Annotated in this window: 62 protein-coding genes, 1 pseudogene and 1 riboswitch (1 of these 64 running past the window's edge); of the genes and pseudogenes, 33 read left to right on the top strand and 30 right to left on the bottom strand. The window is 73.3% G+C overall.

Annotation, left to right across the window (positions count from 1 at the left end; translation table 11 throughout):
- Positions 1–266 carry the 3' portion of an Lrp/AsnC family transcriptional regulator gene (locus tag MM438_RS05370; protein ID WP_241451491.1) on the top strand. 202 nt of this gene lie to the left of the window's left edge, so the window shows 266 of its 468 coding nt (coding positions 203–468); the start codon falls outside the window, past its left edge; its stop codon occupies positions 264–266.
- Positions 267–302: 36 nt separating this feature from the next.
- Here MM438_RS05370 and ybaK read toward each other — a convergent pair whose 3' ends face one another.
- Positions 303–788 carry a Cys-tRNA(Pro) deacylase gene (gene ybaK / locus MM438_RS05365; RefSeq protein ID WP_241451490.1) on the bottom strand — a complete coding sequence of 162 codons (486 nt, stop codon included), beginning with the start codon at positions 786–788 and terminating at the stop codon, positions 303–305.
- 64 nt (positions 789–852) lie between these two features.
- Positions 853–2286 carry a KamA family radical SAM protein gene (locus MM438_RS05360; protein WP_241451489.1) on the bottom strand — a complete coding sequence of 478 codons (1434 nt, stop codon included), beginning with the start codon at positions 2284–2286 and terminating at the stop codon, positions 853–855.
- A gap of 88 nt (positions 2287–2374) precedes the next feature.
- Between MM438_RS05360 and kdd the strand changes: the two genes are divergently transcribed.
- The 8 genes from kdd (at position 2375) to MM438_RS05320 (ending at position 11152) form a co-directional block, all read left to right on the top strand.
- Positions 2375–3463 carry an L-erythro-3,5-diaminohexanoate dehydrogenase gene (kdd, locus tag MM438_RS05355; RefSeq protein WP_241451488.1) on the top strand — a complete coding sequence of 363 codons (1089 nt, stop codon included), beginning with the start codon at positions 2375–2377 and terminating at the stop codon, positions 3461–3463.
- A 96-nt stretch (positions 3464–3559) separates the two neighbouring features.
- Positions 3560–5044 (top strand): amidohydrolase family protein, encoded by a 1485-nt coding sequence (locus tag MM438_RS05350; protein WP_338155504.1) that lies wholly within the window; start codon positions 3560–3562, stop codon positions 5042–5044.
- A complete protein-coding gene (gene kamD, locus MM438_RS05345) occupies positions 5041–6648 on the top strand; it encodes a lysine 5,6-aminomutase subunit alpha (RefSeq protein WP_241451486.1) in 1608 nt (535 codons plus the stop codon). The genes MM438_RS05350 and kamD overlap by 4 nt, the downstream gene beginning before the upstream one ends.
- On the top strand, positions 6645–7454 hold the full coding sequence (kamE, locus tag MM438_RS05340) for a lysine 5,6-aminomutase subunit beta (RefSeq protein ID WP_241451485.1): 810 nt from the start codon (positions 6645–6647) through the stop codon (positions 7452–7454). The genes kamD and kamE overlap by 4 nt, the downstream gene beginning before the upstream one ends.
- A complete protein-coding gene (gene kal, locus MM438_RS05335) occupies positions 7451–7858 on the top strand; it encodes a 3-aminobutyryl-CoA ammonia lyase (protein ID WP_241451484.1) in 408 nt (135 codons plus the stop codon). The genes kamE and kal overlap by 4 nt, the downstream gene beginning before the upstream one ends.
- Positions 7859–8245: 387 nt before the next feature.
- Positions 8246–9859 (top strand): apolipoprotein N-acyltransferase, encoded by a 1614-nt coding sequence (gene lnt / locus MM438_RS05330; RefSeq protein ID WP_241451483.1) that lies wholly within the window; start codon positions 8246–8248, stop codon positions 9857–9859.
- Positions 9819–10586, top strand: a complete 768-nt coding sequence (locus MM438_RS05325; RefSeq protein WP_241451482.1) for a polyprenol monophosphomannose synthase — start codon at positions 9819–9821, stop codon at positions 10584–10586. The genes lnt and MM438_RS05325 overlap by 41 nt, the downstream gene beginning before the upstream one ends.
- 44 nt (positions 10587–10630) lie before the next feature.
- On the top strand, positions 10631–11152 hold the full coding sequence (locus tag MM438_RS05320) for an FxsA family protein (protein WP_241451481.1): 522 nt from the start codon (positions 10631–10633) through the stop codon (positions 11150–11152).
- Positions 11153–11223: 71 nt separating this feature from the next.
- Here MM438_RS05320 and MM438_RS05315 read toward each other — a convergent pair whose 3' ends face one another.
- Positions 11224–11577 carry an RNA polymerase-binding protein RbpA gene (locus MM438_RS05315; RefSeq protein ID WP_241451480.1) on the bottom strand — a complete coding sequence of 118 codons (354 nt, stop codon included), beginning with the start codon at positions 11575–11577 and terminating at the stop codon, positions 11224–11226.
- Between the two features lie 130 nt (positions 11578–11707).
- Positions 11708–11839, bottom strand: coding sequence for a hypothetical protein (locus MM438_RS16225; RefSeq protein ID WP_277627925.1), 132 nt, complete (start codon positions 11837–11839; stop codon positions 11708–11710).
- 348 nt (positions 11840–12187) lie between these two features.
- Here MM438_RS16225 and MM438_RS05310 point away from each other — a divergent pair, with 348 nt between their 5' ends.
- The 7 genes from MM438_RS05310 to MM438_RS05280 all read left to right on the top strand — a co-directional run bounded on the left by MM438_RS05310 (position 12188) and on the right by MM438_RS05280 (position 17921).
- Complete coding sequence (locus tag MM438_RS05310; RefSeq protein WP_241451479.1) at positions 12188–12739, top strand: hypothetical protein; 552 nt, start codon at positions 12188–12190, stop codon at positions 12737–12739.
- 16 nt (positions 12740–12755) lie between these two features.
- Entirely contained in the window at positions 12756–13418 is a 663-nt protein-coding gene (locus tag MM438_RS05305; protein ID WP_241451478.1) for a hypothetical protein, read from the top strand.
- 142 nt (positions 13419–13560) lie between these two features.
- Positions 13561–14064, top strand: coding sequence for a single-stranded DNA-binding protein (locus tag MM438_RS05300; RefSeq protein WP_241451477.1), 504 nt, complete (start codon positions 13561–13563; stop codon positions 14062–14064).
- The gene (locus MM438_RS05295; protein ID WP_241451476.1) at positions 14061–14504 is read left to right on the top strand and encodes an NUDIX domain-containing protein; all 444 of its coding nucleotides are present in this window, start codon (positions 14061–14063) and stop codon (positions 14502–14504) included. The genes MM438_RS05300 and MM438_RS05295 overlap by 4 nt, the downstream gene beginning before the upstream one ends.
- Positions 14505–14656: 152 nt before the next feature.
- On the top strand, positions 14657–17014 hold the full coding sequence (locus MM438_RS05290; protein WP_241451475.1) for an ATP-binding cassette domain-containing protein: 2358 nt from the start codon (positions 14657–14659) through the stop codon (positions 17012–17014).
- 176 nt (positions 17015–17190) lie between these two features.
- Complete coding sequence (locus MM438_RS05285; protein ID WP_241451474.1) at positions 17191–17475, top strand: hypothetical protein; 285 nt, start codon at positions 17191–17193, stop codon at positions 17473–17475.
- A gap of 137 nt (positions 17476–17612) precedes the next feature.
- A complete protein-coding gene (locus MM438_RS05280; protein WP_241451473.1) occupies positions 17613–17921 on the top strand; it encodes a hypothetical protein in 309 nt (102 codons plus the stop codon).
- Positions 17922–18040: 119 nt separating this feature from the next.
- On the opposite strand, the gene MM438_RS05275 is transcribed toward MM438_RS05280, so the two are convergent.
- From MM438_RS05275 to MM438_RS05260, 4 genes are all read right to left on the bottom strand, one after another.
- Positions 18041–18385, bottom strand: coding sequence for a hypothetical protein (locus tag MM438_RS05275; RefSeq protein WP_241451472.1), 345 nt, complete (start codon positions 18383–18385; stop codon positions 18041–18043).
- A gap of 196 nt (positions 18386–18581) precedes the next feature.
- Entirely contained in the window at positions 18582–19247 is a 666-nt protein-coding gene (locus tag MM438_RS05270) for a recombinase family protein (RefSeq protein WP_241451471.1), read from the bottom strand.
- A 37-nt stretch (positions 19248–19284) separates the two neighbouring features.
- Positions 19285–19494: a hypothetical protein gene (locus tag MM438_RS05265; RefSeq protein WP_241451470.1), complete on the bottom strand. Its 210-nt coding sequence runs from the start codon at positions 19492–19494 to the stop codon at positions 19285–19287.
- A gap of 73 nt (positions 19495–19567) precedes the next feature.
- The gene (locus MM438_RS05260; RefSeq protein ID WP_241451469.1) at positions 19568–20281 is read right to left on the bottom strand and encodes a type 1 glutamine amidotransferase domain-containing protein; all 714 of its coding nucleotides are present in this window, start codon (positions 20279–20281) and stop codon (positions 19568–19570) included.
- A gap of 86 nt (positions 20282–20367) precedes the next feature.
- On the opposite strand from MM438_RS05260, the gene amrB reads away from it, so the two are divergent.
- From amrB to MM438_RS05245, 3 genes are read left to right on the top strand one after another with little or no spacing between them, the layout of a single operon-like run.
- Positions 20368–21195 carry an AmmeMemoRadiSam system protein B gene (gene amrB / locus MM438_RS05255; protein ID WP_241451468.1) on the top strand — a complete coding sequence of 276 codons (828 nt, stop codon included), beginning with the start codon at positions 20368–20370 and terminating at the stop codon, positions 21193–21195.
- Positions 21192–21752 (top strand): AmmeMemoRadiSam system protein A, encoded by a 561-nt coding sequence (gene amrA / locus MM438_RS05250; protein WP_241451467.1) that lies wholly within the window; start codon positions 21192–21194, stop codon positions 21750–21752. The genes amrB and amrA overlap by 4 nt, the downstream gene beginning before the upstream one ends.
- Positions 21749–22231, top strand: a complete 483-nt coding sequence (locus tag MM438_RS05245; RefSeq protein WP_241451466.1) for a hypothetical protein — start codon at positions 21749–21751, stop codon at positions 22229–22231. Before amrA ends, MM438_RS05245 begins: the two co-directional genes overlap by 4 nt.
- On the opposite strand, the gene MM438_RS05240 is transcribed toward MM438_RS05245, so the two are convergent.
- The 3 genes from MM438_RS05240 to MM438_RS05230 form a co-directional block, all read right to left on the bottom strand.
- Positions 22171–22818 (bottom strand): SGNH/GDSL hydrolase family protein, encoded by a 648-nt coding sequence (locus MM438_RS05240; protein ID WP_241451465.1) that lies wholly within the window; start codon positions 22816–22818, stop codon positions 22171–22173. The two genes, MM438_RS05245 and MM438_RS05240, sit on opposite strands and share 61 nt — an antisense overlap.
- Positions 22819–23027: 209 nt before the next feature.
- Positions 23028–23813: an SGNH/GDSL hydrolase family protein gene (locus MM438_RS05235; protein WP_241451464.1), complete on the bottom strand. Its 786-nt coding sequence runs from the start codon at positions 23811–23813 to the stop codon at positions 23028–23030.
- A 13-nt stretch (positions 23814–23826) separates the two neighbouring features.
- Positions 23827–24606 (bottom strand): GDSL-type esterase/lipase family protein, encoded by a 780-nt coding sequence (locus MM438_RS05230; RefSeq protein ID WP_241451463.1) that lies wholly within the window; start codon positions 24604–24606, stop codon positions 23827–23829.
- A gap of 208 nt (positions 24607–24814) precedes the next feature.
- Between MM438_RS05230 and MM438_RS05225 the strand changes: the two genes are divergently transcribed.
- Positions 24815–25840 carry an alpha/beta fold hydrolase gene (locus MM438_RS05225; RefSeq protein WP_241451462.1) on the top strand — a complete coding sequence of 342 codons (1026 nt, stop codon included), beginning with the start codon at positions 24815–24817 and terminating at the stop codon, positions 25838–25840.
- The gene (locus MM438_RS05220) at positions 25756–26031 is read left to right on the top strand and encodes a hypothetical protein (protein ID WP_241451461.1); all 276 of its coding nucleotides are present in this window, start codon (positions 25756–25758) and stop codon (positions 26029–26031) included. The genes MM438_RS05225 and MM438_RS05220 overlap by 85 nt, the downstream gene beginning before the upstream one ends.
- A gap of 8 nt (positions 26032–26039) precedes the next feature.
- Here MM438_RS05220 and MM438_RS05215 read toward each other — a convergent pair whose 3' ends face one another.
- On the bottom strand, positions 26040–26207 hold the full coding sequence (locus MM438_RS05215) for a hypothetical protein (RefSeq protein ID WP_241451460.1): 168 nt from the start codon (positions 26205–26207) through the stop codon (positions 26040–26042).
- A gap of 278 nt (positions 26208–26485) precedes the next feature.
- Here MM438_RS05215 and MM438_RS05210 point away from each other — a divergent pair, with 278 nt between their 5' ends.
- The gene (locus tag MM438_RS05210; protein WP_241451459.1) at positions 26486–27385 is read left to right on the top strand and encodes an alpha/beta fold hydrolase; all 900 of its coding nucleotides are present in this window, start codon (positions 26486–26488) and stop codon (positions 27383–27385) included.
- Here the strand turns inward: MM438_RS05210 and MM438_RS05205 are convergent.
- The 6 genes from MM438_RS05205 to MM438_RS05180 form a co-directional block, all read right to left on the bottom strand.
- Complete coding sequence (locus MM438_RS05205; protein ID WP_241451458.1) at positions 27378–27719, bottom strand: hypothetical protein; 342 nt, start codon at positions 27717–27719, stop codon at positions 27378–27380. The two genes, MM438_RS05210 and MM438_RS05205, sit on opposite strands and share 8 nt — an antisense overlap.
- Positions 27712–28092, bottom strand: coding sequence for a PAS domain-containing protein (locus MM438_RS05200; protein ID WP_241451457.1), 381 nt, complete (start codon positions 28090–28092; stop codon positions 27712–27714). The genes MM438_RS05205 and MM438_RS05200 overlap by 8 nt, the downstream gene beginning before the upstream one ends.
- The gene (locus tag MM438_RS05195; RefSeq protein ID WP_241451456.1) at positions 28085–28546 is read right to left on the bottom strand and encodes a hypothetical protein; all 462 of its coding nucleotides are present in this window, start codon (positions 28544–28546) and stop codon (positions 28085–28087) included. The genes MM438_RS05200 and MM438_RS05195 overlap by 8 nt, the downstream gene beginning before the upstream one ends.
- A gap of 63 nt (positions 28547–28609) precedes the next feature.
- Entirely contained in the window at positions 28610–28795 is a 186-nt protein-coding gene (locus MM438_RS05190) for a VOC family protein (RefSeq protein ID WP_241451455.1), read from the bottom strand.
- On the bottom strand, positions 28777–29007 hold the full coding sequence (locus MM438_RS05185) for a VOC family protein (RefSeq protein ID WP_241451454.1): 231 nt from the start codon (positions 29005–29007) through the stop codon (positions 28777–28779). The genes MM438_RS05190 and MM438_RS05185 overlap by 19 nt, the downstream gene beginning before the upstream one ends.
- A gap of 105 nt (positions 29008–29112) precedes the next feature.
- Positions 29113–29445: a putative quinol monooxygenase gene (locus MM438_RS05180; RefSeq protein ID WP_241451453.1), complete on the bottom strand. Its 333-nt coding sequence runs from the start codon at positions 29443–29445 to the stop codon at positions 29113–29115.
- 213 nt (positions 29446–29658) lie between these two features.
- On the opposite strand from MM438_RS05180, the gene MM438_RS05175 reads away from it, so the two are divergent.
- Positions 29659–30489: a C40 family peptidase gene (locus tag MM438_RS05175; protein WP_241451452.1), complete on the top strand. Its 831-nt coding sequence runs from the start codon at positions 29659–29661 to the stop codon at positions 30487–30489.
- A gap of 55 nt (positions 30490–30544) precedes the next feature.
- Positions 30545–31354 (top strand): GNAT family N-acetyltransferase, encoded by an 810-nt coding sequence (locus MM438_RS05170; RefSeq protein WP_241451451.1) that lies wholly within the window; start codon positions 30545–30547, stop codon positions 31352–31354.
- A 45-nt stretch (positions 31355–31399) separates the two neighbouring features.
- Here MM438_RS05170 and MM438_RS05165 read toward each other — a convergent pair whose 3' ends face one another.
- Positions 31400–31813, bottom strand: a complete 414-nt coding sequence (locus tag MM438_RS05165) for a VOC family protein (protein ID WP_241451450.1) — start codon at positions 31811–31813, stop codon at positions 31400–31402.
- A gap of 64 nt (positions 31814–31877) precedes the next feature.
- Between MM438_RS05165 and MM438_RS05160 the strand changes: the two genes are divergently transcribed.
- Genes MM438_RS05160 through MM438_RS05135 form a run of 6 tightly spaced genes read left to right on the top strand, consistent with a single transcriptional unit; the run spans position 31878 to position 36512 of the window.
- Positions 31878–32798 (top strand): pseudouridine synthase, encoded by a 921-nt coding sequence (locus MM438_RS05160; protein ID WP_241451449.1) that lies wholly within the window; start codon positions 31878–31880, stop codon positions 32796–32798.
- A gap of 9 nt (positions 32799–32807) precedes the next feature.
- On the top strand, positions 32808–33953 hold the full coding sequence (locus MM438_RS05155) for a methyltransferase domain-containing protein (protein ID WP_241451448.1): 1146 nt from the start codon (positions 32808–32810) through the stop codon (positions 33951–33953).
- A gap of 26 nt (positions 33954–33979) precedes the next feature.
- On the top strand, positions 33980–34510 hold the full coding sequence (locus tag MM438_RS05150) for a GNAT family N-acetyltransferase (protein ID WP_241451447.1): 531 nt from the start codon (positions 33980–33982) through the stop codon (positions 34508–34510).
- A 47-nt stretch (positions 34511–34557) separates the two neighbouring features.
- Entirely contained in the window at positions 34558–34908 is a 351-nt protein-coding gene (locus MM438_RS05145) for an ArsR/SmtB family transcription factor (RefSeq protein WP_241451446.1), read from the top strand.
- Positions 34908–36083 (top strand): cation diffusion facilitator family transporter, encoded by a 1176-nt coding sequence (locus MM438_RS05140; RefSeq protein WP_241451445.1) that lies wholly within the window; start codon positions 34908–34910, stop codon positions 36081–36083. Before MM438_RS05145 ends, MM438_RS05140 begins: the two co-directional genes overlap by 1 nt.
- Before the next feature lie 15 nt (positions 36084–36098).
- The gene (locus MM438_RS05135) at positions 36099–36512 is read left to right on the top strand and encodes a hypothetical protein (protein ID WP_241451444.1); all 414 of its coding nucleotides are present in this window, start codon (positions 36099–36101) and stop codon (positions 36510–36512) included.
- Between the two features lie 2 nt (positions 36513–36514).
- Here the strand turns inward: MM438_RS05135 and MM438_RS05130 are convergent, their stop codons facing one another.
- Positions 36515–36904 (bottom strand): DUF2695 domain-containing protein, encoded by a 390-nt coding sequence (locus MM438_RS05130; RefSeq protein WP_241451443.1) that lies wholly within the window; start codon positions 36902–36904, stop codon positions 36515–36517.
- A 115-nt stretch (positions 36905–37019) separates the two neighbouring features.
- Positions 37020–37454, bottom strand: coding sequence for an OsmC family protein (locus MM438_RS05125; protein WP_241451442.1), 435 nt, complete (start codon positions 37452–37454; stop codon positions 37020–37022).
- Positions 37455–37472: 18 nt separating this feature from the next.
- Here MM438_RS05125 and MM438_RS05120 point away from each other — a divergent pair, with 18 nt between their 5' ends.
- The gene (locus tag MM438_RS05120; protein WP_241451441.1) at positions 37473–38129 is read left to right on the top strand and encodes a histidine phosphatase family protein; all 657 of its coding nucleotides are present in this window, start codon (positions 37473–37475) and stop codon (positions 38127–38129) included.
- A gap of 59 nt (positions 38130–38188) precedes the next feature.
- On the opposite strand, the gene MM438_RS05115 is transcribed toward MM438_RS05120, so the two are convergent.
- Complete coding sequence (locus MM438_RS05115; protein ID WP_241451440.1) at positions 38189–39667, bottom strand: glutamate-cysteine ligase family protein; 1479 nt, start codon at positions 39665–39667, stop codon at positions 38189–38191.
- Between the two features lie 109 nt (positions 39668–39776).
- Here MM438_RS05115 and MM438_RS05110 point away from each other — a divergent pair, with 109 nt between their 5' ends.
- Both MM438_RS05110 and MM438_RS05105 read left to right on the top strand, forming a co-directional pair.
- The gene (locus tag MM438_RS05110) at positions 39777–40940 is read left to right on the top strand and encodes an exonuclease SbcCD subunit D (protein ID WP_241451439.1); all 1164 of its coding nucleotides are present in this window, start codon (positions 39777–39779) and stop codon (positions 40938–40940) included.
- Positions 40937–44344, top strand: coding sequence for an AAA family ATPase (locus MM438_RS05105; protein ID WP_241451438.1), 3408 nt, complete (start codon positions 40937–40939; stop codon positions 44342–44344). Before MM438_RS05110 ends, MM438_RS05105 begins: the two co-directional genes overlap by 4 nt.
- A gap of 2 nt (positions 44345–44346) precedes the next feature.
- Here MM438_RS05105 and MM438_RS05100 read toward each other — a convergent pair whose 3' ends face one another.
- The 8 genes and pseudogenes from MM438_RS05100 to MM438_RS05065 form a co-directional block, all read right to left on the bottom strand.
- Positions 44347–45294, bottom strand: coding sequence for a GNAT family N-acetyltransferase (locus tag MM438_RS05100; protein WP_241453318.1), 948 nt, complete (start codon positions 45292–45294; stop codon positions 44347–44349).
- Positions 45295–45755: 461 nt separating this feature from the next.
- A pseudogene (gene gcvP, locus MM438_RS05095) lies at positions 45756–48559 on the bottom strand (aminomethyl-transferring glycine dehydrogenase).
- Positions 48560–48730: 171 nt separating this feature from the next.
- Positions 48731–48862, bottom strand: a riboswitch (glycine riboswitch).
- Positions 48863–48989: 127 nt separating this feature from the next.
- A complete protein-coding gene (locus tag MM438_RS05090; RefSeq protein WP_338155503.1) occupies positions 48990–49601 on the bottom strand; it encodes a MerR family transcriptional regulator in 612 nt (203 codons plus the stop codon).
- Between the two features lie 247 nt (positions 49602–49848).
- The gene (locus tag MM438_RS05085) at positions 49849–50259 is read right to left on the bottom strand and encodes a bifunctional nuclease family protein (protein ID WP_479370981.1); all 411 of its coding nucleotides are present in this window, start codon (positions 50257–50259) and stop codon (positions 49849–49851) included.
- Positions 50260–50411: 152 nt separating this feature from the next.
- Positions 50412–51110, bottom strand: a complete 699-nt coding sequence (gene ftsR / locus MM438_RS05080; RefSeq protein ID WP_241451437.1) for a transcriptional regulator FtsR — start codon at positions 51108–51110, stop codon at positions 50412–50414.
- Positions 51110–51547, bottom strand: coding sequence for an FHA domain-containing protein (locus tag MM438_RS05075; protein ID WP_241451436.1), 438 nt, complete (start codon positions 51545–51547; stop codon positions 51110–51112). The genes ftsR and MM438_RS05075 overlap by 1 nt, the downstream gene beginning before the upstream one ends.
- A 105-nt stretch (positions 51548–51652) precedes the next feature.
- The gene (gcvH, locus tag MM438_RS05070; RefSeq protein WP_241451435.1) at positions 51653–52039 is read right to left on the bottom strand and encodes a glycine cleavage system protein GcvH; all 387 of its coding nucleotides are present in this window, start codon (positions 52037–52039) and stop codon (positions 51653–51655) included.
- A 48-nt stretch (positions 52040–52087) separates the two neighbouring features.
- Complete coding sequence (locus MM438_RS05065; RefSeq protein ID WP_241451434.1) at positions 52088–52795, bottom strand: DUF881 domain-containing protein; 708 nt, start codon at positions 52793–52795, stop codon at positions 52088–52090.
- Positions 52796–54081: the final 1286 nt, after the last annotated feature.

The following is a 54081-nucleotide window of genomic DNA, read 5'->3' as shown; positions in this document are numbered from 1 at the left end:
TCTCGATCGCGCCGCTCGACCCGGCCGAGCCCGACGACATCCCGGACCGGCTGCGCGAGGTCACCGCCATCGAGGCCTGCCACTCGGTCGCGGGGGACATGAGCTATCTGCTGCAGGTGCGGGTGGCGACGCCGCACGCGCTGGAGGAGCTGATCGCCCTGATCCGGGCCCGGGCCAACGTCTCCACCCGCACGACCGTGGTGCTGTCGACGGCCTGGGAGGGGAGGGCCGCGGTGCTGCCCCAGGCTCCCGCCGACGCGGGCTGAGCCGAGGTCACCCGGCGGGAGGTCTCCGGAGCGAGATCAACGGGCGATCGGGGCCGTCCGCGCCCGCGTGACCGTGACCAGGTCGGCGGGGGAGAGCTCCAGGTCCAGGCCGCGGCGCCCGCCGCTGACCAGGATCGTGTCGTGGTCGAGGGCGCTGACGTCCAGGACCGTGGGCAACGCCCGCCGCTGGCCGATCGGGCTGATGCCCCCGACGACGTAGCCCGAGCTGCGCTCGGCGGCGGGATCGGCGAGCTGTGCCCGCTTGGCGCCCACCGTCGCCGCCAGGGCCTTGGGGTCCAGGCGGCGGTCCACCGGGACGACGCCGACCACCAGCCCGGAGCCGGTGTCCGCGAGCAGGGTCTTGAAGACCCGGGCCGGCGCCACCCCGAGGAGCTCGGCCGCCTTCAGCCCGTAGGACGCGGCGGCGGGATCGTGGTCGTAGGCGTGCACCTGGTAGGCGATGCCCGCCCGGTCCAGGGCCACCGTGGCGGGCGTGCCTGCGGAGCCGTTCTTCCTCGCCATACCGTCGATGGTATGCCGCGGCGCCCGACCGACGAGGTCGACCGGGCGCCGCGCGGCGGGACGCTCAGACCAGGGAGGCCTCGCGGGAGGCGGCCGCGGCCGCCTCGTTGACCTGGTGGGTCGCGGCGGCGTCGGTGTTGTCGCGCCACCACTGCTGACCGGCCTCGGGCAGGGTGTAGATCGGGTCGTAGTAGGCGTACTCGGCGCTGGTGACGTCCACGTCCTCACCCTCGATGGAGGTGCGGTAGTTCTTGCGCCACAGCGAGATCCCGCGCTCGGTGTCGTAGGTGTCCACCTGGTGCACCCAGCGCTTGCCGACGAAGGGGACATCGCACACGATGCGCGGCGTCGCGAATCCCGGCAGGTAGCCCATGATCTCGTGCTGCAGCCGCTGGGCCTCGGCCAGCGACATCCGCCAGTGCTCGCTGAACGGGATCATGTCGCACATGTAGAAGTAGTAGGGGTTGATGGCGGCCTCGTCGCGCATCGTGAAGCACAGGTCGAGCAGCGCCTCGGGGGTGTCGTTGACGCCGCGCATCAGCACGCCCTGGTTGCGGATGGACCGCACGCCCGCCTCGTGCATCAGGCGGGTGGCGGTGGCCACGGACGGGGTGAGCGACTGCACGTTGTTGATGTGGGTGTGCATCGCCAGGCCGACGCCGCGGCGGGCCGCGGTCCACGCGACGCGACCGACGCCCTCGACGGTGTCCGGCGCCGACCAGTGCTGCGGCAGACCCATGAGCGCCTTGGTGGCGAGCCGGATGTCGCGGATGTTGTCGATCTCCAGCAGCCGCATCAGGAAGGACTCGACGTTCTTCCACGGCATGTTGGCGATGTCACCGCCGGACACGACCACGTCGCGCACCTGCGGGGTGCCCTTGAGGTAGTCGATCATCGCGTCGAGCCGGTCGACCGGCTTGCCGGCGAGCTTGAGCTTGGTGACCTGCGGCGTGGAGTTGCCGACGAGGTCCATGCGCGTGCAGTGGCCGCAGTACTGCGGGCAGGTCGGCAGCAGCTCGGCGAGCACCTTGGTGGGGTAGCGGTGGGTCAGTCCCTCGGCCACCCACATGTCCGCCTCGTGGAGCGAGTCCCGCGACGCGTGGGGATGGCTCGGCCAGTCCGAGCGGCGGTCGGAGAAGACCGGGAGCATGTAGCGCCGGATCGGGTCGGCGAGGAAGGCCCGGGTGAACTCCTCGCCCGCGGCCGGCATCTCGGAGTCGGTGGCCGGGACCATCGTGTTGATCATCTGCGGCGGCACGAGCATCGACATGGTCGCCCGCTCGGCCTGGTCCCGCTCGAGGTCGGCGTAGAACTGCTCGGTCAGCAGGTCGCCCATGAGCTCCCGGAGCTGCTTGATGTTCTTGACGCAGCGGGTGCGCTGCCACTGGGCGCTGGCCCAGTCCGTGTCGGTGACGTCCCGCCACCCCGGGAAACGACGCCAGTCGGGCTCGACCAGCTCCCGGCGGCGGTAGACATATGGCTGCTCCATTGCACTCATGGCCCCCACGCTACCGAACGGTTTCCGGCGTGCAACACTGCGGGCAGCACATCTTGCCGTCGAGACCATCTCAGAGCGGAGATTCGACATGAGCGACACCGTGACGCCCGAGACCACCCGGACCCCCTCCTCGCCATACGGACTGCACCGCGTCGTCCTGCAGGACGGCGAGCGCCCGGCCCTGCCGCAGGCGGCCCGCCGCCTGGACGCCCGCCCGGAGATCTGGCCCGACGAGGTGCGGGTCGACGTCGAGACGCTCAACCTGGACGCGGCCAGCTATCGCCAGCTGCGCGAGGCGTACGGCACTGCCGGGGTGCGCCAGGCCGTGCTCGACATCGTCGCCGAGCGCGGCAAGATGCAGAACCCCGTCACGGGGTCGGGGGGGATGCTCATCGGCACGGTCGCCGAGGTCGGTCCGCGGTCGACGCTCGGCCTGGAGGTGGGCGACCGGATCGCCACCCTGGTGTCGCTGAGCCTGACGCCCCTGCAGATCACCGACGGCCTGCAGCGCTGGGACGGCGAGGACGAGCGGGTCCCCGCCCAGGGCCACGCGATCCTCTTCGGCCGGTCCATCGCGGCGGTGCTCCCGGACGACCTGGAGCCCGAGCTGGCCCTCATGGTCATGGACGTGTGCGGCGCACCGGCGCTGGTCGACCGGGTGGTCCGCGAGCACCACGACCGCACCGGCGAGGCGCCCTCGGTCCTGGTGCTGGGCGGCGCCGGCAAGTCCGGGTCCCTGTCGCTGGCCGCCGCCCGGCGCGCGGGTGCCGGGACGCTGACCGCGGTGGTGCCCTTCGAGGCGGAGGCGGAGCTGCTGCACGGCACCGGCCTGGCCGACCACGTCGTGCTGGCCGACGCGCGGGACCCGCTGGGCCTGCTGGGCGCGGTGGAGGCGGCAGGCGGCCCGGCCGACGTGACCGTCGTCTGCGTGGACGTCCCCGGCTGCGAGCACCCCTCGATCCTGGTCACCCGCGAGGGCGGGACGGTGATCTTCTTCTCCATGGCGACGTCCTTCAGCGCCGCCGCGCTGGGCGCGGAGGGTCTGGCCGCCGACGTGCGGATGCTGGTGGGCAACGGCTACACCCCCGGGCACGCCGCCCTCGCGCTGGACCTGGTGCGGTCCGACACCCAGGTCCGTTCCCTGTTCACCCGGCGGATCGCGCCCACGGCAGACTGAGCGCATGCGAGTCCGCACGCTCTACCGCAACGGGCAGGTCTACGTCCCCACGCGGGGCTTCCCGACGGCCCTGCTCGTCGACGGCACCCGGGTGCTGTGGGTGGGCAACGAGGCCGAGGCCGAGGCCCAGGCCGCCGACGCCGAGGTCGTCGTGGACCTCGGCGGGCGCCTGGTCACGACGCCCTTCGTGGAGCCCGCGCTGTTCTGCGCGCAGGCCGGCGACCTGGTGGGAGCGGTGGACCTCGGCGCCGCCACGTCCCTGGCCGACGCCCTGGACCGGGTCGCCGCGGCGGCGAGCTCCGGCACGGGCCCGCTCGTGGCCCGCGACTACGACGAGAGCCTGTGGCCCGAGCTGCGGGCACCCACGCCCGACGAGCTGGCCCGCGCCTCCGGCGGCCGCCCGGCCCTGATGATCCGGGCCGGGCTGGGCGCCGGTGTCGCGTGCGCCGCGCTGCGGGCCCTGGCCCACGAGCACCGGCCCGACAGCGTCACCTGGCCGGACGAGCTCGGGCCGCTGCAGGTCGACGACCTGCAGCAGGTGGTGCCGCGGCTGCGGACCCCGGGGAGCACCGGCAGCAGACCCTGGAGCTGCTGCGCCTGGCGGCGGCTCACGGCATCGGCGCGGTGCACCTGCACCACGGCAGCGAGTCCTCGGTCGTGGAGCTGCGCGGCGCCGGGGACGAGTCGGTGCCGCTCCCGGTGGTCAAGCACTACCTCGACCGCGTGTGCACGACCGGTGACGAGGCTCTCGCGCTGGTCCGCGACCTGGGGCTGCAGGGCTGCTACGTCCCCGTCGACGGCCTGGTGCGGCTGCGCCGGGCCGCGCTGGTCGATCCTTATGCCGATGCCCCGGGCTACGCCGGGCCCGGCCCGCTCCCCGCCGAGACGATCGCCGAGCACATGGTGGTGACCTCGCGGGTGGGGGTGCAGAGCAACCTGGTGGCGTTCGGGGACCGGGCCGCCCAGGAGCTCGCGGCCGGGCTGCGGGTGGCGGTCCGCCAGGTGGGCCTGGACCGGTTCCGCGGGCTGCGGCACCGCACCCTCACCCAGTCCGTGGCCGACCCCATGGTCCTCGGGACCCTCATCGACCTGGCGGTGAGCGTCGCCCGCGTGCCCCAGGTCGACACCTACCTGGGGGCCCCCGACGGCGTCCTGGCGCGGCGCCTGGGCCCCTCCCGCGTGCAGGACTACGTGCGGCTCGCGTCGCTCGTGACCGACGGCCTGGACCTGCACCTGACGTCCTCGGCGCCGGAGACCCCGCTCGACCCCTGGGGCACCGTGCGGGCCGCGCGCTGGCACCGCTCCCCGGAGGAGCGGCTGTCGGTGGGCGAGGCCTTCCGGGCCCACACCCGGGCCGGCTGGTCCGCGGTCGCCGAGGACTGGCGCGGCCAGCTCGACGTGGGCCTGCCCGCCGACCTCGTGGTGTGGGATCTCGATCCTGACCAGCTCCTGCAGCACCAGCAGGAGCGGCTGCACACCCCGGGACTGCCGCTGCTGGCGCCGGGCACCGACAACCCCACGGCGGTGCTCACCGTCGTCGGGGGGCGCATCATCCACTCGACCGAAGGAGCTCTGTCATGACCCGCGCCGCAGCGAGTCCACCGCGCGCGCACCTGGAGCTGGACCCCGACGTCGTCCGGCGGGCGCGCACCCTGGCGCGCAAGGCCGGTCGGCCCGTCGTGCAGCTCGCGCAGCAGCACACCACCGTCTCGGTCGAGCGCGCGACCCTGCGCCTCGCGGGACTGGCCGGCGCCGACCACGAGCGTGTGCCGTGGGTCAACCACCTCGTCGACGCGGTCCGCGAGCAGGTCGGCCTGGAGCACGGGGTCACCACCCCGGCCTACGACGCGATCGCCCGGGGCGTCGCCCCGGACCTGGTCACCCTGGCGCAGAAGGCCGCAGCCGGGGCCGCCGACTTCCGGATGCCCGAGGGCAAGGAGCTCACCACCGCCCGCAGGCTGGCCATGCGCGGCGTCAGGCCCGGGATCACCCAGATCGACAAACAGCGGGCCGCCCGCGAGCGCCTGATCGCCAAGGTCGGCGACGCCCCCTCGCGTCCGTGGGTCTACCTCATCGTCGCCACCGGCGACATCTACGAGGACATCCCGCAGGCCCAGGCCGCGGCGCGCGGGGGAGCGGACATCATCGCGGTGATCCGGTCCACCGGGCAGTCCTTGCTGGACTACGTCCCCGAGGGCGCCACCCGTGAGGGCTATGCCGGCACCTACGCCACGCAGGAGAACTTCCGGCTGATGCGGGCGGCCTTGGACGAGACGAGCAAGGAGCTCGGTCGCTACGTCCGCCTGACCAACTACGCCTCGGGCCTGTGCATGCCGGAGATCGCCGCGCTCGCGGGCCTGGAGCGGCTCGACATGATGCTCAACGACTCGATGTACGGCATCCTCTTCCGCGACATCAACCCGATCCGGACCTTCGTCGACCAGCGGTTCAGCCGTCAGGTGCACGCCCGGGCCGGGATCATCATCAACACCGGCGAGGACAACTACCTCACGACCGCGGACGCCGTCGAGGCGGCGCACACCGTCACGGTCAGCCAGCTGCTCAACGAGTACTTCGCCAAGGAGGCAGGGCTCGAGGACTGGCAGCTCGGCCTGGGGCACGCCTTCGAGATCGTCCCGGAGCTGCCCGACTCCTTCCGGATGGAGCTGGCCCACGCCATGCTGGCGCGCGACCTGTTCCCCAAGGCCCCCCTGAAGTGGATGCCGCCGACCAAGCACATGACCGGCGACGTCTTCCGCGGGTACCTGCTCGACGGCTTCTTCAACTTCGTCGGCGGCCTGACCGACCAGGGGATCCTGCTCGTGGGCATGATGACCGAGGCGGTCGTGACGCCCTTCCTGTCCGACCGGGACCTGGCTCTGCAGAACGTGCGCTACGCGCTCGAGGCGGGCCGTGGCCTGCGCGAGGACTTCCAGCCTCCGGCGGACGGGTTCATCCAGACCCGGGCCCGGCAGGTCCTGTCCGAGGCGGTGGACCTGCTCGAGCGGATCGCCGACGACACCCTGCTCGACGCCATCGCGGACGGCACCTTCGGTCTGATGAAGCGGCCGGCCGACGCGGGCAAGGGCCTGGACGGCGTGGTCCGCAAGGCCGACGACTACGACAACCCGGCGATCACGCTCCTCGACGAGGGCGTCGCCACGACGGCGGGAGGCAGCAAGTGAGCGGCGACGACCGGTCGGGGGAGCGGAGCCTGCCCGACATCATCAGGCCGTATGGCGACACGACCGGCGACGGCATGATCCAGGTGTCGTTCACGCTGCCGATCCCGCACGACAAGCGGGCCGAGGGGGCGGCGCTGCAGCTCGCGGACAAGATGGGCCTCAAGCCGGCACTCCTGGTGCACGCCAAGGCGATCGGCCCGGACTTCACCTTCTTCGTGGTCTACGGCAGCGTCAACCACCTGGTCGACCTGCGCGACGTGGTCGTGGTGGAGCGCGACTACCCCTTGCTGGGCGCCAAGGAGGTCAACGCAGCCATCAAGAAGCAGCTGCGGCGGCCCCTGGTGGTCGTGGGCGCCTGCATCGGCACCGACGCGCACACGGTGGGCATCGACGCGATCCTCAACATCAAGGGCTTCGCGGGGGAGAAGGGGCTGGAGTACTACTCCGAGATCAAGGTCGTCAACCTCGGCGCCCAGGTCCTGGTGCCGGACCTCGTCGAGCGGGCGCGCGCGGAGCAGGCCGACGCCGTGCTGGTCTCCCAGGTGGTGACCCAGCGCGATGCGCACATCACCAACACCCAGGAGATGTCGGCCGCCTTCCGGGAGGCCTACCCGGCGGGGACCACCCCGCTGCTGGTGGTGGGCGGGCCGCGGTTCGACGAGTCGGCCACCGCCGAGCTCGGCGTCGACCGGATCTTCGGCAAGGGCACGACCCCCGGCGAGGTGGCGTCCTACCTCGTCCACGCCATGGCGCAGCGCCAGGGCGCGAGCAGCACCACGACGACCACGAAGGAGCAGACCCGATGAGCGCAGGCACCGGCCCCGCGGTGGGCACCACCGTCGTCCACCGCCGCTATGTCCCCTACAGCCACGCGCACTACGCCGGCAACCTCGTCGACGGCGCCTACTCCCTGGCGGCCTTCGGCGACGTGGCGACCGAGATGTGCATCCGCACGGACGGCGACGAGGGGCTCTTCGCGTCATACAGCGACGTCCAGTTCCGGGCGCCGGTCCGGGCGGGGGACTGCCTCGAGATCAGCTGCACGCTCGTGCGGGCGGGCCGCCGGTCGCGCGAGATGGACTTCGAGGTGCGCGTGGTCGCCCGGGGCAACCCCGCGCGCGGCGAGTCCGCGGCCGACCTGCTGGACCCCCCGGTGGTGGCGACGACGGCCCGCGGCGTGGTGGTCGTGCCGGCACCGGTCGAGGGATGAGCACTCATGACCGTCACCGTCCGCAAGGACGCCTGCTATAGCAAATCGACTCTGAGTGACTAAAGCACCTCGCCAATCGCTTCAGCACTCGGCGTGTTTGGTGTGACACGCCGCGTATCAGATGATTGATGGCGGTCTGACCCGAACCTCTGACCTGCGAAAACCTGAGAAGCCGCAGGTCAGAGCGGTGTTGACAGTTACGCACGGTCACCCAATAGGTTGACGGTGGTTGCCCGCCATCCTCGGGCAGCAGCGCGGCCCGCATGCCTAGTAGAAAACGTCACGGCCCTGGCACCGGACCTGTCCGGAGACCGGCCCGAGGCGGCCCCAACGGCATGCGGGCCGTGCTGCACGCCGCGGAGCCCTTCGCCCGGCTAGGGTGACGCGGTGTCCCGACTCGCCCTCGCCCTTCTCGGCGGCCTCGCCCTGTGGCTCTCGTGGCCGGCCCACGACCTGTGGTTCCTGGCACCCGTCGGCATCGCGCTGGTCGCCCTGGCCACCCGGGGAGCCGGGGTGGCCCGCGGCCTCGGGCTGGGGGTGCTCGCCGGGCTGGCGGCCTACCTGCCCGCCCTGCACTGGTCCGGGATCTACGTCGGCAACCTCCCGTGGGTCGCGCTGGCCCTGCTCGAGGCGTCGTACGTCGGGCTCACCGGGGCGGCGTGCGGTGCCCTCGGCCTGCGGGCACCGCGGGGGTGGCGGATGCCCTACGCCGTGGTCGTCGCGGCGGCCTGGTGCGCCGGGGAGTGGTTGCGCTCCGTGACCCCCTTCGGAGGCTTCCCCTGGCTCAAGATCGCCTTCGCCATGGCCGACGCCCCGACGCTGCCCCTCGTGCGGTATGTCGCGACCCCCGGCCTGACCTTCGTCGTCGCCCTCGCGGGCGGCCTGCTGGCCGCCGGGCTCCTGGGGGCACGGCGGGCCGTGCGGCACCCGGGCGCCCGCTCGCCCCTGGCGCTGGCCCGACCCGCCGGCGCACTCGCCGGGGCCGGTGCCGTCCTGTGGGGACCCGCCCTGCTCACCGCCCCGACCGGCGGCACCTCCGTCGACGTCCTCGCCGTCCAGGGCAACGTGCCCCGCGCCGGTCTGGACTTCAACGCGGAGCGTCGCCAGGTGCTCGACAACCACGCCGAGGTCACCCGCCGGGCCGTGGCCGCCCAGGTCGCCGCCGGACGCGGCGAGCCCGCCCTGGTCGTGTGGCCCGAGAACGCCTCGGACATCGACCCCGTCGCCAACGCCGACGCCGGGCAGGTCATCACCGCCGCGTCGGTCGCGGCCAACGCCCCGATCCTCGTGGGCACCCTGCGACAGGGCCCGCACGACGAGATCAAGAACACCACGCTGCTGTGGGAGGGCTCCAAGGGCCCGACCGCGCACTACGCCAAGCGCCACCCGGTCCCGTTCGCCGAGTACATCCCCTACCGCTCGTTCTTCCGACACTTCAGCGACAAGGTCGACCTGCTCACCCACGACTTCGCGGCGGGTGACGAGGTCGGGGTGATCACCGCCCCGACCTCCCGGGGGCCGGTGCCCGTGGGCATCGGCATCTGCTTCGAGAGCGCCTACGACGACCTGATGCGCGACGCGGTGACGCACGGCGGGCAGATCCTCGCGGTGCAGACCAACAACGCGACCTTCGGCTACACCGACGAGTCCTACCAGCAGCTGGCGATCTCCCGGGTGCGCGCGGTCGAGCTGGGCCGCTCCGTGGTCCACGTCTCGACGGTCGGCACCTCCGCCCTCATCACCCCGGACGGGGTGGCCCACCAGCGCACGGCACTGTTCACCCCGGCTGCGCTGCGTGACACCCTGCCGCGCCGGACGGAGATTACCCCCGCCGTGCGGGTGAACGACCTGGCGGTCTGGCTCTCGATGGTGATCATGGCCCTAGGGGCCATCGCCCGGACGGCCCAGCCACGTACGACCTCCACCACGTCCTCCGACTCTCCTGAACGGTCTGATCACCATGCGCACCCTGGTCCTGATCCCGACGTACAACGAGCGTGAGACGCTCCCTCGCTGCCTGGAGCGCCTGCGCGCCGCCGCCCCCGAGGTCGACGTGCTCGTGCTCGACGACGGGTCACCGGACGGCACGGGACAGCTGGCCGACGAGATCGCCGCTCGCGACCCCCAGATCCGAGTCATGCACCGGCAGGGCAAGGAGGGCCTGGGCAGGGCCTACCTCGCGGGCTTCGAGGAGGGGCTGCGCGAGGGCTACGACGTCCTCGTGGAGATGGACGCCGACCTGTCTCACCGACCCGAGCAGCTGCCCGACCTGCTCAAGGCCCTGGAGGACCCGCAGGTGGGTCTGGTCATCGGCTCGCGGTGGATCCCCGGTGGCGGCATCGTCAACTGGCCCTGGCACCGCAAGTTCCTCAGCGTCGGTGGCAACTACTACATCCGCGCGCTGCTCGGCATGCCCGTGCACGACGCGACGGCCGGCTTCCGCGCCTACCGCGCCGACACGCTGCGCCGCATCGGCCTGGACGGCGTGGAGTCCCACGGCTACTGCTTCCAGACCGATCTGACCTGGCGCACGGTGCGGGCCGGCATCGGCATCCGTGAGGTCCCGATCACCTTCGTCGAGCGCGAGTCCGGCGTCTCCAAGATGAACGGCGACATCGTCCGCGAGTCCATGCAGCGGATCACGGTGTGGGGCCTGCGGCACCGGGGCGAGCAGGCTCGCCGGCTCGTGGAACGCCGACGCGGTCAGGAGCGTCAGAACACCTTGTGAGTGCTTCCTCCGATCGTCGCCCTCGTGGATCCCGCTGGCCGCTGGTGGCCTTCGTCCTGCTGCTCGTCGTTCCCACCCTCGAGATCGCGGTCATCGTCGCGATCGGCCGGGTGATCGGCGGCTGGCCCACGATCGGCCTGCTGCTGCTCGAGTCGGCGATCGGTGCCTGGCTGGTCAAGCGGGAGGGGCGCGCCGCCTGGGCCTCGCTGCGCGGCGCGCTCGCGAGCGGGCGGCTGCCTGCCGGCGAGCTCTCCGACGCAGCCCTGGTGCTGGTGGGCGGGACGCTGCTGCTGACGCCCGGCTTCCTCAGCGACGTGCTGGGCTTCGCCTGCATCCTGCCCGGCACCCGTGGCGTCGCCCGGCGGCTGCTGTCCCGCGTGATCACGCGCCAGCTGCTCGCGTCGGCGCCCGGCATCCGGGTCCGTCAGACGTATGCCGGGGGAGCCAGCGCCACCCCGCCCGGGGCCGCGGCCCCGGGACCGGGAGCCACGACGCGTGGTGCCGGCCCCGGCGCCACGCGGGCGACCCGCCAGGACGACGACGTGATCGAGGGAGAGGTGCTCTAGCTACCGGCTCGCGCACGACGACGGCCCGGCACCCTCCAGGGTGCCGGGCCGTCGTCGTGCGGGTGACCTGCTCAGGCGGAGCGCTTGGGCTTCTCGCCGCGGGAGGCCCGCAGCAGCTCCAGGCGCTCCTCGAGGAGCTCCTCCAGCTCCTTGATGGAGCGGCGCTCCAGGAGCATGTCCCAGTGGGTGCGCGCCGGCTTGGCGGGCTTCTCCTCGGGGGCGTCGCCGCCCTGGAGCCGCCCGAGCTCGCCGCAGCGGCACTCCCAGGTGTTGGGCACCTCGGCCTCGATGGAGAAGGGAAGCTCCGTGACGTGGCCGTTGGGGCAGGTGTAGGAGACGAGCTGCCGCTCGCTGGGAACGACCCCGTCATCGGTCTCCATGCTGAAGGACCCGAGGCGCGATCCGCGCAGTGACCGCTCGGCCATGTCCGTTCCCCTTTCGATCGGTGACCTGCCTCGTGCTTTGCCCGAGGCCATACCCGCGCGCCCGAAGCAGCAAACCGGGCGACCCTAACGCCGGAATCGATGACGTTGAGTAGCGCGCAACCCTCCTATTCTAGACGATCAGCGGCTCCGGGTTGCCCGCCGCGCGGATCCCGGCGCGAACGTCCACACGGGCCAGGAGGATTCCGCCGACGACGAAGAACGCGAGGAGCGACAGCCGGCAGGAGTGGGTCCGCTGCTGCACGAGCCCGAACAGCAGGGTGCCGACCCGAGGGAGACCGGCACGCCCAGGACGGACAGGTGGGTCCGGCGCACCTGGTCGGACGCCTGCCCGGGGCACGCCGCGCGGTTGGCGATGCTCGTGAGGTAAGGACCCATCAGTACGGTCGCCGTGGTCGTGACGTAGGCAGAGCTTGCCCGGGCGTACCAGTACCACGCACGTTGGTGGCGCGTGCTGCGCCGTCGGGCGACCAGCGCCTCGGTGCGTGTCATGAGGGTCTCCTCGCAGGTCATGCCCTCGGCCTCGAGGCGGCCCGATCGCAACCGGATGGTTGCTCGGGCTGGAGGAGTCGTCCCCAGGCATGATGGGCCCATGCGCATCCTCGGACCTTCGGACCTGCTCACCGCCGCCGTCACCGTGAGGGACGGGGTCACGGACGCCGCCGACCTGTGGCCGCGCGCCCTCGGCCTCGTGGACCGGGTGGAGGCGATGGTGTCTCGCGGCGAGGCCCTGCTCGCCCAGGCCGAGGAGCTCCTCGCCCAGGCGGCGCTCTCCCGGGCCCACGTCGACGCGGTCGCTGACGCGGCCGACGCCACCAACGCCCGGGTCGCCGGCATCGTCGCCCGCGCCGAGGCCCTCGTGGCGGCGGGGGAGCAGCTCATGCCCACCATCACCCCGATGGCGGACAAGGCCCTGCCCATCGCCGCGGAGGTCGTGGACTCCATCGACCGGGACGAGGTGCTCGCGGTCGTCGGGCTCATCGACCGGCTGCCGGGCACCCTGCGCCAGCTCGACCAGCTCGCCCCGGACGTGCGCGAGATCCTGGACGCCGTCACCGACCTGTCCCATGCCGCGCAGGGGCTGCCCGGCATGGGCTCCCTGATCCGCCGGGGCGAGCGCAAGGACGACGAGGGCGAGGTCTGACCCGACAGTGCCTGCCGTGCCCGCACCCCGTCCCCCCGCCGGCGCGCTCGCCCCGGGTGGTCACCTGCAGCGCGCGCGTCGACGTGCCCCGTGGTGGCTCCTCGCCGGGGTGCTGGTCCTGCTCACCACCTTGTGGGGGCGACTGAACCCCACCGACTCGCGTCTGGTCCACGAGCTGCTCGACCACCCGATCGTCCACGGCGCGGCGGGGTATGCCCTGATCGGGTGGGGCCTGCGCTCCCTCGTGACCGACACCCACCGCCGGCTGGTGGTCACGATCCTGGTGGCCGCCGTCGGCGCCACGGTGCTGGGCCTGGTGGGCATGCTCGCGCAGATCGGGGTGCACCCGGACCGGGACGAGCGGGTGCTGCCGGCACCGGTCGAGGACGTGCGGGAGCCCTACGAGGCCGACGTGGTCACCGACGGCGACCTGGTGTCGCCGCGCATCACGGTGGCGGTGCAGCACCGGGCTCTCGACCTCGCGGCCCGGCGCTGGGACGTCGCCTGCGTCAGCACGGAGTACGACCCGCTCGCCGACGCCCGGTGGCAGGCGCCCGGCGCGCTGGTCCTCCGGCTGTCGTCCGGACGGCGCCTCACGATCGCCGTCGACCCGGGGACCGGGCAACCCCGCGAGCCGGTCCGGCTGGGCCGGCGGTGCGGCGGACCCGTCGGATCCTGACCGTCGTCCACAGATCGTCCCGGCCGCGGAGCGGTCGTCCACAGGTGCCGTACGACGGCCTGCGGCGCGAGGGCGCCCGTGCCACCGTGGCGGGTGAGAGCGGGCCGAGAGGCGGCCCGGTTGCGGTGAGGTGGGCGAGACCATGGTGGACGAGCTGGAGGCCGACGATCACGACGTCGACGAGGGTGCGGTGGGCGGGGAGCCGTCGGACGCGGGTCCAGCCGGTGCGGGTCCGGCCGAGGAGATCCCGGACCTCAACGAGGTGCGGCTGCGGGGCCGGGTGGCCGCCGACCCCGTCACGCGCGAGCTGCCGAGCGGCGACCGGTTGGTGAGCCTGCGGCTGGTGGTCCGACGCGCCCGGAGCACCCAGGCCGCGCAGTCCGTCGAGCCGGCTGCTCCGCCCGGGCGGCGCGCGCCCACGGTCGACGCGATCGACGTGGGCTGCTGGCCGGGGGAGACGGCGCAGCGGGCCGGCTCGCTGGTGCCCGGCGAGGTCGTCGAGGTCACGGGCACGCTGCACCGCCGCTTCTGGCGCAGCCCGGGCGGGCCGGCGTCCCGCTACGAGGTGCGGGCGAGCAGCCTGGACGTCGTCCGCGGCACCCCCGCCGAGCCGGGCGGGCCGGCGCGGCCTACAGTCCAGGCATGACGAATCGACCGAAGACGTTCGACGTCGTGGTGTCCGCCGTGATCCGCAGCGGCCCTCGCGTGCTCCTCAACCGCCGGGAGGGTCAGGACTTCTGGTTCCTGCCCGGTGGCCCCGTCACCCTCGGCGAGTCCGCCAAGGCCGCCCTGCACCGCGACATCCTCGACGAGCTCGGCCTGGAGGCCAAGGTCGCCGACCTGGTCGCGGTGGTGGAGAACGCCTACGAGCTGGACGGCGAGGCCCACCACGAGATCAACCTTGCCTTCGAGGCTCGCGTCGACAAGACGCGGGCCACCACGCAGGTGCCCGGGCTGGAGTTCCGCTGGTTCGACACCGAGGCGTGCTACGACCTGGACATCCGGCCGCCGAGTCTGGCGCACGTGGTGCGCTACGGCCCCGAGCGCGCCCGCCTGCCGCTGCACTCCCACGGCCTGAGCCGCTGACCGCTGCCGCCTACGCCTCGGCCGCGACCTGCCCGCGCGGCTCCCGGCCGAGGCGTAGGCGGGGGCGACACCGGGACGACCACGACCGGACGCCGCCCCCCGGGGACCGTCATACGGCAAGATGTGAGGCGACCCACCAGGACGGAGCGACCATGTCCCCGCACGCCGCCGACTCCCACGACCGCATCCGCGTCCAGGGCGCGCGGGAGAACAACCTCAAGGACGTGTCGGTCGAGATCCCGAAGCGGCGGCTGACGGTCTTCACCGGGGTGTCCGGCTCGGGCAAGAGCTCGCTGGTCTTCGGCACGATCGCGGCCGAGTCGCAGCGGATGATCAACGAGACCTACTCGTCGTTCGTGCAGGGCTTCATGCCCAGCCTCGCCCGGCCCGACGTGGACCTGCTCGAGGGGCTGACCACGGCCATCCGGGTGGACCAGGAGCGGATGGGCGCCAACCTGCGCTCGACGGTCGGCACGGCCACGGACGCCAACGCGATGCTGCGCATCCTCTTCTCCCGCCTCGGCGAGCCGCGCGTCGGTTCGCCGCAGGCCTACTCCTTCAACGTGCCCTCGGTGAGCGGCGCGGGAGCGATCACCGTCCAGCGAGGCCCCGACAAGGGCAAGAAGCAGAAGCGCACCTACTCCCTCGTCGGTGGCATGTGCCCGGAGTGCGAGGGGACCGGCCAGGTGTCGGACGTCGACCTGACCGCGGTGTACGACGAGACCCTCTCCCTCGCGGGCGGCGCCATCCTCGTCCCGGGCTACTCGATGGACGGGTGGTACGGCCGGATCTTCGCGGGCTACGGCTTCGCCCTGGACAAGCCCGTCAAGGACTTCAGCGCGACCGAGCTCGCCGACCTGCTCCACAAGGAGCCCACCAAGATCAAGGTCGAGGGCATCAACCTGACCTACGAGGGGATCGTCCCGCGGATCCAGAGGTCCATGCTGTCCAAGGACCGTGAGGCCATGCAGCCGCACGTGCGGGCCTTCGTGGATCGTGCCGTGGTCTTCCGGGACTGCCCGGCCTGCGGCGGCACCCGCCTCGCACCCCACGCCCTGGAGTCGCGCATCGAGGGGCGCAACATCGCCGACTGCTGCGCGATGCAGATCACCGACCTGGCCGACTGGGTCCGCGGGCTCGACCGCCCCGAGGTGGCACCGCTGCTGGGGGGCCTGACACATCTGCTGGACGCCTTCGTGGGCATCGGGCTGGGCTACCTCTCGCTGGACCGCCCCACCGGCACCCTGTCCGGTGGAGAGTCCCAGCGCACCAAGATGATCCGCCACCTCGGCTCCTCGCTCACCGATGTCACCTATGTCTTCGACGAGCCGTCCGTGGGCCTGCACCCGCACGACATCCGGCGGATGAACGAGCTGCTGGTGCGGCTGCGTGACAAGGGCAACACCGTCCTCGTGGTCGAGCACAAGCCGGAGATGATCGAGATCGCCGACCACGTGGTCGATCTCGGGCCGGGGGCGGGGTCCGCCGGCGGTCAGATCTGCTTCGAGGGGACCGTCGAGGGACTGCGGGCCAGCGACACCGTCACCGGGCGGCACCTGGACGACCGGGCCCGGCTCAAGGAGGAGGTCCGCCCAGCCACCGGCCGGCTCGAGATCCGGGGGGCGAGCGCCCACAACCTGCAGGACGTGGACGTCGACGTGCCGCTCGGGGTGCTGTGCGTCGTGACCGGGGTCGCCGGGTCCGGCAAGTCCTCGCTCGTCCACGGCTCGCTGGCCGGGCGCGAGGAGGTCGTCGTCGTCGACCAGACCCCGATCAAGGGCTCCCGCAGGTCCAACCCCGCGACGTACACCGGCCTGCTGGAGCCGGTCCGCAAGGCCTTCGCCAAGGCCAACGGTGTGAAGCCGGCGCTGTTCTCGGCGAACTCGGAGGGGGCCTGCCCCACCTGCAAGGGCGCGGGCGTGATCTTCACCGAGCTGGGCTTCATGGACACCGTGTCCACGCCGTGCGAGGTGTGCGAGGCGAAGGGCTTCCAGCCCGAGGTCCTGGAGCACCACCTGGGCGGCAAGGACATCGCCGAGGTCATGGCCATGTCGGTGACCGACGCGAGCGCCTTCTTCGCCGCGGGGGAGTCGCGGATCCCCGCCGCGCACACGATCCTCCAGCGGCTCGAGGACGTGGGCCTGGGTTATCTCACCATCGGTCAGCCGCTGACCACCCTGTCCGGAGGTGAGCGGCAAAGGCTCAAGCTGGCCTCGCAGATGGGGGAGAGGGCCTCGGTCTACGTGCTGGACGAGCCCACGACCGGGCTGCACCTGGCCGACGTGGACACCCTGCTCGGGCTGCTCGACCGGCTGGTCGACGGCGGGACCTCGTTGGTGGTGATCGAGCACCACCAGGCCGTGATGGCGCACGCGGACTGGATCATCGACCTGGGTCCGGGGGCCGGTCACGACGGCGGGCGCGTGGTCTTCGAGGGGACCCCCGCCGACCTGGTCGCCGGCGCCACCACGCTCACCGGTCAGCACCTGGCGGAGTATGTCGGCGCCTGACGGCGCACCGATCCGGGATCCCTCGACCCCCCGGCGGCCATCCCCCGAGATTCGCCGACAGTTCACCAGCGCAGCGCCCTCACGCGCGCGGTGGCGCACCACCATGGACGAGCCACGGGCCCCTCACCGCGGAGCCATCCGTGATCCCGTGGCGTCCGGTCGGGAAGGAGACACTCATGCAGGGACGCATCATGGACCCCCAGGGTCGCGGGCTCGGCGGCATCGCGGTCACCGACGGTCTGTCGTTGACCCACACCCGTCCGGACGGGTCCTTCGAGCTCGACGCGCGCGCCGAGGACCTCATGCTGATGGGGCTGTCCGGCGACCACCCCGCTCATGCCCTGGTCGAGCCCCTCGCGGGCGGGGTGCTGCTCACCGTGACCGGCGAGGCGGGCGAGGACGGCATGCTGATGGACCTGCTGGGGGAGCAGTGCCGGTGGTCTCGCCCGCTCAGCGCCTGAGAATCGGTCGATAACGCCCGAACAACGCCTTCGGGACCCTCTCCCCATATCGGTCATTTCCACCTAAAGTGGCATCAGATGACTCTATGAAGTCATCTCATCACTCTCTGATGGAGAGATGCGACAGGAGGACACCGATGTTTGGACGAGTCACCACCGAGGACGCCGAGGGCCTGGGCGGCCTGCTGGTCACCGACGGACACCAGACCACCCGCACCCGCGCCGATGGCTCCTTCGAGCTCACCACCCCCGAGGGCGAGCTCATCATGGTGGCTTCCCCGGGTGCCTGCCCGCCGGCGCACCTGCTCGTCGAGGCCACGGACGAGGAGCTCGTCGTGGTCATGCCGGGCCAGCAGGCACTGCCGGGCATCCTGATGGAGCTGCACCTGGCCACGGCGCTGCCGGCCCGTCCGGAGGAGCAGGTGGCGCGCAGGCTCAGCGCCTGATCACCGCCGAGCGGCCACCATCGGCCGGTCGAGGCGCCCGACGGCGCGCCCTGGGCACGACGGCGGGGGAGAGGCACCACCGCCGCGACCACCTGTCCGTATGTCGAGACGCCCGGCGGTCACCGTGATCTGGCGGGGGAGCAGTGCTCCCGGAGCCGGTCCGCGCCGTCGTCCAGGTCGACGTAGTCGGCGTCCGTGGAGCGCCGGATCAGGCGCGGGGTCGGCCCGGGCTGCAGGGTGAGGTGCTCGACCACGACGTCGCCGGCCACCGTGGCGCTGATCTCGGCGTACTGGCAGGGGCCCAGGTCGGCGCCGCGCCGGACCTGGACATCGGTCGCGCCAGGGTGCAGCTGGGCGAAGACGGTGCGGGCGGCGTGGTCGTCGGCGCCGCTCAGGCCGCCGGGCAGCCGGTGCAGCTCGGCGACCGTGGTGCCCACGAGGAAGGCGAGGACGACGAGGATCATCGCGGCGACCTGACGCGTGCGACCACCGTAGCCGTGCAGGCTGCGACCGGGTGGGCCTCGAGGATCGACACGGCGGCGAGAGGGGCCGGCGACACCGTCGGAGCAGGCTGCACCCCCTGCCGAGAAACGCCGATAATCTAGATTATGTCATTACGGCGTACAGCCAGCCCCTCCCACCGGCGTACACCTATCCCCCTCAGGCCCCTTCGCCATACAGCTTGAGCACCGTGCTGACCGTCGACGCGTGCCACTTGGCGCCGCCCTGCGCCGTCGGCACGCCCTCGGCGTTGAGCTGCTCGGCGATCGCCCGCAGCGACTTCCGCTCGGCGCGCTGGGCCTGGATGCGCTGCACGACAGCCTCGTCCACGTTGCGCGGGCGCCCGAGCTGGCCCCCCTGGGCCTTCTTGTGCGCCAGGGCTTCTCGGGTGCGCTGGCCGATGAGGTCGCGCTCGTACTGCGCCGCGCAGGCCAGGATGGAGGTCGTGAAGCGACCCGCCGGGTCGGTGGTGTCGATGGCCGGCGAGAGCATGACCAGGTCCCAGCCGTGCTCACCGGCCCGCGCCAGGACGGCGCTGAGACCGGAGACGGATCGCGTCAACCGGTCCAGCCGGGTGACCATCAGGGCGGTGACCTCCCCGGCATCGAGCCTGGTCAGAGCCTCGCGAAGCCCTGGCCGCTGGTCGTCCGTGCCCGAGATCCCCTCGTCGGCGAGGATCTCCAGGCGCCAGCCGCGACGGGCCGCGTCGGCCTCGAGCAGGGCGCGCTGGGTGTCCAGGCTGAGGCCGTTGACGGCCTGGTCGACGGTGGAGACGCGGACATAACCGAGGGCGAGGCGGGACTCCCCCGCACGAGAGGTGCTCACTCCCCTAATGTACAACAAACGGTCCTTGGATGTACACCTAACGGTCCGGCGAGTCTCCCGCGCCCGCGGCCTGGGTTCGCAAGGTGGCGGAAACGCCTGCCAGATAAGCGCGTTCGGGCGCCGTCGCCTGCACCTCCCGGGCGTCCACCAACTTCACGACCTCGTCCACCAGCTCGGCGGCCTGGCCCGCGGCGCGCGCGTCCAGGACCCCCTGAGCGGGGCGCTCCTCGGACGGGTTGGCGGTCATGGCGCGCAGCCTATCCCCCGCCGTCGCTCCGCAGAGGTGCGACGCGACGACGGAGCGTTGCCATCGGGAGACGTCAGCGCTGCTTCCGCAGGGCCTTCACGACCGCCTTGCCGACGTCCGACGCGCTCTGCGGGTTCTGCCCCGTGATCAGGAAGCCGTCGCGGACGACCTTGCTGGTGAAGGGGATCCGCGCCTTGACGTACGTCGCGCCCAGGGCCTGCAGCTGCTCGTCGAGCCGGAACGGCACGGCGTCCTGACGCTTGGCGAGCTTCTCCTCGGGCCAGGAGAATCCGGTGACCTTGCGCCCGGCGATCATCGGCGTGCCGTCCGCGTCGACGGCCGCGAGCAAGCCTGCGGGACCGTGGCAGACGGCCGAGACGACCTTGCCGCCCGCCGCCATCTCCACGAGCACCCGGCCCAGCGCCTCGCTGCCCGGGAAGTCGAACATCACGCCGTGCCCGCCGGTGAGGTAGACCGCGTCGTAGTCCTCGGGGTCGACCTCGTCGATGCCCGGCGTGTCGTCCAGGAGCGCCATGAAGGACGGGTCGGCATACCGCTCCCCCGTGCCGCCCGAGCGCAGCATCAGGGTGGACAGGCTCTCCGGGTCGAGCGGGACCTGGCCGCCGTCGATGCTGACGACGTCGACCTGGTGCCCGGCCTCGGTGAGCACGTCGTAGAAGTGGGTCAGCTCACCGAGCCACAGGCCGGTGCGGTAGCCCTTGTCGACATACCGGGTCGTGCTGGTGACGACGGCGAGGACGCGGCGGGGGGTGGTGCGACGGGCCATGACGACTCCTCCTGACGATGGGCTCCTCTGTGCATACCCAGGGTGAAAGCCGATGAGTCCTCCGCCCCTGCACCGGCAGTCCGAGCGTGCCTACGCTGGGCCCACGAAGATGCGCGAACCGGCCGTCGCCGGACTGTTCTATCCCGCGCGCCCCGCGCGAGCTCGCCGAGGTGGTGGACCGGCTGCTGGGAGCGGTCTCCCCCGGCGCGCCGGCCTCCCCCGACGTCGGGCCCGCTCCTGCCGACCCGGGCGCCCGCGCGGTGATCGCGCCGCACGCGGGCTATCTCTACTCCGGGTCCACCGCCGCCGCGGCCTACCGCGCCCTGGACCTGGGCGCCGCCCGGCGGGTCGCCGTCCTCGGGCCCACCCACCGCGTGCCGGTGCGCGGCGTCGCGGCGCCCGAGTCCGGCACCTGGCGCACCCCGCTCGGCGAGCTGACCGTCGACGTGGCCGATCTGCAGGACCTCTCCCCCGTCGTCGTCACCGACGCCCCGCACGCGCCGGAGCACTCCATCGAGGTGCACCTGCCCTTCGCCCAGCGCCTCGCCCCCGGCGTCGTGATCGCGCCGCTGGCCGTCGGGCGGGCGAGCAAGCACGAGGTGGCCGACGTGATCGACCGGCTCCTGGCCGACCCCGGCACCGTGGTCGTGATCAGCTCGGACCTGTCGCACTACCTGCCGTATGACGACGCGCGGCGCGTGGACCGGGCGACCCTGGACCAGGTGACGACCCTCCACGGCACGATCGACCACGAGCAGGCCTGCGGGGCGACGCCGGTCAACGGCCTGATGGAGCACGCCCGCCGCAGCGGGGCCACGATCCGCGAGCTGGCGTCCTGCTCGTCCGGCGACACCGCGGGTGACCGGGCGCGCGTGGTGGGCTATGCCGCGCTCGCGCTGGAGGCGGCGTCGTGACCATCCCCCAGGAGGCGGGTGACCTGCTGATCCCGCTGGCCCGCACTGCCGTCCGGCGTGCGGTCGGGGTGCCCACGGAGGCCGACCCGACGATCCCGGCGTGGGCCGACGAGCCGGGCGCGGCCTTCGTCACCCTGCATCTCGGCGGCCGGCTGCGCGGGTGCATCGGCAGCCTCTCGGCATACCGCCCGCTGGTGGACGACGTGCGCGGCAACGCGCGGGCCGCGGCGCTCGACGACCCTCGCTTCCGACCGGTGACGCCCGACGAGATCGACCACGTCGACCTGGAGGTGTCGGTGCTGAGCCGCCCTGAGCCGCTGACCTTCTCGTCCGAGGCAGACCTCGTCGCGCAGCTGCGCCCGCACGTCGACGGGCTGCTGCTGGAGGCGCCCGGGCACCGCGGGACCTATCTGCCGCAGGTGTGGGAGCAGCTGCCCGACCCGGCAGACTTCCTGCGCAGCCTCAAGACCAAGGCCCGGCTGCACCAGGACTGGTGGGGCGAGGACGTGCGGGTGTCGCGCTACACGGTCACCGCATGGGAGGAGCGGGCCCGATGAGCTCCCCTGCGCGGTACTGGCACTCGCTGGACGACGGCCGGATCCAGTGCGACCTGTGCCCGCGCGGGTGCCGGCTGCGGGAGGGGCAGCGCGGCTTCTGCTTCGTGCGGGCCCGCGAGGATGACGAGCTCGTGCTCACGACCTACGGCCGGTCGAGCGGCTTCTGCCTGGACCCGATCGAGAAGAAGCCGCTGCGGCACTTCTACCCCGGGTCGAGCGCGCTGTCCTTCGGCACGGCGGGTTCATGCCGGTGGACGAAGATCCGTCGGCGCCACGAGATGACCACCGGTCTGCGTGACCTGGTCGAAGTGGGGGTGGGAGGACTGCCCGACGAGGCCGTCGATCCGGTCCACCTGCCCACCTTCTGCTTCACTCGCGAGGACTACCTGGGAGCGGTGGCAGTCCTGTGCCGGGCCGGTCAGTCGGGGTGGGCGGCGTACTGCTGCTCCAGGATCGGCATGATCACGGAGGTGCGGTAGGCCGTGCCGGCCTCGGAGGGGTGCACCCCGTCCACCAGGTAGGTCGACTCCCCCTTCACCATCGCGTCGTACCACGGGACGATCGCGTCCGGGATCCGCGACGCCCGGACCTGCTCGTGGATCGTGCGGGAGTGGGCGAGCTCGACGCTGCGCATCCGCGCGGAGGCCGCTCGGGAGTGGTGCCGGTAGACCTCGACGAAGACGATGGCGGTGGCCGGGCCCGTCACGGCGCGCACCGCGGCCAGGTCCCGCCAGACCTGCGTCGGCTCGCTGTTGGCAGGCTCGAGGGAAGGATAGGTGACCGCGGCGTCGTTGGTGCCCAGCGCGAAGAGCAGGACCCGGGGGCGGTTGGTGGTGGCCCGCAACCGCTCCAGGAGGCGCTCGGTGGCGGGTGTGGTGGGGATGGACGACTGGGCGTCGATCGCCAGGGTGGTGCCGAGCCGCGGACCGATCTGCTCGTCGAGGGACCGGGCCGTCCACACCGTGATCGAGTCGCCGTAGGCCCACACCTCGGCGCGCTCGAAGGCCTCGTCGTCGGAGCGGATCCGGACCTGACGCAGCCAGGGGTAGGTGCAACCGGCGCTCAACGGGGCGAGTTCGTCCCCCGTCGACGGGCCGGTCGGTGGGGTCGAGGGCGCTCCCGCGCACGCCGCGACCAGCGAGAGCGTCGATCCGGCGACCAGCAGCCGGCGGACGACGGATCTGCGGCCTCGGCCGGCGCGGGCCCTGCGAGGGACTCGGGGTCGGTGCCACACGTCGCCACTGTCCCGCGTCCCGGCGTGCATGGCGACCTGGATCAAGCAGGGTGCGAGGCGAACTGCCGCGCGAGGACGGGCATGATCAGCGCGGTCCGCAGATCGACCCCCGCCGGCGTGGGGTGGACCCCGTCGGTGAGATACCTGCGCTCGTCCTTGGCCACGGCTGCGTACCAGGGGACGATCGCATCGGCGATCCGTGACCTGCGGGCCTGGGCGTTGATGAGCCGGGCATTGGCCATCTCGATCGCGCGGACCCGGTCGGTGGGGGCATAGCGACGGTTGAGATAGGTGTCCACGAAGATGATCGAGGTGCGCGACCCCAGCACCTGGCGGACGGCGGCGAGGTCCTTCCAGACGTCCGCGGGTCGGCTGTTGGGGACGGCGAGGGACGGGTAGAGCACCGGTGCGTCGTTGGTGCCCAGGGCGAAGACGAGCACCCGCGGGCGGTTGCGGGTCACCCTGAGCCGGTCGAGCAGCCGGTCCGTCGCCGGGGTGGTGGGGATCGAGTTCTGCGCATCCACGGCCAGACTCGTCCGCAGCTGCGGTGCGACCTGGTTGCCGAGGCTGGCAGCGGTCCCGACCGTGATCGAGTCGCCGTACACCCAGACCTCGGCGCTCTCGAACCGCGCCTGGTCCGACACCAGGCGTCGCTGGGTCAGCCAGTTATGCGTGGTGTTACGGCTCAACGGGGCCAGCTGTCCCGCTGCCGTGGTGAGCGCGGCGACCCGGGCCGCGGTGGCAGGTGCCGCGGGTCTGGGTGCCGGCGGTGCCACCACCGCAGAGGTGGCGAGCAGGGCGGCGGTCAGCAGGGCGGCGATACCCATCGTGGTGGTCCCCTCAGGCCTGGTGCGTGCGGTACTGCCGCGCGAGGATCGGCATCATCACCGAGGCGCGGTAGTCGGCCCCCGCAGCTGTGGTGTGGACCCCGTCGGCGAGATAGGCCTTCTCGTTGCGGGCCATCGCGTCGTACCAGGGGACGATCGCGTCGGGGATCCGCGACCTGCGGGCCTGGGCGTTGACGAGGCGGGCGTTGGCGAGCTCGACCCGGCGCACGGTGTCGTTCGGCGCCCAACGTCGGTTGGCGTAGGTCTCCACGAAGACGATGGAGGTGCCGGCACCGACCGCACGGCGGACGGCGGCCAGGTCCTTCCAGACGTCCTGCGGGCGGCTGTTGAACGGCGCCAACCCCGGGTAGGTGACAGGGACGTCGTTGGTGCCCAGGGCGAAGACGAGCACGCGCGGTCGGTTGCGGGTGCGCCGCAGGCGGTCCAGGAGGCGCTCGGTGGCGGGGGTGGTGGGTATGGCCACCTGGGCATCGACCGCCATGTTGCTGCCCAGCTCGGGGCCGACCCGGGCAGCCAGGTTGCGTGCCGACCGCACGGTGATCGAGTCGCCGTAGACCCACACCTCGGAGTACTCGAACCGCGGGTCGTCCGACAGCAGTCGTTCCAGACCGACCCACGACCGGGTGCTGGCGGGCGACAGCGGCGCCAGGACGCCGGTCCCGGTGGTGAGGGGGGCGGTCCGGACCACCGGCGTAGGCGGCGCGGGCAGCGACGGCCCCACCTCCAGGAAGGCCGCGCACGTGGCGGCGATGGCTGCAGTGATCAAGCCCATCGGACATCCCCCCGGTCACCGTGGCTGGAACCTGCCATGAGACTACTCAGCGTGATGCTAACTCCGCTCAAAATCTCAGTTGATGCCCTGAATGGCCTAGCGAGCGCGGTCGAGCGTGGACCTGGGTGAGCTCGTCGGTGGCACCTCCAGGGCGCGTTCGGGGTCTCGTCCGCGGGTGGCTCCCACGGTCGGTGGCTACGCTCGCGGCGTGGTGAGCCGCGTGATGCAGACCTGGGCGAGGCGGGTCGTCTCCCGTGAGGGTGGCGAGCTGCGGCGCCCGCTCGGCGCGGGCCTGCCCGGGGACCTCGAGGTGGCCTGGGTGCGCACCGGGCCACCGGGGGGCACGCCGGTCGTGGTGCTGCCCGGCGGCCCGGGCATGGCGTCCGTGCTGCCCTACGAGGCCTTCCGGCGGAGGGCGACCAGACAGGGCCTGGACGTGATCATGGTCGAGCACCGCGGGGTCGGCCTGTCCGGCCGGACGACCGAGGGCGACCCGGTCCCCCGCGAGGCGGTCACGGTGGAGGCGGCGGCCGACGACACGGCAGCGGTCCTCACGCACCTGGACGTGGAGCGGGCCGTCGTGGTCGGTTCGTCGTACGGAACCTATCTCGCGCAGGCCGTCGCCGTCCGGCACCCCCACCTGGTCCAGGCGCTGGTTCTCGACTCCCCCATCCTGTCCGTGGCGGACGACCTGGCCGCCACCCGGGCCCACCGGCGCGAGCTGCTGTGGGACGGGCGGGTTCCGCAGACCGCGCACGTCGCCGCGCTGGTGCGCCAGGTCGCGGAGGCCGGCGAGCCGATGGCAGCCCTGTCCCACGTCGTGCAGGTGACCTACGAGCTCGCCGGGCCCGAGGTGCTCGCCGCACTGCTGCGGGCCCGGCTGGACGGGCACCTGGGATGGGCCTGGGATCGGCTGTCCCGCCTGGGGATCGACGAGATCGACGGGGACGGGCTGCCGTGCTGGGTGGAGCCGGGCCCGGTCGTCGGCATCGCGTTCGGGCAGCTCGGCTACGGGCTGCCGCCGGACGGCGGACCGCTGGACCCGCAGCTCGCCTTCCAGGAGGCCGCGGCCCGGCAGCCGCCGTTCCGGGGCGAGCCGCTCGACCTGGTCGCCGAGGCACGGCGCTATCCCTGGCCGACGGTCGTCGTGTGCGGGGACCGGGACCTGCGCACACCCCGCCGGTCGCGGCGCGGCTCGTCGACCTGGCCCCGGGTGGCGTCCTCGCGCGCCTGACCGACACCGGGCACGGCGCCCTCGACCTCCACCAGCTGGCCCTGGTCGACGTCGTCCGCGTGGTCCGCGACGGCCGCACCGAGCACCTGGACGAGGCCTCCCGGGCCTGGAACGCGCTGTCGCGCAAGGGGATCTCGGGCCAGGCTGGATCGCTGGTGGAGCGGCTGGTGCGCGAGCTCGACCATCCCTGACGGGGCCCTCAGGGCCAGATGCGCATGGCGGTGACCCACAGCGCGAAGGACATGGTCAGGCAGGCCAGGGCCAACGTGATCCGGACCGGGCGCTCCACGCCCGGCCAGCGCGCCGCGACCCAGGCGGCGCCGGTGTGCACCGCGGCCAGCAGGTGCACGAACGCCGTCTCGTCCATGGTCAACCCCCGATCCGGGCCGCCGGTCGGGGCCCGTGACCGTACAACTACTGCACGTAGTTGGCAGTGACAACCAGTGAGCATCGACATCTCGGACGGAGGGGGACACCGCGGGCGCACGTTCGCCCGGGTGGCGGACGCCGCTGCCGGCATACGGCTCGAGCCACCTGGGGTCTCGCCACCACCCGGGGGCCGGCCTGACGTCCGCCGCGGTCGCCACGAGCATGCCCCGCCCCGCACGGCGCACCCGACCGCCCGCGACGCCCCATCATGGGGACATGACCTCGTCCACGAGCGCCCCTGACCTGTCGACCTTCTCGCGAGCCGGGCTGACCTTCGACGTGCAGGACGGCGGGCCGCGGGACGGCGCCGTCGTGGTGCTCCTGCACGGCTTCCCCCAGGACTCCTCCTCCTGGGAGCTGGTGGCGCCCCGGCTGCACGACGCCGGTCTGCGCACCCTCGCGCCGGACCAGCGGGGCTACTCCCCCGGCGCGTCGCCCCGAGAGGTGTCGGCCTATCGCGGCCCCGAGCTCGTGGCGGACGTCCTCGCCCTCATGGACGCCGCGGGCGCCGAGCGGGTGCACCTGGTGGGGCACGACTGGGGCGGCGCCGTCGCCTGGCTGGTCGCGCAGCGGGCTCCGCACCGGCTGGCCTCCCTCACCGTCCTGTCCACCCCGCACCCCGCCGCGCTCGCGCTCGCCCTGCGGACGCCGGACCAGCTGCGCAAGAGCTGGTACATCGGCGCCTTCCAGGTCCCGCGCGTGCCAGAGCTCGTGCTGTCCCGGCGGATGATGAGCTTCCTGACGAGTGCCGGACTTCCGGCCGAGGTCGCGCAGCGCTACGCCCGCAGGTTCGCGACCCCGGCGAGCCTGCGCGGCCCGATCGGCTGGTATCGCGCCACCACGCTCGTGCGGCCCGCCCGCCCGCGCTCCGGGGCCGCAGGCGGTGCCGGAGCCGTCGGGGGCGACGGCCGGATCACCGTGCCGACCACCTATGTCTGGGGCTCGCAGGACGTGGCCCTGGGGCGCGCCGCCGCCGAGGCCACCGAGCGGTTCGTCGACGCGCCCTGTCTCTTCGTCGAGCTCGACGCCTCCCACTGGCTCCCCGAGAGCGAGCCGCAGGAGGTCGCCGACGCGATCCTGGACCGGGTGGGGCGCAGCCGTGGGCCCCTCAGCTGACGGCGACCAGCACGGCCAGCACGGTCCGCGAGAGGATCGCGTCGCCCTGCTCGGCCGTGAGCGGTATGCCGGCGAGCAGGCGCACCGGGATCTCCACGTCCGCGGCGCTCGCGAGGTGGTGCAGCATCCGCCGCTCCCCCACCACGGTGAGCGGCGTCCCCGGGTCCGGGTGGCCGGCGTGGGCGATCACCGCGACGCCGGTGCTCGTGAGATCCGCTGCGGCGGTGGTCATCTCGTCGTGGATCCCGGCGCCGTCGAGGGTCACCTGCTCACCGACGGCGGCGGTCGCCATACGGCCGACCAGCGGGGCATAGGACAGCACGGGCTCACTCATCGCGCAGCCACTCCCGGGCCACCGCGACCGAGCCGATCGCGGCGCCCGTCTCGTCGGTGACGACGGCGAAGGTCATCACGACGTACACCGACGAGCCGTCCGGGCGGATCGCCTTGGTGCGCCGGGGTGCTCCGTCGCTCGCCAGGTGCCCGACCGCCATCGCCGCCGCGAACCCACGGTCGTGCAGGGGCCGCAACCGCTCCGGGATCATGACGACCACGTCCTGACCGATCACGTCCGCCGCCCGGTGGCCGAAGAGCCGCTCGCTGGCGGGGTTCCAGGCCCGGACCAGGCCGTCCCGGTCGATCACGATCACGGCGTCGCCCGCGGCCTCGAGGGCGCGGGCGAGCAAGGGGCTGGGCGCGTCAGTCATGCCCCTGACCGTAGTCCCCCTGCTCCGACCGCTCGCCGCGGTGTCGCTCGACGAGCGCCTCGAGCCGGCTCATCTCCGAGGTCGTCCCGAAGGGGGCGGAGAGGATCACCTCCCCGTCCGGATAGGTGATGGTCACCAGCCCGCCCCGGCGGGTGACCGAGACCAGGTCGGCGACCGGGACCACCAGCGTGCTGCGCAGGTAGCGGCATCGCAGCTCGCCGTGGGTCACCATCGCCTCCTGCGGACGAAGATCCGCCAGGATCAGGAAGAGTCCCGCCAGCGTGCACGTCCCCAGCAGGAGCACCCCGGCCCCCACCAGGTCGCCGTGCAGGAGCGCCACCGCCGTGCAGGCGACCCCGGGCACGCCCGGCACGGCCGCGATCAGCAGCGGCAGAGCCGGGAGGCCGGGTCCGAGGGTCAGGTAGAAGCTCTCCTCGCCCGTGGTCCTGGTCATGCCGCCGAGCCTAGGCCGGGGCTCCGCGTCGCCGGCGGGTGACCAGGCGGCCGGGGCCGCGGGTCAGCGGGCCTCGGGGTCGGGCTGGTGGATGCCGAGCACGTTGCCCTCGGTGTCGAGGTAGTAGCCCTGCCACGCCATCCCGGGCAGCGCGTACTTCGCCAGGGCGACCTGGCCGCCACCGTCCAGGATGCGCTTCTCGACGGCGTCGAAGTCCTCCACACCCATCGTCAGCACGGCGCCGCGCACCGGGGAGTCGATGGCGGGCGCGGGGCCCTGCCGCTGCATGAGAGCCCCGTTGATCCCCGACGCACCCCCGGGCCGGTGGCGCACCCGGCATACGGCGCGCCGGCGAACTCGCTCCAGTCCTGGAACTGCCAGCCGAAGCACTCGCCGTAGAACCGCTTGGCTCGCTCCAGGTCGTCGACGTGGATCTCGAAGTGGACCGGACGGGAGGGCATCTCGGCCTGCTCTCTGGGCGGGGATCGGGTCGGACCCGATCCTGCCGGACACAGGCGGTGCTCGCAGCGGGACGCATCTGTACGACGAGTCCCGCCGCGACCGGCTCAGCCCTCGTCGGGCATCTCGATCTCGCCGAGCTCGTCCCAGCCCTCGCCGTCCTTCTCCACGGAGATGATCTTGGGGCGGGAGGCCGCGTAGGCCCCCTGCTCCTTCATCGCCTTCGCGAAGTGCTCGGACTGCACGTGCGCGGCGCCCGCCTCGGCGTCACGGAAGGCCTCGAGGAGGATGTACTCGTGCGGACGCTCCAGCGAGCGCGACCACTCGAACCACAGGCAACCCGGCTCGGCACGGCACGCCTGCGTGAACTCCCGCGTCAGCTCGGGGAACTGGTCGGCGTACTCGGGCTTGACGTCCCACTTGACGGTGATGGCGATCATGGCGACTCCTTGCTCGGGGTGCATGGGGATGGTCGGCGGGTGCGCGGGGCGCGGCCCTCGCTCCCTGACTATCACGGCGGGTCGGGCCGGTGCCGAGGTGCGCTGCTCCAGGTGGGTGCAGTCCTCCGCAGCTCGGTAGCCCATCCGAGGCAAGCGGATACTTTGAGTGACGAATGGCTCGTCCTGACTCCCCCGACCGCGCCTGGAGCCCCCGTGATCACCCGTCGCACCCTCGTCAGCGGTCTCGCCGCCGGCGCCGCCACCCTCGTCTCCTCCGCCACGGCCCGCGCGGCCGAGGCCCCCTGGCGCCCCGCGGCGCCGTTCATCCAGCCGGTGACCCGGCTCGTGCCCGCCGCGGGCGGGGTGGCGCTGAGCAAGGGCTGGTGCGGGACCAAGGTGTCGCTGGTCCAGCGAGCGGTGGGGCTGGCCCCCCGTCGCGAGATGTACGACGACACCACGCGCCGGCGCGTCCTGACCTTCCAGCGCCGCACGGGCCTGCCCGCCACCGGGATCGTCGACGTGCGCACCTGGGCGGCGCTGCGCACCGGGCAGCCCTGGACGATCGACGCCTGGCGTCCGTCGATCGCGGTGTCCACCAGAGCCACGCGCAGCCAGCGCATCGAGGCGATGATCCGGTATGCCGTGGCCCAGCAGGGGTCGCCATACACCTGGGGCGGCGCCGGCCCCAAGGCCCTCGGCCACGACTGCTCGGGCCTGGTGCTGGCCGCGCTCGCGGCCGCGGGCATCGACCCCCAGCCGATCACGGTGACCAAGCACCAGTCGCCGGGCTACGTCACGACCCAGGCGCTCTACACCGCGCGGTTCGAGCACGTGCCCGTCGCCCGGCGGCAGCGCGGCGACCTCGTCTTCTGGATCGGGCCGAACGGCATCACCAACCACGTCGCGATCTACCTGGGAGCCGGCCGGATGGTCGAGGCCAGCGGGTCCGCCGGGAGGACCCGCGTCGCGAACCTGCGCTTCAGCTCGCCCGGACACCGTCTCGCCCCGGTCGCCGTGCGCCCCTTCACGACCCGGACCCGATGACGACGGGTCGACAAACCCCTTGCCCGCCGGCACCTCGACTGCCAGGGTGACCGCCATGGTCGATCCCTCCGCCACCCCTCCCGAGCTCCCCTCTCGTGACGAGCTCCTCGCCCGCTACGACGCCCAGCTGCGCGCCGAGCTGGCCTCGGCGGACGTCCGGGAGCCGCACGGCCCGGTGACCTGGGGCGTCTACCGCGGCGGCCGCGGCTTCGTGACCTATCGCGACCTCGGGGGTCTGGACGCCGCAGGCATCGAGGAGCTCGTCGACGAGACCTTCCGACGGTATGCCGAGGATCCCTCGATCACCCGCGTGGAGTGGAAGACACGCGGCCACGACCACGCGCCGGGGCTCCACGACGCGCTCGTGGCACGGGGATTCGTGCCGGGGGAATGGGAGTCCGTGATGGTGGGACCCGCCGCGCCGCTCACGGAGGTCTCGGTGCCGGAGGGGATCTGCGTGCGCCGGGTGACCTCGCCGGACGACGTCGAGGCGATGTGCGCGTGCGCCGATGAGGGCTTCGGCGAGTCCCTGCCCGGTATGGCGCAGGCCCTGCTGCACCGGCTCTCCCTGGACGACGGCATGGAGCTGTGGGTGGCCGAGGCGGACGGACGCATGGTGGGAACGGGCCGGCTGGAGCCCGTCGCGGGGACGGACTTCGCCGGGCTGTGGGGCGGGGCTACCGTGCCGGCGTGGCGGGGGCGAGGGGTGTATCGCACGCTCCTCGCCGCCCGCGCCCGCTCGGCCCTGCAGCGCGGCCACACCCTGCTGCAGAGCGACTCGACGGAGGACTCGCGGCCGATCCTGGAACGGTCGGGCTTCGTGCGCATCACCACGACGACGCCGTACGAGTGGCATCGGCCCTGAGTCGACGCGTCAAGCCCGCCGACCTGCGCAGGTGAGCGGAGCGGGTCAGAGCGTGGGGTGGCCGGCGCAGAGCTGCCAGGTCACCCCGAAGCGGTCCCCGACCCACCCGAAGCAGGGCGCGAAGCCGTAGTTCCCTCGGGGCATGTAGGTCCGCCCGCCCTCCTCGAGCCCGGCCCACAGTCGGTCCAGCTCGTCCTGGTCGGCGCAGTCGACCCACAGGGAGATCGCCGGGTTGAGCGAGAAGCCGTGCGCCGCACCGGAGTCCACGATCGTGAGCCGGTGCCCGCGCAGCACGGCGGTCGCGTGGACCACCGGGCCCGTGGCGCCCTGCAGGTCCCCCTCCCGCAGCGTGACGGGACCCTGCACCCAGCCGTCGCCGAAGATCTCGGCATACCGGGCCATGGCCGCCCGGGCCTGCCCCTCGAACACGATGAACGTCGCCACGCCCTGCTCGGTCATGACGCCCAGCCTGGCATCAGCGGACGGCGCCTGCCCGCCGCCCGCGCCGCGAGATGATGGTCCGGTGCCTCCTCGCTCGCCGCTGCCGCCCCGCCACGGGCTCCAGGCGGCGTGGGTGCGCACCCCCGACCGGGACCGGACCCCCGACCCGGCGCCGACGACGATGCGGGAGTGGCTGCGGCACAAGCTCCCCCGCGAGGTCGACGTCGAGCAGATGCTGGCCGCAGGGCGATTCGTCGACGACCACGGGCGGTCGTGGACCGGGGACGAGCCCTACCGTCCGCACACCTTCGTGTGGTTCCACCGTGACCTGCGCGAGGAGCCCGAGGTGCCGGGCGAGCTCACGGTCCTGCACCAGGACGAGCGGATCGTCGTCGTGGACAAGCCGCACTTCCTGTCGAGCATCCCGCGCGGCCGGCACGTCGCCCAGTCGGTCGTCGTGCGGGCCCGCCGGCTGCTCGACCTGCCCGGGCTCGGGCCCGCCCACCGCCTGGACCGGCTGACCGCCGGCGTGCTGCTGCTCACCACCGAGCAGCGCTGGCGAGCGCCCTACCAGCAGATGTTCGAGCAGCGGGTGCCCCGCAAGACCTACGAGGCGATCGCGCCGCACCGCCTGGGCCTGGAGCTGCCCCTCGTCGTGCGCAGCCACCTGATCAAGGACCGCTGCGTCCTGACCGCCCGGGAGGTCCCCGACGCCGAGCCCAACGCCGAGACGCTGGTCGAGCTGGTCGAGGTGCGAGGGTCGTTCGCGCGCTACCGCCTGTCCCCGCGCACCGGCCGCACCCACCAGCTGCGCGTCCACCTGCACTCCCTGGGCATCCCGATCGTCGGGGACCCGCTCTATCCGCAGGTGCTCGCCGACGCCGTCGACGACTTCACCGACCCGCTGCGGCTGCTCGCTCGGCGCCTGGACTTCGTCGACCCCGTGGACGGCACCGAGCGCTCCTTCACCAGCAGGCAGCAGCTGACCTGGCCGGACGCCTAGCCTGACCCCATGCAGTGCGACTACTTCGACGCGGGACGGTGCCGCTCGTGCACCCTGATGGGGGTGCCCTACGCCGACCAGCTCGCCGACCTGCAGCGCACGGTCGCGAGCACCCTGGCCGCGCACGTCGAGGAGGGCGCCTGGCTGCCCGCGATCCCCTCGCCCGAGAGCGGGTTTCGCAACAAGGCCAAGCTTGCCGTCGGCGGCACCACGGCCGCGCCGACCTTCGGGATCCTCGACGGCGACCTGCGCGGGGTCGACCTGCGCCGCTGCGGTCTCTACGAGCCCGGGCTGCACGACGCGGTGCTGCGGCTCGCCGCGGCGGTCCCCGAGATCGGGCTGCAGCCGTACGACGCCGCGGCGCGGCAGGGCGAGCTCAAGCACCTGCTCGTGACCGCCTCTCCCGCGGGCGAGCTCATGGTGCGCGTCGTCCTGCGCTCGACCAACCAGCTCGGGCGGGTGCGCCGCTCGGTGCCGCTGCTGCAGGAGCGGCTGCCCGGGCTGCGGGTGCTGTCGGTCAACCTGCAACCCGCCCACGCGGCCGTCCTGGAGGGCGACGAGGAGGTCGTCCTGACCGGCGCGGACACCCTGCCGATGCCGGTCGCCGACGTGGTGCTGCACCTGGGCACCCGCAGCTTCTTCCAGACCAGCACGGCGATGGCCGACACGCTCTACCGCCAGGCCGGCGACTGGATCGAGGCGGCCGCCCCACGGCGGATGTGGGACCTGTACTGCGGCGTGGGCGGCTTCGCGCTGCACGCGGCGCACCGGGCCCGCGCCGCGGGTCGCGAGCTCGACGTGCTCGGCATCGAGGTCTCGCCCGAGGCCATCCGCTCCGCCCGCCGGTCGGCGGCCGGGCTGGGCCTGGCCTCGGCGCGATTCCTGGATGGGGACGCGAGATCCTTGGCCGCGCAGGAGGACTCGCGGCCCGACCTGGTGGTCGTCAACCCGCCGCGGCGCGGTATCGGCGTCGACCTGGCCCGGCAGCTCGAGACGGGGCCGGCGGGCACCGTGGTCTACTCCAGCTGCAACCCGACCACCCTCGCCCGCGACCTGGACGCCATGCCCGGGATGCGGGTGACGGCCGCCCGGACGGTGGACATGTTCCCCCAGACCCGGCACGCCGAGGTGCTCGTCCTGCTGACCCGCCGGTGAGGTCCCCCGCCTGCGAGGATGTGGGCGTGCCCTCCCCCGTCATACGCCCCCTGGCCCTGCCGGACGTCCCGGCGCTGACCCGCCTCGTCGTCGCCAACCGGGACTACCTGCGCCCCTGGGAGCCGCGGCGGCCCGATCGCTTCTGGACCGAGGCCGGGCAGCGCGAGCTGGTGGAGAAGGCGCTGGCGGAGCAGGACGGCGGCCGGATGGCGCCCTACGTCATCCTCGACGACGAGGGCGAGGTCGCGGGGCGGATCAACCTCAGCACCATCGTCCGCGGCGCCGCCCAGCACGCGAGCGTGGGCTACTGGGTCGCCGAGGATCGCACCGGGCGTGGCCTGGCCAGCCGCGCCGTGGGGGCGATCTGCGTGCAGGCCTGGGAGGTATGGCGCCTGCACCGCCTCGAGGCCGGGACGCTGCCCCACAACCTTGCCTCCCAGCGGGTGCTGCACCGCAACGGTTTCCGCCACTACGGGCGCGCGACGAAGTACCTCCACATCGACGGCCGCTACCAGGACCACGAGCTCTTCGAGCTGCTCGCGCCCGACCTGCGCTGACGGACCCACCCCTGGCGTGTGCCCCACCCTGGCCCTAGTCTTTGCGCATGCATGCAAGTCCGCAAGAGCCCGTCTGGTCCGACGACGTGGTCTCGCTCGCCGTCGAGGTGCTGCGGGTCCTCGCCGACCCCACCCGGCTGCAGCTCGCCGGCCTCCTGCTCGACGAGGAACGCTCGGTGTCCGAGCTCGCCGCGCTCACCGGCCGCCCGGTCCCCGGCGTCTCCCAGCACCTGGCCCGGATGCGTATGGCGCGACTTGTCATCACCCGCAAGCAGGGCTCCTCGGTGCTCTATCGCGTCGAGAACGGCCATGTCCGCCAGCTCGTCGTGGACACCATCGGCCACGTGGAGCACCTGCTGGACGACGTCCCCGCCCACCACCGACGCCAGGAGAGCTGATGAACGGCCGACCCCGCTCGCACGACGAGCACCCCCGTCGCGAGCACGACCACGCCGAGCACGACGGCCACGGCCACGGCGGTCACCACCACCACGACGAGGGCCACCACCACGGCCATGGCGGCGGCCTCGCAGCCCGGGCCCGGCATACCCTCTCCGACCTCGTCGGCGCCCACTCCCACGATCCCGCCGATCAGGTGGACGACGCCCTCGAGGCCGACGTCAGGGGACGACGTGCCCTGTGGATCAGCCTCGCGGGACTGGCGGTCACCGCAGTGCTGCAGGGCGTGGTCGTGGCGCTCACCGGATCGGTGGCCCTGCTGGGCGACACCCTGCACAACGTGGCGGACGCCGCGACGGCGATCCCGCTGCTCCTCGCCTTCTGGCTGGGCCGGCGGCCCGCGGACGACCGCTACACCTACGGCTACGGGCGGGCCGAGGACCTGGCCGGCGTCTTCGTCGTCGCGATGATCGCCCTGTCGAGCCTGCTGGCCGGGTGGGAGGCCGTGGACCGGCTGCTGCACCCGCGCGAGGTCACCGGGCTGTGGGCCGTCGCGGCCGCCGGCGTCGTGGGATTCCTCGGCAACGAGCTCGTGGCGCGCTATCGCATCCGCGTGGGCCGGCAGATCGGCTCCGCCGCCCTGGTGGCGGACGGGCTGCACGCTCGCACCGACGGGTTCACCTCGCTGGCCGTGGTGCTCGGCGCCGCAGGCGTCGCCCTCGGCCTGCCCTGGGCCGACCCGGCGGTCGGTCTGCTCATCGCCCTCGCCATCGTCGGCGTGCTCCGCCAGGCCGTCGTGCAGGTCGGCCGGCGGCTCATGGATGCCGTGGAACCCCGGCTCGTCCACCTCGCGCACGAGGCCGCCGCCACGACCCCGGGCGTGCTGGGGGTCACGCGCCTCCAGCTGCGCTGGATCGGGCACACCCTGCACGCGACCGCTCGGGTCCAGGTGGATCCCACCCTGTCGTTCGCCGAGGCCCACGAGGTCGCCCACGTCGTGCAGACCCGGATGCACGCGGCCCTCCCCCGCCTCGGCGACGCCGTGGTGCACCCCAGCCCGGCCGACCCCTCGCACGGGGGCGCGGCCGCCGCGTCCGACGCCACCGGGTCCGTCACCACCAGGGCGAACGCCACCACGCCGGTCGTCTGCCTCGGCCATGGCGCCCCCGCCTGAGACTAGGCTCGCCGCGTGCCCTCGACCTCCCGCCTGCTGCGCGCCGCCCTGGTGGCCGGCGCCGCCCTGCTGAGCGCGTGCGCAGCGCCCGTCACCGCCGCGGACGAGCGCAACGGCAAGACGCTGGTGACCTACGTCGGAGAGGTCCGGGACTGCCGCACGACGCGGGTCACCGGCCTGGTGACGCAGAACCCGCGCGGCTGCTTCGAGCTCGACGGCTCACCCCTCGTCCTTCCCCACGGCACGACCTGGGCGGACGACGGGACCACCGTCCGGCTGCCCGGCGGCGCCCAGCTCCGCTCCGGCGCGGTCGTCTCGGGACAGGTCTGCTCCGAGGCCCCCCTGCCCGAGCGCGCGGGATTCGACTGCGGGGTGGGCGCGTCCGATCCCACCAAGGGTCTCGTGGGGCCGGTCGACGTCCAGCAGTGACCTCAGGTCCGGGCCAGGTGGGTGGTCGTCACCCACCAGCCGGGCACCGGGGGTCGCCACAGGCGGCAGGGCTGGGTGGAGCCCTTCCTGACGCCCAGGCACTGCGGGGCGCCGTCGACGAGCCCGTCCCAGGCGACCGAGAGCAGCCGTGGCTCGATCTCGTAGCCGCGAAGGTGGATCTCGCAGTCGCAGCTCGCGCCGCGGGCTGCCATGCGCCCCTCGACCCGGCAGGCGCGGGGCGCGCACTGTCCGCGCCAGGTCTGCACCCACCGCCAGGACCCGTCGCACCCGAACCGCTCCACCATCCGGCCCGTGTAGCAGACCACGCACTCCCCCGGCCGGGCGCCCATCAGCTCCCGGACCGCATCCTGCTCGACCACCGAGCCGCTCATCGGTCACCACCTCCTGGCCGCCAGTCTGACCCGCCGCGGGAGGCGGCGACCCGGGCGCAGAGGTGACCTGTGGACGGCCGGCCCGAATCCGCGACGCCTGTGGACAACCGGTCGGTCAGGCCATCTCGTCGCCGATCGGCGAGCCCACCTCGACCGTGCGGCCCACCGTGCAGAGCCGGTCGTGCGACATCCGGATGGTGTCGTGCAGGACGGCCCGCGCCTGGTCTCCCTCGGGGCCCTCGGGATAGGCCACGTCCCAGGTCACGGTCAGCCCGGTCATCTGTGCGGCCCCGTCGACCTTGACCTTGTCCCCGCTCACCGTGACCCGCAGGTGGGTGGGCTCCGCACGCCGGGAGGTGATGTTGTCGACGTCGATCATGGTGCACCCGCCGATCGCCGCGAGCAGCAGCTCCACCGGGGTGAAGTCGGCGTCCTCGCCGCTGCCCACGCGCAGGGTGCCACCCCGCACGTTGGTCGCGGTGTAGAACCCGAGGGAGGTCCGCTCCATGTCGACGGCGCGGCGGGTGTCAGGGCTTCCTGGAGTCGTCATAGCGCTTAGCCTGCCACCGTGACCGAGACCACCGTGACCCGCACCGGCGCGCCCGGCGCCCAGCCCGGCCGTCCCGTCCCCGAGGGCCGCCTCGTCCTGATGCGCCACGGCGAGACCGAGTGGTCCAAGGCGATGAGGCACACCGGCCTCAGCGACATCCCGCTCACGGCCGCCGGCGAGGAGGCGGCCCGGCGATCGGCCGTGCTGCTCGAGGAGTTCGACTTCGCGCTGGTGCTGACGTCGCCGCTGGAGCGCGCCCGCCGCACCGCCGAGCTCGTCGGCCTCACTGGCACCCAGGTCGACGCGGACCTGGTCGAGTGGGACTACGGCGGCTACGAGGGCCGCACGACCGCCGAGATCCGCGAGGAGCTGGGCTACGACTGGACCGTGTGGCAGGACGGCGTCGTGCCCGGCGACACCCCCGGCGAGTCCATCGAGCAGGTCGCGGCCCGGGTGCGGACCGTCATCGACCGGGTCATGCCGCTGCTCGTCGACGGCAAGGACGTCGCGCTCGTCGGCCACGGCCACACCACGCGGATCCTCACCAGCGTCTGGCTTCGCACCGAGCCACGCTTCGGCGCCCAGCTCGAGCTCGACGCGGGCTCGGTCAGCGTGCTCGGCTACGAGCGGCGATCCCCGTCGATCCAGCGGTGGAACCAGCCTGCCCCGCACTGAGCGGGTGACCCCGCCCGGTCCCGGCGGTATGCCGGAGGTCCCGTCCGGCATACCGCCGCTCAGCGAGGCAGTGACCAGGTGTGGACCGGCTCGCCCTCGTGCATCTGCTCGATGTACCGCTGCAGCATCCGCCGCAGGGCCTCGTCGCGGTTGGCCCCCCGCTCCTCGAGCCGCTCCACGCACGCGACCTGCCAGGAGGCGCCGTTGCGCTCGGCCTTGCACCGGTCCTCGACGATCCCGAGGTAGCGGTCGCGCGCCTTGGTGGACACCCCCCAGTCCTCCAGGCCGGCGTCGGCCATCGGCAGCAGCTGGCGCAGGACCAGCTCGTCGACGGGCACGTCACCCCGGCCGGGCCAGTACAGGTGCGCGTTGAAGCCGCGCCGGGCCCCGGCGAAGAAGTTCTCCTTGGCGGCCGCGAAGCTCATCTTGGACCACACCGGCCGCTCCTGGCGCACCAGCGCGTTGACCAGGCCGTAGTAGAGCGCCGCGTTGGCGACCGTGTCGGCGACGGTGGGTCCGGCGGGCAGGACACGGTTCTCGACCCGCAGGTGGGGCTTGCCGTCGACGGTGTCGTAGATCGGCCGGTTCCAGCGGTAGACCGTGCCGTTGTGCAGCGTGAGCTCGGACATCACCGGCGCCGCACCGGACTCCAGGACCTGCACCGGGTCCTCGTCGCTCATCTCGGGCAGCAGCGCCGGGAAGTACCGCACGTTCTCCTCGAAGAGGTCGAAGATGCTCGTCACCCACCGCTCCCCGAACCACACCCGGGGCCGCACGCCCTGGTTGCGCAGCTCGATCGGCCGGGTGTCGGTGGCCTGGTGGAAGAGCTGGATGCGGGTCTCGGCCCACAGCTGACGCCCGAAGAGGTAGGGCGAGTTGGCGCCCACCGCCAGCTGCACGCCCGCGATCGCCTGGGCGGCGTTCCAGCTGGCGGCGAAGTCGACCGGCGCCACCTGCAGGTGGCACTGCACCGAGGTGCACGCGGACTCCGCGGCGATGGTGTCGACGAAGGTCGTCAGCCGCTCCCCCGAGCGCCCCTCCATGTCCAGCAGCAGGTCCTCGCCGCGCGCCTCCATGATCGCCTCGTCCAGCGCGAGGTAGCGCGGGCTCGGGGTGATCGCGTCGCGGGTGAGCTCCTCGGGCATCAGGGTCGGCAGGATCCCGACGGTGACGATCTCCACGTCGCCGGTGCGCGACCGGGCGGCGTCCAGGTGCTCGCGCAGGTGGGCCTCCAGGTCGAGCCCACGGTCACCGGCCAGCGGCTCGGGATCCACGTTGAGCTCGATGTTGTAGCGCGCCAGCTCGGTCTGGAAGATCGGGTCGTCGATCTGGGCCAGGACGTGCTCGTTGGTCATGCTCGCCCGCATGTCCGGGCCGACGAGGTTGAGCTCGATCTCCAGACCCGCCTGCGGCTCGCTCGTCTCGAAGTCCTTGAGCCGCAGCATGCGTTCGAGGACGTCGACGCACTGCTGCACCTTCTCGCGGTAGCGCTGACGGTGCTCCCTCGCGTTGATCCCGGCGGTGATCTCCTGACCCATGCCCGACAGGGGACTACACCCTGGTGGTTACCGGCGCGTCCTGCTCGGATGACAGACGCGCCGGGTCCGGGTGCGGGGTCTGTCGGTGCCCGCTCCTACTGTGTGGGCCATGCGGATGCTGCACACCTCCGACTGGCACCTGGGGCGTTCCTTCCACCAGGTGGGGCTGCTGCCTGCCCAGGAGCTCTACCTCGACCACCTCGTGGACGTGGTGCGCTCCGAGGGCGTGGACGTCGTGGCCGTCGCCGGGGACGTCTACGACCGGGCGCTGCCGGCACCGCAGACCGTGGCGCTGCTGTCCGACGCGCTGGCCCGCCTCACCGACGCCGGCGCCCAGGTGGTCCTCGCCAGCGGCAACCACGACTCGGCCGTGCGGCTCGGCTTCGGCGGGCGGCTGATGGAGCAGTCCGGCGTGCACCTGCGGACCACCGTGGCCGACCTGCACCGCCCGATCGAGGTGGGCGGCACCAGGATCTACGCGCTGCCCTACCTCGAGCCCGCCGTCGTCGCCGCCGAGCTGCAGGGCGACGGCCCGACGGTCGAGCGCAGCCACCACGGGGTGCTGGCGTCCGCGCTCGCGCGGGTGACCCGCGACGCCGAGCGGCACCCCGGGCCGGTGGTGGTGCTCTCGCACGCCTTCGTGACCGGCGGCGAGAGCAGCGACAGCGAGCGGGACATCTCCGTCGGCGGCGTGGGGGACGTGCCCATGTCGTTGTATGCCGACGCGGACTACGTCGGGCTGGGCCACCTGCACGGGCGTCAGGCGCTCGCCGAGCACGTGCGCTACTCGGGGTCTCCGATCGCGATGAGCTTCTCCGAGGCGCGGCACACCAAGTCCGCCTGGTTGGTCGACCTGGGAGACGTCCGGCGCGGGCAGGTCCGGGTCGAGGCGGTGGATGCGCCCGTGCACACCCCGCTCGCGATCCTGCGCGGCCGGCTCGACCAGCTCCTCGCCGACCCCGCCCACCGCGCTGCGGAGCGGGCCTACTGCCAGGTGATCCTGACCGACCCGGTCCGGCCCCTGGACGCCATCGACAAGGTGCGGGCACGTTTCCCCCACACGCTGTCCCTGCAGTTCGACCCCCAGGGCGGCGAGCCGCGGGAGCGCCGGAGCTATGCCGCCCGGGTGCGCGTCGGCGACGACCAGCAGCTCGTGGCCGGCTTCCTGGAGCACGTGCGGGCCGGGGCCGCACCCTCCGCGCAGGAGCAGGCCGTGGTCCGTGAGGCCCTGGAGGCCGTGCGGGTCGCGGCGAGCGGCGAGGGCGCCCGATGAGGCTCCACCACCTGCGGGTCACGGCCTTCGGCCCCTTCGCCGGCACCGTCGAGGTCGACCTGGACACGCTCGGCGAGAGCGGGCTGTTCCTGATCAACGGACCCACGGGGGCGGGCAAGACCTCGTTGCTGGACGCGGTCTGCTTCGCGTTGTACGGCGACGTCCCCGGTGCTCGCCCCAAGGGGGCCCTGCGCTCGGACCACGCCGATCCGCAGGCCACGCCGCTCGTCGAGCTGGAGTGGTCGGCGGCGGGCCGGCGTTTCCGGATCGAGCGGTCACCGGAGTTCGAGCGGCCCAAGAAGCGGGGCTCGGGCACGACCCGGCAGCAGCACAAGGTGGTGATGACCGAGCTCGTCGACGGATCCTGGGCCGACCGCGGATCGGGACGCGCCGACGAGGTGGGCGGCATCGTCCGTGAGGTGCTCGGCCTCGGTCTGGACCAGTTCGCCACCGTGGTCCTGCTGCCGCAGGGCGACTTCGCACGGTTCCTGCGAGCCGGCACCGACGACCGGGCGGCGATCCTGCAGCGGTTGTTCGACACCGGCCGGTTCGAGGCGCTGCAGCGCTGGCTGGAGGCGCGCCGCCGGGATGCCGAGGCCGACGTCAGGCAGGCGCGGATCGCCCTGTCCACCCACCTCACCCGCGTCAACGACGCGGCGGACGCGCTGCTGCAGGTGGCGCCCGCCGGCCACGGGGACGATCCGCTCGCCGTCGGCGGTGGCGCACGGCCGGACCGGACCGGCACCGATCTGGCCGACGCCCTCGGGACCGCAGGGAACGGCGTCCTGGCCCGCGCCGCCGCGGGCCAGGACGCCGGAGACCACGACGAGGCGGGCCACGACCACCCGGTCCAGGACGACCCGGTCCAGGACGACCCGGACGGGCCCGACACCGGACCCGACGCAGCGCCCCGGCCAGGGGTGGAGTCGTCTCCCCACCCGGGTCCCTCCTCCCCGGCGCTGCGGCTGCTCGACCCGGAGATGACCGACCCCGCGGCGCTGGAGGAGGCGCTCGTGCGGTTGCAGCGGGACGCGGCCGTCCTCGCGGAGGGGCTCGCGACGACGGCTGCGCAGACCGACCGCCGGCAGCAGCAGGCTGCCGCGGCGGACGAGGCCGGGCGGCGCACAGCCGCCGCCCGCACCAAGGGGATCCGCGCAGCCCAGGTCCTCGCCGCGCTGGAGGCACGGTCCGACGAGATGGCCCGGGACCGCGACCGGGTGGCGTCGGCCGCCGCTGCCGCCGAGCTCCTGCCGCACGTGACCGCGGTCACGCGCCGCGAGCAGGACCTGGCGGACGCCGGGTCGGCCCTGGCACAGACCGTCGCCGACCTCCCGCCCGGGTTGGCCGGCCGACTGGACGTGCCCACCGGGCCTGCCGACCAGGCGACGGTCCCGGATCCGGAGCACGTGGCGACGACCCGGGAGGAGCTCGACCAGGCCGCCGAGGTCGCCACCCGCCTGGGAGCACAGGTGACCCGAGCCCGCGCGGCGGCCGGGGAGTCCGCGCAGAGCGTCGCTGCCGTCCGCGCCGCCGAGGCAGCGGTGGAGCAGGCGCAGGAGTCTTTGACCACGGCCGAGGACCAGGTGCACGCCCTGCGGGCCACCCTGACCGACCTGACCGACACGGCGCGGTCCGAGCCGGTGCTGCGCGCCCGGGTGGAGGCGCTGCAGGACGCCGCCGCGCGGACCGTGGCGCTGGCGTCGGACGACCTGCGGGTCGACCAGACGCGGTCGCGCCTGGTCGAGGTCACGGCGGAGCGGGAGAACGCCCAGCAGACCCTGGTCGACCTGCACGCCCGGCGCGCTGCCGGCCTCGCCGCCGAGCTCGCCCGCACCCTGCAGCCCGGGCAGCCCTGCCCGGTCTGCGGCTCGGCACAGCACCCCGCACCGGCGGCCGCCGGGAACGGCGACCTCGTCCCGCCCGAGCAGATCGAGGAGGCCGAGCACGAGCTCGCGTCGCGGCGGACCGCGGAGACCGCGGCGGCCGCGGCCCTGGAGGCCGCTCGCGCCACCCGGCAGACGCGCGCCGAGGAGCTCGCCACCAGGCTGACCGCGCTCGGGGTCTGCGACGCGGCCGACGTCGACGCCCGGCTCGAGACCGCCCGCCGGGACCACGACACCGCGCAGACCGCAGCCACAGGCCTCGCGCAGGCCACGTCCGCGCTGCAGGCCCAGGAGGCTGCGGTCGCCCGCCACCAGGAGTCGGTCACCCGGACCACGGCGGCGCTCGCCGCGGCCCGGTCAGGGGTGGACCTGCACCGCGGTCGGGCCGAGAGCGAGCGGGTCGACGCCTGGCGGCTGCTCGACGAGCTGATCGGCATGCCTCCGCTGGGGCTGGACGACTCCCCCACCGGGCCACGCACCGATCCCCCCGCCGACGCCCAGCTGCGCCCGGCCCTCGCCGCCGTCGTGACGGCTCAGCGTGCCCTGGACCGGCTGAGCGATCGCACCGCCGCGGCCGCCCGGGCCGACGCCGAACTGGTCGACGCGCGAGCGATCCTGCGAGAACGACTGGCGGACAGCGACTTCGCCGACGCCGATGCCGTGCGGGCAGCGGTGCTGCCACCTGAGCGGCGCCGCGAGCTCCAGGACGAGATCGCCCGCCACGACCGCGCGCTCCACGAGGCCACGCTCGTCCTGGACGACCCGGAGGTCGTCGAGGCTGCTCGGCTCCCCGAGCCGGACCTCGAGGCTCTGTCCCGCACCCTCGCCGAGGCGCGGGCGGTCGCGCGCCGTGCGGCGGAGGAAGCCGGCGTCGGCCGCCAGGCGGTGGCGGCCCTGACCGGGCACAGCCGCTCGGTGCGAGACACGCTCGCCGACCTGGGCCCCAGGGTGCACCAGGCGGAGGTGATCCGTGAGGTCGCCGACACCGTGGCCGGCACCGGCAGCAACAACGCCCGACGGATGAGCCTGCCCACCTATGTCCTCGCTGCGCGCCTGGAGGAGGTCGTCGTCCTCGCCAACGAGCGGCTGCGGCGGATGACCGACGGGCGGTACGAGCTGCGGCACTCCGACGCACTCGCCGCCAGGGGCGCCCGCAGCGGCCTCGGGCTGCAGGTCGTCGACGCATGGAGCGGCAAGGCCCGCGACACCGCCACCCTCTCCGGCGGCGAGACCTTCATGGCCTCCCTCGCCCTCGCGCTCGGGCTCGGGGACGCCGTCCGCGCCGAGGCCGGCGGCATCGACCTTGACACGCTCTTCGTCGACGAAGGTTTCGGCACCCTGGACGGGACCGCCCTGGAGCAGGTCATGGAGGTGCTCGACGGGCTGCGCGAGGGCGGCCGCAGCGTCGGCATCATCAGCCACGTCGCCGAGCTCCGCCAGCGCATCCCCGCCCAGGTCCAGCTGGCCCGCGGGCAGCGCGGCTCCACGCTGGAGGTGGTCACGACGGCCGACGTCCTCTGAGCTCAGGCGCGCCACTCCGGCGCGAGGATCGCGTACGACGCACCGTCCACCCACCCGTGCCGTGGATGCCAGGAGTCCAGGACGCCGTGCTGCTCCCGGCGCATGCCCATCCCTGCCATCAGCCGCGCCGAGGGGACGTTGTCGGCGTACAGACCCGCGCGGGCCCGCCGCACCCCGAGCTCGCCGAACGCGAGATCAAGTGCGGCACAAGCGATCTCCCGGCCCAGACCGACGCCCGAGACCGCCGGGTCGAGGCAGTAGCCGATCTCCGCCTCCATGCCCTGGACCGGCCCGCCCGGCTGCCCCGGAGCATCCCCGCGGATCACGAACCCGAGCCCGACCGCCCGGCCGTCCAGCCGGGCCACGAACCGGTGCTCCCCCGGCCCCGGGTCGAAGAGCCGCCTGCGCAGGGCCGCCTCGTCGGTCGTCGGCTCCAGCAGCCACTCCCCCACCTGCGGCAGGTTGCGCCAGGCCAGGATCTCGACGACATCCTGCTCACGGGCCGGGCCGAGCTCCAACCGCTCCGTGCGCCGCAGCCCCAGACCGGCCACAGGCGCTGGCAACGGCCGCCGGGGCAGCACCCGGGCGCTCGAGTCGCGCAGCTCGGGCAGACCGGTGACCTCCCCACGCCACTCGGTGGCGAGCAACCCGTAGCCATAGCCGTCGACCCACCCCCGCTCCGCGTGCCAGCAGTCGGCGACCGTGTGCTCCTCGCGGCGCAGACCGGCCTTCTCCAGCACCCGCGCGGACGGCGGGTTGTCCCGGTTGCAGCACGCCCGGACCCGGCGCAACCCCAGCCGGTCGAAAGCCGCCTCGACCAGCCCCGCGGCCAGCTCCGACGCGATGCCCCGCCCCTGCCACCGAGGCTCGACGAGATAGCCCAGCAAGGCCTCCACGTCGCGTGGCGTCTGCGGATGCTGTCCGGCCCCGTCGATCTCCAGGAAGCCCATCGCCACGGGCCGCCCCGTCGACGTCGACGACGCACGAGTGGTCCCGGTCGCTGCCCGCCACCGGCGCCCAACCGCGCCGGAACTCCTCCGGATCCACCTGCGTCCGCATCATCCAGGGGTTCACGTCCGGGTCGTTGCGCCACGTCAGGAGCTGCTCGACGTCCTCGGGGGTGGCATCGCGCAGCAGCAGCTCCCCACGGCGCATCGGCCAGATCGACGGCATGCAGGCAGTATGGCGACCGGACCGGCCGCCCGCCAGGCGATTTCGCCGCGCCCACGCCAGCACGCTCGACGACCTCTGAACGACGGCGGGGCCGACCACCTCACGGTGGCCGGCCCCAGACCCTCGGTCGGACCTCCCTCGGGTCCTCGCGCTGGTCGTCAGTCCTCGAACCCGACGGTCGGACCTCCTCGGCGCTGCGGGCCTCGGTCGTTCCTCCCTCGGGTCCTCGCGCTGGTCGTCAGTCCTCGAAGGCCTCGGGGCTCGGGCAGGTGCAGATCAGGTTGCGGTCGCCGTAAGCACCGTCGATGCGACGCACCACCGGCCAGTACTTCGAGCGCGGGTCGACACCGGCCGGGAAGGCCGCGGTCTTGCGGTCGAAGGAGTAGCCCCACTCCCCCGCCAGCGACTCGGCGGTGTACGGCGCGTGCCGCAGCACCGAGTCCTCCGGGCTGACCGCGCCGGACGCGACCTCGTCGATCTCCTTCTTGATCGCGATCATCGCGTCGCAGAAGCGGTCCAGCTCGCCCTTGTCCTCGGACTCCGTCGGCTCGACCATGAGCGTCCCCGCGACCGGGAAGGACATGGTCGGCGCGTGGAAGCCGTAGTCGATGAGGCGCTTGGCCACGTCGTCCACGCTCACACCCGTGTCGTGAGTGATGCCGCGCAGGTCGAGGATGCACTCGTGCGCCACGAGCCCGTCCTGGCTGTACAGCACCGGGTAGTGGTCGCCGAGGCGAGCGGCGATGTAGTTGGCGTTGAGCACCGCGGCGAGCGTGGCGCGACGCAGCCCCTCACCACCCATGAGCCGGATGTAGGCCCACGAGATCGGCAGGATCGAGGCGGAGCCGTACGGCGCGGACACCGACGGGCCGCTGGACGTCTCCGGTCCGGCCTCCGGGGCGAGCGGGTGGTTGGGCAGGTACGGCGCCAGGTGCGACCGCACGCCGATCGGGCCGACGCCGGGGCCGCCGCCGCCGTGCGGGATGCAGAAGGTCTTGTGCAGGTTCAGGTGCGAGACGTCCGCCCCGAACTTGCCCGGCCGGGCGACGCCGACGAGCGCGTTCATGTTGGCGCCGTCGACATACACCTGGCCGCCGGCCTCGTGGACCAGCTCGCACAGCTCGACGATGGTGTCCTCGTAGACACCGTGCGTCGACGGGTAGGTCACCATGATCCCGGCGAGCACCTCGCAGTGCTCCTTGACCTTGCCGCGCAGGTCCTCCATGTCGACCGAGCCCTCGGCGGTGGACTTCACCACGACCACCTTGAAGCCGGCCATCACCGCGGAGGCGGCGTTGGTGCCGTGGGCGCTGGAGGGGATCAGCACCACGTCACGCTGGTCCTGGCCGTTGGCGTGGTGGTAGGAGCGGATCGCCATCAGGCCGGCGAGCTCACCGGTCGCGCCCGAGTTGGGCTGCATGGACACGGCGTCGTAGCCGGTGATCTCCACCAGCCACTGCTGCAGGTCGGCGACGATCTTGCGCGAGCCCTCGGACTGCGAGGTCGGCACGAAGGGGTGCAGCGAGGCGAACTCCGGCCAGGTGATGGGCTCCATCTCCGTGGTGGCGTTGAGCTTCATGGTGCACGAGCCGAGCGGGATCATGCCGCGGTCCAGCGCGTAGTCGCGGTCGGACAGACGGCGCAGGTAGCGCAGCATGGCCGTCTCGGAGCGGTAGGAGTTGAACACCGGGTGGGTGAGGTAGTCGCTGGTGCGCACCAGGTCCTGGGCCCAGCCGGCCTCGAAGTCGGCAGCCACGGTGCCGGAGAAGTGCGCCCCGAAGGCCTCGACGACGGCCTCGACCTGGTCGCGGTCGGTGGTCTCGTCGAAGGACACCTGGACGGTGTCGGCGTCGACCTGCCACAGGTTGATCCCCTTGGCCAGCGCTGCGGCCAGGACCTCGTCGGCCCTGCCCGGCACGGACACCGTGAGGGTGTCGAAGAAGGACTCGGTGCGGACGTCGACCGCGGCGGCGACGAGCGCCTTGCGAGCCGCGGCGGTGTGCCGGTGCACCCGCTCGGCGATGGCGCGCAGACCGGCCGGGCCGTGCCACACGGCATACATGCTCGCCATGACCGCGAGCAGCACCTGGGCGGTGCAGATGTTGGACGTGGCCTTCTCGCGGCGGATGTGCTGCTCGCGCGTCTGCAGGGCCAGGCGGTAGGCCGGGTCGCCCGCCTCGTCGACGGACACGCCGACCAGGCGGCCGGGCATGGACCGCTCGAGGCCCTTCTTGACCGACATGAAGCCGGCGTGCGGGCCGCCGAAGCCCATGGGCACACCGAAGCGCGGGAGTTGCCGACCGCGATGTCCGCGCCCCACTCGCCGGGCGGCGTCAGCAGGGTCAGCGCGAGCAGGTCGGTCGCGGCGGTGACCAGGCCCTTGCCGGCGTGGACGGCCTCGCACAGGGCACGCCAGTCGCGGACCTCGCCGTCGGCCGCCGGGTACTGCACCACGACGCCGAAGACGGCCTTGCCACCCGCAGCGGCGGTGAGCTCGTCGGCCGTGGTCACGCCGGTCAGGTCGGTGCGGACGACCTCGATGCCGAGCGGCAGCGCCCGGGAGGCGATCACGGCGTAGGACTGCGGGAAGACCTGCTGGTCCACGACCAGGACGGCGTCCTTGGGGGCCTTGGCCGAGCGACGCATCAGCGTCATGGCCTCCGCCGCGGCGGTGCCCTCGTCGAGCAGGGAGGAGTTGGCGACGTCCAGGCCGGTCAGGTCGTTGACCATGGTCTGGAAGTTGAGGAGGGCCTCCAGGCGGCCCTGCGAGATCTCCGGCTGGTACGGCGTGTAGGCGGTGTACCAGCCCGGGTTCTCCAGCACGTTGCGCTTGACCACCGGCGGGGTGATCGTGCCGTAGTAGCCGAGGCCGATGAGCGAGGTCTTGACCTCGTTGCGGTCGGCGATGGCGCGCAGCTCGGCGATGACCGCCTGCTCGGTGGGAGCGGCCTCCAGGGCGAGCGACGGACCGTCGAGGATCGCGGCCGGCGCGGTCTTGGCGATCAGCTCCTCGACGCTGGGCTGGCCGATGACCTCGAGCATCTGCGCGACGTCGTCCGCGCGCGGGCCGATGTGGCGGGAGACGAACTCCGGCACGGTGGTGGGGGTGTCAGCGCTCACGGCGAGCTCCTCGTGGCAGACGATGGCGAACGGCCGTCGACGCGACGGACCGCCCCCTCCAGTCGGCGCAGGCGGGACCGCGCCTCCAAGGTGCCTGCCCACGTGGTCCGGGTGCCTGAGAGGTTACGGGGATGTTGCCCCTTCGGCGTCCTGCCGACGGTCGGTCCCCCGCGGCATTGCGACCGGGACGACCTCACGTCGCGGGAGCTCTCCCACGTGAGGTGATCAGCAGGCCAAACCCTAGCAGGGGCCGAGGACGCCTGGTCCGGCCAGGGGCGGGGCCAGGCCGTCGCAGGTGTATGCCGGTGCGGCCCTGCGGCATCGTCGACCGCGCGGGCGCCCGGGATGTCCCTCAGCCGGCGTGACGGGCACGGCGGCGGGCGCCGAGCTCGTCGCCCGGGAAGGGCTTGACCTCGGCGGTCGTCCTCTCGACGTCCTCGTCCTCGTAGCGCTCCGACGGCAGCGCCGCGAGCTCGCCCTCGATCTCGCGCCAGACCCGGCCCACCGCGATCCCGAAGACGCCCTGCCCGCCCTGGACCAGGTCGATGACCTCATCGGCCGAGGTGCACTCGTAGACCGAGGCGCCGTCGCTCATCAAGGTGATCTGCGCCAGGTCCTCCACGCCGCGCTCGCGCAGGGTGTCGATAGCGACCCGGATCTGCTGGAGCGAGACCCCGGTGTCGAGCAGTCGCTTGACCACCTTGAGCACGAGGATGTCGCGGAAGCCGTACAACCGCTGGGTCCCGGAGCCCGTCGCGCCTCGCACGGAGGGCTCGACGAGACCGGTGCGGGCCCAGTAGTCGAGCTGGCGATAGGTGATGCCGGCGGCCTTGCAGGCGGTGGGACCGCGATACCCGACGTCGTCGGACAGGTCGGGCAGATCGTCGTCGAAGAGCAGACCCTGCGCAGGACGGGTTCTGGGCACCACCGGATCGACGAGCCTGTCGATGTGCTCCGGGCCCACGATCCCTCCCTCGCGCTCCGCGGCCCTGGAGGGGCACCGCGAGGATCGCGGGTCCGGGCCGAACGTCGTCTCGACGGTACGGCCCGGTCAGTGGGTCGTCAATCACCGCGGCCTCCCTGCGGCAGGCGTGTCGCTGGCGCCCTGACCAGCGCCTCCGCGTGGGGATCGGACATCATCGGACGGTGCCGGACAACTCGGACGCCCGGTTGATCCACCCTTTCGGGCGTCCCGGCGCGCCGGACGACGGTCAGAGCGCCTCGCGCGGGCCCTCGCCTTCCAGCCCCTCGAAGTCCTCCGCGCTCACGTGGTCCAGGAACTCCCGGAAGCGCTCCAGCTCTTCCTCCGCGCGCCCCTGCGCGCCCTCGCCGCCCTGGTCGTCGCCGTCCTCCTCCTCGGAGAGGAGCACCCCAGCGTCGGCGAGCAGCGCCTCGGTGGTCACCACCTCGGCGCCGGCCCGCAGGGCCAGCGCGATCGCGTCGGAGGACCGGGCGTCGACCTCGGTACCGTCGTCGAAGACCAGGGTCGCGTGGAAGTAGCTGTCCTGCAGGGAGGCGATGACCACCCGGCTCAGGGTGCGCCCCAGCGCGCCGATGGTGCTCACGAACAGGTCGTGGGTGAGGGGGCGGGGCGGCTCGACCCCCTGCTGGGCGTAGGCGATGGCGCTGGCCTCGGCGGCGCCGATCCAGATCGGCAGGTATCGCCCCCCCGGTCTCCTTGAGCAGCACGATGGGCTTGTTGGTCGGCATCTCGACCCGGACCCCGAGCACCTCTAGCGGCTTCACCCGGCCACCGTACCGTCCGGACCTGGACTCAGTAGGACAAGCCGCCCCGCACCAGCGCGGCGTGCAGGGACAGGCACGCACCGAGGATCACGGCGGTGGGATCCTCCTCCGCCCCCCGTCGCGACGACGGTCCCCGGACCTGCTCCACGAGGGCGACCTCCCGGTCCGCGGCGGTGCGGAAGGACCTCAGGTGCCGCGCCTCCAGCCCGTATGTCGCCAGGCGGCCCGCGGCCCGGGCGACGGCGAGGTCGTTCTCGTCATACAGGCCGGGGGAGGTCGCCCGCACCAGCCCGTAGCCAATCAGGTCGTCCAGGTTCGCCTGGGTGATGTCGGCGGCCCGGCACAGCTCGCGCGCGTTGAGCCGCATGCCGGGGCCGCCGGGAGCGACCAGCGGGTCGAGCTCGCCACCCGCGGGGACGGGGACCGTGGGCAGACCGCCCTCCCCCGCTCCGGGCGGCGTCAGCCCACGGTCCATCGCGTCGAGCGCGTCCTTGATGACCTCCAGAGGCCAGAAGCGGTCGCGCTGCGCCGTGAGGACGTAGCGCAACCGCTCCACGTCGTCCGGCTGGAAGACGCGATAGCCCGACGGCCGCCGCTCCGGTGCGACCAGACCCTTGGACTCGAGGAAGCGAACCTTGCTGATGGTCAGGTCCGGGAAGTCGTCCGCCAGCTCGGCGACGACCGCCCCGATGGTGAGCGTCCGCGTAGGCTGGGCGTCCGACCCCATCAGTGAGAGGACGGGGCGTAGAACACCAGCCGGAACTTGCCGATCTGCACCTCGTCGCCGGCCTGGAGACGGCCGGCGTCGCTGCGCTCGCGGTTGACGTAGGTGCCGTTCAGCGAGCCGGCGTCGCGGACCTCGAAGGTGTCACCCACGCGCACGAAGACCGCGTGGCGCCGGGAGACGGTGACGTCGTCGAGGAAGATGTCGCTGTCGGGGTGGCGTCCGGCGCTCACCTCGTCGGCATCCAGCAGGAAGCGGGCACCGGTGTTGGGCCCGCGCAGCACGACGAGGAGCGCGGTGCCGGGCCGCAGGGCGTCGACGGTCGCCTGGTCCTGGGTGGTGAGGCCACGCTCGACGTCGGGCAAGACGTCGACGTGCTCGGACCCGACGCCCTGGAACTGCTGGGTGGTCGGCCCCTCGAAGTAGCTCGGGTTGCTCATCAGGGAGTCCCTCCTAGGTCGACGGTGTCACCCAGGTCACCCGCATGGGCGCGGGCAACCGGGTGACACCGTACGAGAATTGCGCCTCGGGCGCCAGACTATAGGTCAGCCGAGCTGGGCCTTGTAGGCCTCCACGTCCATCAGCTTGTCGAGCTCGGCGGGGTCGGACACCTTGACGGTGAACATCCAACCGGCCTCGTAGGGGTCGGAGTTCACGGTCTCGGGGGTGCTGTCCAGCTCCTCGTTGACGGCGACGACCTCGCCGGAGACCGGGGAGTACAGGTCGGAGACCGACTTGGTGGACTCCACCTCGCCGCAGGACTCGCCGGCGGCGACGGTGTCGCCCACGGCGGGCAGGCTCACGTAGACGACGTCACCCAGCGCGTCCTGCGCGTAGGCCGTCACACCCACCTTGGCCTGGTCGCCGTCGATGGCGATCCACTCGTGCTCCGGGGTGTAGCGCAGGTTCTCGGGGTAGGTCAGCTCCGACATGTCGCTCCTTGTGTGGGTCGGATGGCGTCCGGCGACGACGGGTCCTCCCTAGGGAGCGCGCCCCGTCGTCGGGGCCGGCACGGGTTCTGCGTGGTGCGGCTGCGCCGGCGTCGCCAACGCGTCCACGGTGATCGTAGCGGCACGCGCGACCGTCGCCACCGCGCCCTGCTGCTTCATGCTCTCGACGACGCCGCCGGGGATCCGCATGGCCGCGTCCATGGTCGCCGGGTCCCCGATCGCCTTGATGACGTACGGCGAGGAGAGCTTGGTCCCGGAGGCCTGGACGTCCCCTCCCGCGCCGCCGAACCAGGTGCTGGCGACGACGCGCGTGGAGCCGACCTGGATCGCCTCGGCGCCCGCGTCCCGCAGCTCCTGGACGGCGTCCATGATCCGGGAGCCGTCGACCTTGCCCTTGGGATCGGTCACCGTCACGGTGACGCCGGGGCCGGTCGCCGCAGCCGTGCCCGCGAGCATGGACAGCGTGTCCAGTCGCTCCTTGGCCGCCTGGACGGCGGCCTCGTCCCGCTGGGAGCCGTTGACGAGCTCGTCGCGGGACGCCTGCAGCTTGCGGGCGTCGGCGTCCAGCCGGTCGGCCCGGGAGTTCTGGTCGTCCAGGATGCGCACCAGGTCGGTGGTGCGCAGGGTCTCCAGTCCGCGCCGGCTCTGGGACTGCACCTGGGTCGCCAGCGCGAAGCCCAGGAGCACAGCCAGGCCGGTGGCCGCCAGGTTGGCCTTGGTGAGGCGGGGACGCCCCATCCGGGCCAGGCGGGACCAGGAGCCGCGCTGACCGGGGAGGGCCGACGCGGCAGGAGCCCCGGGAACGGCGCCGACAGGGTCGTTGGTATCGGTGGGATCCCCGGTGCTCGCGGCGGGGCCGCCGGGTGCCGTCTGCGACCGGGTCGCTCGCGGCTGCGCGGGGGGTGCCTGGCTCGCAGCCGTCGACGCGGCGGGGACAGCCGCACGGTTGCCCGGGGCTGCGACGCCCGGTGCGGAGGCCGCGGGACCTGCCGCGGGGGCAGCCGGACGGTTGCCCGGCGCTGCGCCCGGCTCGGGACGTGCCGGTGCAGCCGGCGGCGTCGTCGGCCCGGCCTCGGTCGAGTCGGGCCCTGCGGGCCTGGATGACGCGGACCCGCGCTCGGAGGAGCCGCCCGCAGCAGGTCGAGCCCTTGCCGAGCCGTCCGTCGCCTGCTGACCCGCCGCAGGACTCGGTCGCGCCGAGGAGGCGCCCCCAGCCGCGCCTGCCTCGGCGCCCGTCGCTGCCGCGGCAGGGCGGGCGCCCGGCGGCCCGGCCGCCTGGCTCCCAGGCGCAGCCTTCTCCGCCGGGGCAGCGGGCGACGTGGGCCGGGTGGGCGCGCCGTCCTGCGTCGTCTCGCCGCCTCGTCGGGCGCCCTCCGAGGCGACCGCCCTGGCCCTCGGCTGGGCGGCCCTGATGGCCTGCCCGACCTTGGCGAGCTGGCTGTCGGCTCTGGCCTCGGCCCGGGCCTCGGCCCTCGATCGAGCCCGGGTGGCCTGGGGCTCGGCGGAGGGGCCCGCCACGCTCGTGCCCGCCTGGGCGTCGCCCCGCGGTGGAGCCGCCTGCGTCTGCGACGCGTCGCTCCGCCCCTGGGCCGTGGCCTCCGTCGTGGCGGAAGAAGGTCCCGACGACGCCGGCGCCGAGGAGGTCGGCAGGTGCACCCGCCGGGTCACCTGCTGCAGCGCCGCGGCGAGCCCCCTCGGGCGTGTCTTCCCCGGCGTGTCCTGTCGCCCCGCGCGGGGCGACAGGACGGTGGTGCCGGCCTCGTCGGACTGCCGGGCCCGCTCGGCGAGCCCGACGGACCGGGCCTGCCCCGTCGGCTGGTCCTGCTCGGTCTGCCGGGCCTGCCTGGTCTGTTGAGGTTGCTCCGTCGGTTGAGGTTGCTCGGGGCCGTCGGAGCCCCCGGCGCTCCTGACCTGCGGAGCGGCCTGCTCCGCAGTGGCCGGCTGCACCGGCAGGGGCTCCGTCGGGGCGGACGTCGGCGGGATCGGCTGGCTCTCCTGCTCGCGGGCAGCGGGCGGCGCGGCAC

Origin of the sequence: Arsenicicoccus dermatophilus (assembly GCF_022568795.1) — a bacterium.
GTDB lineage: Bacteria > Actinomycetota > Actinomycetes > Actinomycetales > Dermatophilaceae > Arsenicicoccus > Arsenicicoccus dermatophilus.
The sequence above is the reverse complement of the archived record's forward strand: the minus strand, read 5'-3'. Positions and strand labels throughout refer to the sequence as shown.

Excerpts from the sequence above, each read along its gene's own strand:
- ybaK (WP_241451490.1), bottom strand. The coding sequence starts at position 788 with ATGGCGAGGAAGAACGGCTCCGCAGGCACGCCCGCCACGGTGGCCCTG.
- MM438_RS05360 (WP_241451489.1), bottom strand. The coding sequence starts at position 2,286 with ATGAGTGCAATGGAGCAGCCATATGTCTACCGCCGCCGGGAGCTGGTC.
- kdd (WP_241451488.1), top strand. The coding sequence starts at position 2,375 with ATGAGCGACACCGTGACGCCCGAGACCACCCGGACCCCCTCCTCGCCA.
- kamD (WP_241451486.1), top strand. The coding sequence starts at position 5,041 with ATGACCCGCGCCGCAGCGAGTCCACCGCGCGCGCACCTGGAGCTGGAC.
- kal (WP_241451484.1), top strand. The coding sequence starts at position 7,451 with ATGAGCGCAGGCACCGGCCCCGCGGTGGGCACCACCGTCGTCCACCGC.
- MM438_RS05325 (WP_241451482.1), top strand. The coding sequence starts at position 9,819 with ATGCGCACCCTGGTCCTGATCCCGACGTACAACGAGCGTGAGACGCTC.
- MM438_RS05315 (WP_241451480.1), bottom strand. The coding sequence starts at position 11,577 with ATGGCCGAGCGGTCACTGCGCGGATCGCGCCTCGGGTCCTTCAGCATG.
- MM438_RS05310 (WP_241451479.1), top strand. The coding sequence starts at position 12,188 with ATGCGCATCCTCGGACCTTCGGACCTGCTCACCGCCGCCGTCACCGTG.
- MM438_RS05300 (WP_241451477.1), top strand. The coding sequence starts at position 13,561 with ATGGTGGACGAGCTGGAGGCCGACGATCACGACGTCGACGAGGGTGCG.
- MM438_RS05295 (WP_241451476.1), top strand. The coding sequence starts at position 14,061 with ATGACGAATCGACCGAAGACGTTCGACGTCGTGGTGTCCGCCGTGATC.
- MM438_RS05290 (WP_241451475.1), top strand. The coding sequence starts at position 14,657 with ATGTCCCCGCACGCCGCCGACTCCCACGACCGCATCCGCGTCCAGGGC.
- MM438_RS05285 (WP_241451474.1), top strand. The coding sequence starts at position 17,191 with ATGCAGGGACGCATCATGGACCCCCAGGGTCGCGGGCTCGGCGGCATC.
- MM438_RS05280 (WP_241451473.1), top strand. The coding sequence starts at position 17,613 with ATGTTTGGACGAGTCACCACCGAGGACGCCGAGGGCCTGGGCGGCCTG.
- MM438_RS05275 (WP_241451472.1), bottom strand. The coding sequence starts at position 18,385 with ATGATCCTCGTCGTCCTCGCCTTCCTCGTGGGCACCACGGTCGCCGAG.
- MM438_RS05265 (WP_241451470.1), bottom strand. The coding sequence starts at position 19,494 with ATGACCGCCAACCCGTCCGAGGAGCGCCCCGCTCAGGGGGTCCTGGAC.
- MM438_RS05260 (WP_241451469.1), bottom strand. The coding sequence starts at position 20,281 with ATGGCCCGTCGCACCACCCCCCGCCGCGTCCTCGCCGTCGTCACCAGC.
- MM438_RS05245 (WP_241451466.1), top strand. The coding sequence starts at position 21,749 with ATGAGCTCCCCTGCGCGGTACTGGCACTCGCTGGACGACGGCCGGATC.
- MM438_RS05235 (WP_241451464.1), bottom strand. The coding sequence starts at position 23,813 with ATGGGTATCGCCGCCCTGCTGACCGCCGCCCTGCTCGCCACCTCTGCG.
- MM438_RS05230 (WP_241451463.1), bottom strand. The coding sequence starts at position 24,606 with ATGGGCTTGATCACTGCAGCCATCGCCGCCACGTGCGCGGCCTTCCTG.
- MM438_RS05215 (WP_241451460.1), bottom strand. The coding sequence starts at position 26,207 with ATGGACGAGACGGCGTTCGTGCACCTGCTGGCCGCGGTGCACACCGGC.
- MM438_RS05210 (WP_241451459.1), top strand. The coding sequence starts at position 26,486 with ATGACCTCGTCCACGAGCGCCCCTGACCTGTCGACCTTCTCGCGAGCC.
- MM438_RS05205 (WP_241451458.1), bottom strand. The coding sequence starts at position 27,719 with ATGAGTGAGCCCGTGCTGTCCTATGCCCCGCTGGTCGGCCGTATGGCG.
- MM438_RS05200 (WP_241451457.1), bottom strand. The coding sequence starts at position 28,092 with ATGACTGACGCGCCCAGCCCCTTGCTCGCCCGCGCCCTCGAGGCCGCG.
- MM438_RS05195 (WP_241451456.1), bottom strand. The coding sequence starts at position 28,546 with ATGACCAGGACCACGGGCGAGGAGAGCTTCTACCTGACCCTCGGACCC.
- MM438_RS05185 (WP_241451454.1), bottom strand. The coding sequence starts at position 29,007 with ATGCCCTCCCGTCCGGTCCACTTCGAGATCCACGTCGACGACCTGGAG.
- MM438_RS05180 (WP_241451453.1), bottom strand. The coding sequence starts at position 29,445 with ATGATCGCCATCACCGTCAAGTGGGACGTCAAGCCCGAGTACGCCGAC.
- MM438_RS05170 (WP_241451451.1), top strand. The coding sequence starts at position 30,545 with ATGGTCGATCCCTCCGCCACCCCTCCCGAGCTCCCCTCTCGTGACGAG.
- MM438_RS05165 (WP_241451450.1), bottom strand. The coding sequence starts at position 31,813 with ATGACCGAGCAGGGCGTGGCGACGTTCATCGTGTTCGAGGGGCAGGCC.
- MM438_RS05155 (WP_241451448.1), top strand. The coding sequence starts at position 32,808 with ATGCAGTGCGACTACTTCGACGCGGGACGGTGCCGCTCGTGCACCCTG.
- MM438_RS05145 (WP_241451446.1), top strand. The coding sequence starts at position 34,558 with ATGCATGCAAGTCCGCAAGAGCCCGTCTGGTCCGACGACGTGGTCTCG.
- MM438_RS05140 (WP_241451445.1), top strand. The coding sequence starts at position 34,908 with ATGAACGGCCGACCCCGCTCGCACGACGAGCACCCCCGTCGCGAGCAC.
- MM438_RS05130 (WP_241451443.1), bottom strand. The coding sequence starts at position 36,904 with ATGAGCGGCTCGGTGGTCGAGCAGGATGCGGTCCGGGAGCTGATGGGC.
- MM438_RS05125 (WP_241451442.1), bottom strand. The coding sequence starts at position 37,454 with ATGACGACTCCAGGAAGCCCTGACACCCGCCGCGCCGTCGACATGGAG.
- MM438_RS05115 (WP_241451440.1), bottom strand. The coding sequence starts at position 39,667 with ATGGGTCAGGAGATCACCGCCGGGATCAACGCGAGGGAGCACCGTCAG.
- MM438_RS05110 (WP_241451439.1), top strand. The coding sequence starts at position 39,777 with ATGCGGATGCTGCACACCTCCGACTGGCACCTGGGGCGTTCCTTCCAC.
- MM438_RS05105 (WP_241451438.1), top strand. The coding sequence starts at position 40,937 with ATGAGGCTCCACCACCTGCGGGTCACGGCCTTCGGCCCCTTCGCCGGC.
- MM438_RS05100 (WP_241453318.1), bottom strand. The coding sequence starts at position 45,294 with ATGGGCTTCCTGGAGATCGACGGGGCCGGACAGCATCCGCAGACGCCA.
- ftsR (WP_241451437.1), bottom strand. The coding sequence starts at position 51,110 with ATGGGGTCGGACGCCCAGCCTACGCGGACGCTCACCATCGGGGCGGTC.
- MM438_RS05075 (WP_241451436.1), bottom strand. The coding sequence starts at position 51,547 with ATGAGCAACCCGAGCTACTTCGAGGGGCCGACCACCCAGCAGTTCCAG.
- gcvH (WP_241451435.1), bottom strand. The coding sequence starts at position 52,039 with ATGTCGGAGCTGACCTACCCCGAGAACCTGCGCTACACCCCGGAGCAC.
- MM438_RS05065 (WP_241451434.1), bottom strand. The coding sequence starts at position 52,795 with ATGGGGCGTCCCCGCCTCACCAAGGCCAACCTGGCGGCCACCGGCCTG.